This window comes from Nocardia sp. Marseille-Q1738, from assembly GCF_965283145.1.
Window position 1 is genome coordinate 1,767,818 of record NZ_CBDIMS010000001.1, and the last position, 56,431, is coordinate 1,824,248.

At 67.6% G+C, this 56,431-nt stretch carries 56 protein-coding genes and 1 pseudogene (2 of these 57 cut by a window edge); 34 read left to right on the top strand and 23 right to left on the bottom strand.

The features are described from left to right. Positions 1-784, top strand: partial view of a carbohydrate ABC transporter permease gene (locus ACWPXK_RS07865; protein WP_454195482.1) — the 3' portion only. 92 nt of this gene lie to the left of the window's left edge; only the last 784 of its 876 coding nucleotides appear in the window; its start codon lies beyond the left edge, outside the window; the stop codon is at positions 782-784. Positions 785-867: 83 nt separating this feature from the next. After that, entirely contained in the window at positions 868-1,689 is an 822-nt protein-coding gene (locus tag ACWPXK_RS07870) for a carbohydrate ABC transporter permease (RefSeq protein WP_454195483.1), read from the top strand. A 2-nt stretch (positions 1,690-1,691) separates the two neighbouring features. Here ACWPXK_RS07870 and ACWPXK_RS07875 read toward each other — a convergent pair whose 3' ends face one another. The 3 genes from ACWPXK_RS07875 to ACWPXK_RS07885 are packed head-to-tail and all read right to left on the bottom strand — an operon-like array spanning position 1,692 to position 3,641. Continuing rightward, complete coding sequence (locus ACWPXK_RS07875; protein ID WP_454195302.1) at positions 1,692-2,114, bottom strand: VOC family protein; 423 nt, start codon at positions 2,112-2,114, stop codon at positions 1,692-1,694. An 11-nt stretch (positions 2,115-2,125) separates the two neighbouring features. Then, complete coding sequence (locus tag ACWPXK_RS07880) at positions 2,126-2,962, bottom strand: helix-turn-helix domain-containing protein (protein ID WP_454195303.1); 837 nt, start codon at positions 2,960-2,962, stop codon at positions 2,126-2,128. A gap of 46 nt (positions 2,963-3,008) precedes the next feature. Then, a complete protein-coding gene (locus ACWPXK_RS07885; protein ID WP_454195304.1) occupies positions 3,009-3,641 on the bottom strand; it encodes an NAD(P)-dependent oxidoreductase in 633 nt (210 codons plus the stop codon). A 75-nt stretch (positions 3,642-3,716) separates the two neighbouring features. On the opposite strand from ACWPXK_RS07885, the gene ACWPXK_RS07890 reads away from it, so the two are divergent. From ACWPXK_RS07890 to ACWPXK_RS07905, 4 genes are all read left to right on the top strand, one after another. Next, positions 3,717-4,316: a TetR/AcrR family transcriptional regulator gene (locus tag ACWPXK_RS07890; protein WP_454195305.1), complete on the top strand. Its 600-nt coding sequence runs from the start codon at positions 3,717-3,719 to the stop codon at positions 4,314-4,316. A gap of 131 nt (positions 4,317-4,447) precedes the next feature. Next, entirely contained in the window at positions 4,448-5,371 is a 924-nt protein-coding gene (locus ACWPXK_RS07895; protein WP_454195306.1) for a quinone oxidoreductase family protein, read from the top strand. A gap of 128 nt (positions 5,372-5,499) precedes the next feature. Next, complete coding sequence (gene ychF, locus ACWPXK_RS07900) at positions 5,500-6,579, top strand: redox-regulated ATPase YchF (RefSeq protein ID WP_454195307.1); 1,080 nt, start codon at positions 5,500-5,502, stop codon at positions 6,577-6,579. A gap of 458 nt (positions 6,580-7,037) precedes the next feature. Continuing rightward, positions 7,038-8,243, top strand: coding sequence for a glycoside hydrolase family 76 protein (locus ACWPXK_RS07905; RefSeq protein WP_454195308.1), 1,206 nt, complete (start codon positions 7,038-7,040; stop codon positions 8,241-8,243). Positions 8,244-8,303: 60 nt separating this feature from the next. On the opposite strand, the gene sigJ is transcribed toward ACWPXK_RS07905, so the two are convergent. Then, complete coding sequence (sigJ, locus tag ACWPXK_RS07910) at positions 8,304-9,248, bottom strand: RNA polymerase sigma factor SigJ (RefSeq protein WP_454195309.1); 945 nt, start codon at positions 9,246-9,248, stop codon at positions 8,304-8,306. Positions 9,249-9,416: 168 nt separating this feature from the next. Between sigJ and ACWPXK_RS07915 the strand changes: the two genes are divergently transcribed. Further along, the gene (locus ACWPXK_RS07915; protein ID WP_454195310.1) at positions 9,417-9,869 is read left to right on the top strand and encodes a YybH family protein; all 453 of its coding nucleotides are present in this window, start codon (positions 9,417-9,419) and stop codon (positions 9,867-9,869) included. Positions 9,870-10,310: 441 nt separating this feature from the next. On the opposite strand, the gene ACWPXK_RS07920 is transcribed toward ACWPXK_RS07915, so the two are convergent. Then, the gene (locus ACWPXK_RS07920) at positions 10,311-11,528 is read right to left on the bottom strand and encodes an erythromycin esterase family protein (protein ID WP_454195311.1); all 1,218 of its coding nucleotides are present in this window, start codon (positions 11,526-11,528) and stop codon (positions 10,311-10,313) included. Between the two features lie 114 nt (positions 11,529-11,642). Here ACWPXK_RS07920 and ACWPXK_RS07925 point away from each other — a divergent pair, with 114 nt between their 5' ends. Next, entirely contained in the window at positions 11,643-12,338 is a 696-nt protein-coding gene (locus ACWPXK_RS07925) for a MerR family transcriptional regulator (RefSeq protein WP_454195484.1), read from the top strand. On the opposite strand, the pseudogene ACWPXK_RS07930 reads toward ACWPXK_RS07925, so the two are convergent. Next, positions 12,329-12,818, bottom strand: a pseudogene (locus tag ACWPXK_RS07930) (NUDIX hydrolase). The gene ACWPXK_RS07925 and the pseudogene ACWPXK_RS07930 sit on opposite strands and share 10 nt — an antisense overlap. Positions 12,819-12,970: 152 nt before the next feature. On the opposite strand from ACWPXK_RS07930, the gene ACWPXK_RS07935 reads away from it, so the two are divergent. Continuing rightward, positions 12,971-13,627 carry an HAD family hydrolase gene (locus tag ACWPXK_RS07935; protein WP_454195312.1) on the top strand — a complete coding sequence of 219 codons (657 nt, stop codon included), beginning with the start codon at positions 12,971-12,973 and terminating at the stop codon, positions 13,625-13,627. On the opposite strand, the gene ACWPXK_RS07940 is transcribed toward ACWPXK_RS07935, so the two are convergent. Then, positions 13,624-14,472, bottom strand: coding sequence for a hypothetical protein (locus ACWPXK_RS07940; protein WP_454195313.1), 849 nt, complete (start codon positions 14,470-14,472; stop codon positions 13,624-13,626). The genes ACWPXK_RS07935 and ACWPXK_RS07940 overlap by 4 nt on opposite strands. Positions 14,473-15,347: 875 nt before the next feature. On the opposite strand from ACWPXK_RS07940, the gene ACWPXK_RS07945 reads away from it, so the two are divergent. The 3 genes from ACWPXK_RS07945 to ACWPXK_RS07955 all read left to right on the top strand — a co-directional run bounded on the left by ACWPXK_RS07945 (position 15,348) and on the right by ACWPXK_RS07955 (position 18,791). After that, positions 15,348-15,734 (top strand): hypothetical protein, encoded by a 387-nt coding sequence (locus ACWPXK_RS07945; RefSeq protein ID WP_454195314.1) that lies wholly within the window; start codon positions 15,348-15,350, stop codon positions 15,732-15,734. Between the two features lie 196 nt (positions 15,735-15,930). Further along, positions 15,931-16,737 (top strand): NmrA family NAD(P)-binding protein, encoded by an 807-nt coding sequence (locus ACWPXK_RS07950; RefSeq protein ID WP_454195315.1) that lies wholly within the window; start codon positions 15,931-15,933, stop codon positions 16,735-16,737. A 275-nt stretch (positions 16,738-17,012) separates the two neighbouring features. Further along, positions 17,013-18,791, top strand: a complete 1,779-nt coding sequence (locus ACWPXK_RS07955) for a hypothetical protein (protein ID WP_454195316.1) — start codon at positions 17,013-17,015, stop codon at positions 18,789-18,791. 180 nt (positions 18,792-18,971) lie between these two features. Here ACWPXK_RS07955 and ACWPXK_RS07960 read toward each other — a convergent pair whose 3' ends face one another. After that, positions 18,972-19,460, bottom strand: coding sequence for a DUF3237 domain-containing protein (locus ACWPXK_RS07960; RefSeq protein ID WP_454195317.1), 489 nt, complete (start codon positions 19,458-19,460; stop codon positions 18,972-18,974). A gap of 23 nt (positions 19,461-19,483) precedes the next feature. Beyond that, complete coding sequence (locus tag ACWPXK_RS07965; RefSeq protein ID WP_454195318.1) at positions 19,484-19,936, bottom strand: ester cyclase; 453 nt, start codon at positions 19,934-19,936, stop codon at positions 19,484-19,486. Between the two features lie 156 nt (positions 19,937-20,092). On the opposite strand from ACWPXK_RS07965, the gene ACWPXK_RS07970 reads away from it, so the two are divergent. From ACWPXK_RS07970 to ACWPXK_RS08000, 7 genes are all read left to right on the top strand, one after another. After that, complete coding sequence (locus ACWPXK_RS07970; protein WP_454195319.1) at positions 20,093-21,487, top strand: ATP-binding protein; 1,395 nt, start codon at positions 20,093-20,095, stop codon at positions 21,485-21,487. 19 nt (positions 21,488-21,506) lie between these two features. After that, complete coding sequence (locus ACWPXK_RS07975) at positions 21,507-23,459, top strand: vWA domain-containing protein (RefSeq protein ID WP_454195320.1); 1,953 nt, start codon at positions 21,507-21,509, stop codon at positions 23,457-23,459. Positions 23,460-23,538: 79 nt separating this feature from the next. Continuing rightward, positions 23,539-23,877, top strand: a complete 339-nt coding sequence (locus ACWPXK_RS07980) for a hypothetical protein (RefSeq protein WP_454195321.1) — start codon at positions 23,539-23,541, stop codon at positions 23,875-23,877. Between the two features lie 548 nt (positions 23,878-24,425). After that, complete coding sequence (locus tag ACWPXK_RS07985) at positions 24,426-24,818, top strand: hypothetical protein (RefSeq protein WP_454195322.1); 393 nt, start codon at positions 24,426-24,428, stop codon at positions 24,816-24,818. After that, positions 24,808-25,626, top strand: a complete 819-nt coding sequence (locus ACWPXK_RS07990) for a hypothetical protein (RefSeq protein WP_454195323.1) — start codon at positions 24,808-24,810, stop codon at positions 25,624-25,626. Before ACWPXK_RS07985 ends, ACWPXK_RS07990 begins: the two co-directional genes overlap by 11 nt. Further along, a complete protein-coding gene (locus ACWPXK_RS07995; protein WP_454195324.1) occupies positions 25,623-26,099 on the top strand; it encodes a roadblock/LC7 domain-containing protein in 477 nt (158 codons plus the stop codon). Before ACWPXK_RS07990 ends, ACWPXK_RS07995 begins: the two co-directional genes overlap by 4 nt. A gap of 11 nt (positions 26,100-26,110) precedes the next feature. Then, entirely contained in the window at positions 26,111-26,482 is a 372-nt protein-coding gene (locus tag ACWPXK_RS08000) for a hypothetical protein (protein WP_195131950.1), read from the top strand. A gap of 98 nt (positions 26,483-26,580) precedes the next feature. On the opposite strand, the gene ACWPXK_RS08005 is transcribed toward ACWPXK_RS08000, so the two are convergent. Then, positions 26,581-27,546 carry a helix-turn-helix transcriptional regulator gene (locus ACWPXK_RS08005; protein ID WP_454195325.1) on the bottom strand — a complete coding sequence of 322 codons (966 nt, stop codon included), beginning with the start codon at positions 27,544-27,546 and terminating at the stop codon, positions 26,581-26,583. An 88-nt stretch (positions 27,547-27,634) separates the two neighbouring features. Here ACWPXK_RS08005 and ACWPXK_RS08010 point away from each other — a divergent pair, with 88 nt between their 5' ends. Further along, positions 27,635-28,276, top strand: a complete 642-nt coding sequence (locus tag ACWPXK_RS08010) for a TIGR03086 family metal-binding protein (protein WP_454195326.1) — start codon at positions 27,635-27,637, stop codon at positions 28,274-28,276. A gap of 190 nt (positions 28,277-28,466) precedes the next feature. Here ACWPXK_RS08010 and ACWPXK_RS08015 read toward each other — a convergent pair whose 3' ends face one another. From ACWPXK_RS08015 to ACWPXK_RS08030, 4 genes are read right to left on the bottom strand one after another with little or no spacing between them, the layout of a single operon-like run. Next, positions 28,467-29,441 (bottom strand): glycine betaine ABC transporter substrate-binding protein, encoded by a 975-nt coding sequence (locus tag ACWPXK_RS08015; RefSeq protein WP_454195327.1) that lies wholly within the window; start codon positions 29,439-29,441, stop codon positions 28,467-28,469. Further along, positions 29,438-30,205 (bottom strand): ABC transporter permease, encoded by a 768-nt coding sequence (locus ACWPXK_RS08020; protein ID WP_454195328.1) that lies wholly within the window; start codon positions 30,203-30,205, stop codon positions 29,438-29,440. Before ACWPXK_RS08020 ends, ACWPXK_RS08015 begins: the two co-directional genes overlap by 4 nt. Next, positions 30,202-31,404 (bottom strand): ABC transporter ATP-binding protein, encoded by a 1,203-nt coding sequence (locus ACWPXK_RS08025; protein WP_454195329.1) that lies wholly within the window; start codon positions 31,402-31,404, stop codon positions 30,202-30,204. The genes ACWPXK_RS08020 and ACWPXK_RS08025 overlap by 4 nt, the downstream gene beginning before the upstream one ends. Further along, positions 31,401-32,048: an ABC transporter permease gene (locus ACWPXK_RS08030; protein WP_454195485.1), complete on the bottom strand. Its 648-nt coding sequence runs from the start codon at positions 32,046-32,048 to the stop codon at positions 31,401-31,403. Before ACWPXK_RS08030 ends, ACWPXK_RS08025 begins: the two co-directional genes overlap by 4 nt. A 198-nt stretch (positions 32,049-32,246) precedes the next feature. Here ACWPXK_RS08030 and ACWPXK_RS08035 point away from each other — a divergent pair, with 198 nt between their 5' ends. From ACWPXK_RS08035 to ACWPXK_RS08045, 3 genes are all read left to right on the top strand, one after another. Continuing rightward, the gene (locus ACWPXK_RS08035) at positions 32,247-32,849 is read left to right on the top strand and encodes a CHAP domain-containing protein (RefSeq protein WP_454195330.1); all 603 of its coding nucleotides are present in this window, start codon (positions 32,247-32,249) and stop codon (positions 32,847-32,849) included. Positions 32,850-33,054: 205 nt separating this feature from the next. Beyond that, positions 33,055-34,182 (top strand): hypothetical protein, encoded by a 1,128-nt coding sequence (locus ACWPXK_RS08040; protein ID WP_454195331.1) that lies wholly within the window; start codon positions 33,055-33,057, stop codon positions 34,180-34,182. A gap of 180 nt (positions 34,183-34,362) precedes the next feature. Continuing rightward, a complete protein-coding gene (locus ACWPXK_RS08045; protein ID WP_454195332.1) occupies positions 34,363-35,076 on the top strand; it encodes a DUF1906 domain-containing protein in 714 nt (237 codons plus the stop codon). A gap of 233 nt (positions 35,077-35,309) precedes the next feature. Here the strand turns inward: ACWPXK_RS08045 and ACWPXK_RS08050 are convergent, their stop codons facing one another. Continuing rightward, complete coding sequence (locus ACWPXK_RS08050; RefSeq protein ID WP_454195333.1) at positions 35,310-35,669, bottom strand: hypothetical protein; 360 nt, start codon at positions 35,667-35,669, stop codon at positions 35,310-35,312. A 124-nt stretch (positions 35,670-35,793) separates the two neighbouring features. Continuing rightward, complete coding sequence (locus tag ACWPXK_RS08055; RefSeq protein ID WP_454195334.1) at positions 35,794-36,588, bottom strand: Rv1157c family protein; 795 nt, start codon at positions 36,586-36,588, stop codon at positions 35,794-35,796. Between the two features lie 323 nt (positions 36,589-36,911). On the opposite strand from ACWPXK_RS08055, the gene ACWPXK_RS08060 reads away from it, so the two are divergent. Continuing rightward, a complete protein-coding gene (locus ACWPXK_RS08060; RefSeq protein ID WP_454195335.1) occupies positions 36,912-38,141 on the top strand; it encodes a mannosyltransferase in 1,230 nt (409 codons plus the stop codon). 89 nt (positions 38,142-38,230) lie between these two features. Here ACWPXK_RS08060 and ACWPXK_RS08065 read toward each other — a convergent pair whose 3' ends face one another. After that, entirely contained in the window at positions 38,231-38,518 is a 288-nt protein-coding gene (locus tag ACWPXK_RS08065) for a 4a-hydroxytetrahydrobiopterin dehydratase (protein ID WP_364335075.1), read from the bottom strand. A 49-nt stretch (positions 38,519-38,567) separates the two neighbouring features. Next, positions 38,568-38,744, bottom strand: coding sequence for a hypothetical protein (locus tag ACWPXK_RS08070; protein ID WP_195131937.1), 177 nt, complete (start codon positions 38,742-38,744; stop codon positions 38,568-38,570). A gap of 155 nt (positions 38,745-38,899) precedes the next feature. Between ACWPXK_RS08070 and typA the strand changes: the two genes are divergently transcribed. The 5 genes from typA to ACWPXK_RS08095 all read left to right on the top strand — a co-directional run bounded on the left by typA (position 38,900) and on the right by ACWPXK_RS08095 (position 45,020). Next, positions 38,900-40,798: a translational GTPase TypA gene (gene typA, locus ACWPXK_RS08075; protein WP_454195336.1), complete on the top strand. Its 1,899-nt coding sequence runs from the start codon at positions 38,900-38,902 to the stop codon at positions 40,796-40,798. An 850-nt stretch (positions 40,799-41,648) separates the two neighbouring features. Beyond that, the gene (locus ACWPXK_RS08080) at positions 41,649-43,460 is read left to right on the top strand and encodes an ABC transporter family substrate-binding protein (RefSeq protein ID WP_454195486.1); all 1,812 of its coding nucleotides are present in this window, start codon (positions 41,649-41,651) and stop codon (positions 43,458-43,460) included. Continuing rightward, positions 43,442-44,344 (top strand): N-acetyl-1-D-myo-inositol-2-amino-2-deoxy-alpha-D-glucopyranoside deacetylase, encoded by a 903-nt coding sequence (gene mshB, locus ACWPXK_RS08085; RefSeq protein WP_454195337.1) that lies wholly within the window; start codon positions 43,442-43,444, stop codon positions 44,342-44,344. Before ACWPXK_RS08080 ends, mshB begins: the two co-directional genes overlap by 19 nt. Positions 44,345-44,436: 92 nt before the next feature. Next, entirely contained in the window at positions 44,437-44,595 is a 159-nt protein-coding gene (locus ACWPXK_RS08090; RefSeq protein WP_169333890.1) for a hypothetical protein, read from the top strand. Next, a complete protein-coding gene (locus ACWPXK_RS08095) occupies positions 44,592-45,020 on the top strand; it encodes a hypothetical protein (protein WP_454195338.1) in 429 nt (142 codons plus the stop codon). Before ACWPXK_RS08090 ends, ACWPXK_RS08095 begins: the two co-directional genes overlap by 4 nt. A 48-nt stretch (positions 45,021-45,068) precedes the next feature. Here the strand turns inward: ACWPXK_RS08095 and ACWPXK_RS08100 are convergent, their stop codons facing one another. Both ACWPXK_RS08100 and ACWPXK_RS08105 read right to left on the bottom strand, forming a co-directional pair. Beyond that, positions 45,069-46,691, bottom strand: a complete 1,623-nt coding sequence (locus tag ACWPXK_RS08100) for a PH domain-containing protein (RefSeq protein ID WP_454195339.1) — start codon at positions 46,689-46,691, stop codon at positions 45,069-45,071. 356 nt (positions 46,692-47,047) lie between these two features. Next, complete coding sequence (locus ACWPXK_RS08105; protein ID WP_454195340.1) at positions 47,048-47,545, bottom strand: PH domain-containing protein; 498 nt, start codon at positions 47,543-47,545, stop codon at positions 47,048-47,050. A 225-nt stretch (positions 47,546-47,770) separates the two neighbouring features. On the opposite strand from ACWPXK_RS08105, the gene ACWPXK_RS08110 reads away from it, so the two are divergent. From ACWPXK_RS08110 to pruA, 4 genes are all read left to right on the top strand, one after another. Beyond that, the gene (locus ACWPXK_RS08110; RefSeq protein WP_454195341.1) at positions 47,771-50,371 is read left to right on the top strand and encodes a bifunctional FO biosynthesis protein CofGH; all 2,601 of its coding nucleotides are present in this window, start codon (positions 47,771-47,773) and stop codon (positions 50,369-50,371) included. A gap of 135 nt (positions 50,372-50,506) precedes the next feature. After that, positions 50,507-50,830 carry a ferredoxin gene (gene fdxA, locus ACWPXK_RS08115; protein WP_014987978.1) on the top strand — a complete coding sequence of 108 codons (324 nt, stop codon included), beginning with the start codon at positions 50,507-50,509 and terminating at the stop codon, positions 50,828-50,830. Positions 50,831-50,838: 8 nt separating this feature from the next. Then, a complete protein-coding gene (gene dapC / locus ACWPXK_RS08120) occupies positions 50,839-51,948 on the top strand; it encodes a succinyldiaminopimelate transaminase (RefSeq protein ID WP_454195487.1) in 1,110 nt (369 codons plus the stop codon). Positions 51,949-52,039: 91 nt separating this feature from the next. Continuing rightward, complete coding sequence (pruA, locus tag ACWPXK_RS08125; RefSeq protein ID WP_454195342.1) at positions 52,040-53,674, top strand: L-glutamate gamma-semialdehyde dehydrogenase; 1,635 nt, start codon at positions 52,040-52,042, stop codon at positions 53,672-53,674. Positions 53,675-53,707: 33 nt separating this feature from the next. Here the strand turns inward: pruA and ACWPXK_RS08130 are convergent, their stop codons facing one another. Then, the gene (locus ACWPXK_RS08130; protein ID WP_454195343.1) at positions 53,708-54,571 is read right to left on the bottom strand and encodes an oxygenase MpaB family protein; all 864 of its coding nucleotides are present in this window, start codon (positions 54,569-54,571) and stop codon (positions 53,708-53,710) included. A 167-nt stretch (positions 54,572-54,738) separates the two neighbouring features. Here ACWPXK_RS08130 and ACWPXK_RS08135 point away from each other — a divergent pair, with 167 nt between their 5' ends. Then, complete coding sequence (locus tag ACWPXK_RS08135; protein WP_454195344.1) at positions 54,739-55,371, top strand: TetR/AcrR family transcriptional regulator; 633 nt, start codon at positions 54,739-54,741, stop codon at positions 55,369-55,371. A 20-nt stretch (positions 55,372-55,391) separates the two neighbouring features. On the opposite strand, the gene ACWPXK_RS08140 is transcribed toward ACWPXK_RS08135, so the two are convergent. Then, positions 55,392-56,141 (bottom strand): hypothetical protein, encoded by a 750-nt coding sequence (locus ACWPXK_RS08140; protein WP_454195345.1) that lies wholly within the window; start codon positions 56,139-56,141, stop codon positions 55,392-55,394. An 83-nt stretch (positions 56,142-56,224) separates the two neighbouring features. Beyond that, a protein-coding gene (locus ACWPXK_RS08145; protein ID WP_454195346.1) for an oxygenase MpaB family protein crosses the window boundary here: on the bottom strand, positions 56,225-56,431 show its 3' portion. 645 nt of this gene lie beyond the right edge of the window; 207 of the gene's 852 nt are visible here — the last part of the coding sequence; its start codon lies off the right edge, out of view — the gene reads right to left on this strand; it ends in the stop codon at positions 56,225-56,227.

A 56,431-nucleotide genomic window follows, 5' to 3' on the forward strand; every position in this document is an offset into this window, starting at 1 on the left:
GCTCTATCTGAGTTTTCATTCGTGGGACCTGTTCAGTCCCATGCGGTTCGTCGGCCTGGACAACTATCGGAGGCTGTTCGGATCCGATCCGCTGTTTCTCATCGCGGTGCGCAACACGGCCGTTTTCACGGTGTTCACATTGGTGCCCACCGTGGTGATCGGACTCGCGGTAGCCGCGGTGCTGAACCGAAAGCTGGCCGGTATCGGCATCTTTCGGACGATAGCGTTTCTGCCGCTGGTCGCTTCCGCGGTCGCGATGGCGGTGGTGTGGCGGTTCCTGTTCACCGATGACGGTCTGCTGAACGTCGCGCTCGGCTGGTTCGGCATCGACGCGGTGCCGTGGCTGACCGACCCGGACTGGGCGCTGGTGTCGCTGAGCATCGTCACCGTATGGAAGAGCGTGCCGTTCGCGACGGTCATCCTGCTCGCCGCCATGCAGGGTGTGCCGGAGACGCTCTACGAAGCCGCGAAGATCGACGGCGCCGGCGCGCTGCGGCGGTTCTCCGCCATCACCCTGCCGCTGATCCGAGGGCCGCTGTCGTTCGTCTTCATCATCACGATCATCAATTCGGTGCAGGCCTTCGATCAGGCGTACGCGCTGACCGGCGGCAACGGCGGTCCGGAGACGGGCACCTACCTGCTGGGGATCATGCTGTTCCAGAACGCATTCGGTTTCTACGAGGTGGGCTACGCCTCCGCGCTCGTCTGGGTCATCTTCGCGATGCTTTTCCTGCTGACACTGCTGCAACTGCGGATGGCCCGGCGGGCGGAGGTCGAGCAATGAACGCTGTCGAGGTGGTGCGGCGAGCGTTGCCGGTGCGGCGCGGCGGCGCGGTTGTCGCGCGTGGCCGGGTCGAGCGGGCGATCATGCGGCGCGTGGTCCGCGGGGCCGCGGTGTACGCCGCGCTGGTCGGCGTCGCGTGGTGTGCGCTCCTGCCGATCCTGTGGGCGGTGTCGGGGTCGCTGAAGCGGGACGGTGAGATCGCCGACGCCGCGTTGCTTCCGGAACGGCCGCAGTGGGCCAACTACGGGAAGGTCTTCGACCTCCTGCCGTTGGGGCGGATGCTGCTCAACACCACGGTCTACGCGCTGTGCGTTACGGCGGGGCAGGTCTTCTTCTGCTCGCTGGCCGGCTATGCGTTCGCGCGCTTGCGCTTTCGCGGTCGCGACATGCTGTTCCTCGCCTACCTCGCGACGCTGATGGTGCCGCTGACCGTGACGGTGATCCCTCAGTTCCTGCTGATGCGCGCGTTCGGCTGGGTGGACACCCCGTGGGCGATGATCGTGCCCGGCCTCTTCGGCAGCGCGTTCGGCACCTATCTGATGCGCCAGTTCTTCCGTACGCTGCCCACGGAACTGGAGGAGGCCGCCATCCTGGATGGCTGCACGACCTGGCAGGTCTACTGGCGGGTCCTGCTGCCGCACACCCGCCCGGCCCTCATGGTGCTCGCCGTGCTCACCTGGATCACCGTGTGGAACGACTTCCTCTGGCCGCTGGTCATGATCCAGCGTGACGACGTCGCCACCGCGACACTGGGTCTGGTCCGGCTGCAAGGCCAGTACCACACCCAGTGGCCGATCCTGATGGCCGCCGCGGTCGTCATCCTGATTCCGCTGCTGGTGATCTACGCGATCGCCCAACGTGCGTTCATCCGCGGCATCGCGATGTCGGGGCTCGGCGGTCGTTGAACTCAGGCACCCCAGTAGGTGCCGAAGCTCCAGAGGTTGCCCTCCGGGTCGCGGACGGTGAACCCGCGTGAGCCGTAGTCCTCGTCGCGCAGGCCGCGGACCACCTCGGCGCCCGCGGCGGTCGCGCGGTCGAACAGGGCATCAGGGTCCTCGCAGACCAGATAGACGGAGTCGGTGCCGGGCGGGCGGGTGCCGAACGGGCTGTCGTCCTTGCCCGCCGAGCCGAACATGATGCCGCCGCCCAGCGGCCAGCGCAGTTCCGCGTGTTCGACGATGGACGGGTCGTCCTCGCGGGCGTAGCGCGCGGTCTCCCGGAATCCGAACGCTTCGACCAGGAACGTGGCCATGGCGCGGGCGTCACGGAAGGTCAGGGTGGGCCAGACGGCGGTGCGGGTACTGGTTTCGGTAGTCGTCGGGTTCGTCATGCCGTTCATCGTCATCCGGCGACATCCTCGGCGGCTTGGACGGATGGAACCTCCTCGGCCAGCCAGCCCGTCGGGCTCGTTCCCGCCAGGTCGGCGAAATCGCGATCGAGATGGGCCTGGTCGTAGTAGCCGCAGGCGGCGGCCACCTGAGCGATGGTGATGTAGGAGGGCGTGTGCGCGAGCATCCGCCGGGCTCGCTCGAAACGGATGATCCGTGCCGCGAGTTTCGGGCTCGAGCCGAACTCGCGATTGAACCGGCGGGTCAGATGCTGCCTGCTCCACCCGATCCCCTCGGCCAGCGGGCCGACCGCGACGCCACCGCCGGAACGGACCAAGGTGTGCCATGCCCAAGCCAGTTCGGGACCGACCACACGATCGGGGTCGGCGAGCGCCGAAAGCACCCGGTTGCAGGCGGCGAAGCGGTCCGGCCACGTCGGCGCGTGCTGCAACCGGTCCCACAGCTCCATGCCCACCGGCCCGACCACGTCGGCGAATTCGACCGACGTGTCCCACAGCGCCGCAGCAGGCATGCCGAACAGGGTCCGGCAGCCCAGCGGCGTCAACTCCACGGCCACCCCTTCCTGGTAGCCGTCGTGCGCGATCAGCGCCGTGCTCGCCTGCAGGCCGCTCAGCACGCAGCGGTAGTTCTGCGGCGACTGGCGCGGATCGGTTTGCTCGACGACATCGATGGTGGGACCGATGGCGACGATGAAAGTCATATGCCGCGACGGCAATCCGCGGTGGATCGACGCGGCGAACCCGGACATGCGGTAGCCGATGTAGCGGTCAATGAACGCCGCGAGCATTGGTGCCGGACGCGCCGTCACCACCTCCGTGGTCGGCTCCATACGGTCACGCTACGCCGCAGGTCGGCTACCGCAAGGTGAGCTCCGGTCAGTTCGCGACGTTGACGTGCTTGTGGATCGCCGCTTCGGCGGTGGCCAGGTCCAGCAGACAGGTGGCCAGGTCGTCGCGGGTGATACGGATGCCGAACAGCACGTTGCGCTCGACCGCCGTGCGGTAGGCGCCCTTCGCCGCGTTGTCGGTGAGCTGTGGCGCGCGGACGATCGTCCAGTCGAGTGCCGAATCGCGAACCGCCTGCTCGGCGACGGCCATATCGGCCAGGCTGTGCCGCAGGAGCGGATGCAGGATGAGCGGTTTCACCACGAAGCGGGTGAACCAATCATCGCCCGGCCCGGCGACTCCGGCGCTGTTGCTGACCATGACGAGTCGCTGCGCGCCCGCTAGTTCCATCGCCTTGCTGATCGACAGTGCAGCGTCCGTGCAGACCGAGGTGGGCCCCTTCTCTCGCGATCCGATGGTGCTCAACACGGCGTCGGCGCCACGCACCGCTTCGACGATGTCCGCGGGATTCATTGCGTCGGCCACCACGACGCGCAGCCGGGGATGGTCCGGCATCGAGTGTTTTCCCCGGACCACCGCCGTGACTTCGTGCCCTGCTGTCAGTGCCTGGTGAACAAGTCGCGTGCCCGTATTGCCGGTCGCTCCGAAGACGGTGATTCGCATGGATGCTCCTGGTTGGTGAGTGCTCACTAACCTAGGATGGGTGAGTACTTACTAACCTGTCAACCGGGAGCAGTGATGGGCACGCGCGACCAGATCCTCGACGCGGCGGCGGAGATCATGCGCAATCGCGGTGTGGTGCACGCCACGACCAAGGAGATCGCCAAAGCCGCCGGATACTCCGAGGCGGCGCTCTACAAGCACTTCAGCGACAAGGAGGACATCATCCTCAACGTCCTGCGCCACCGGATGCCCACTCCGGCTTCCGCGCCGCCCCAGCCCGGGACGGCCACCGTAGCGGACAATCTCACCGCTATGGCGCGCGCCGCGCTGAGCTTCTACCAGCAATCGATCCCGTTGCTCGGTGGTCTGCTCGCGCAGCCGGAACGTATGGCTGCGCACCGCAATTCGATGCAGCGTCACGGGGCTGGACCAGGTCATGCCATCGCGGGTGTCGCGGATTACCTGCGTGCCGAGCGCGAACTCGGCCGCATCGCCGCCGAAACCGATGTGATCGCCGCGGCGTCCCTGCTCGACGGCGCCTGCTTCCATCAGGCGTTTCTGCGCTACTACCAGTCCGGTCCGGACGCCGAACCGGCGTCGGATGAACTCGCTCGCGGTTTGGCGCGGACCCTGGTTCGCGGCCTCGGCCCGGCCCTTGGCGGTGCTTCGAGCTGATCCGCAGGAAGTCGTCGATGACGGGGACCCTCTCCGCAGGCGGCATCCGACGGTGAGATCGACCACTACAGTGCGTAGTTGAGTGGCGCCGGGCGCTACCGTTGCCTCTTCTAACGATTTCTGGAGGTGCGATGCGGCGGGTGCAATACGAGCGCAGCGGTGGTCCCGAGGTGCTCGAGCTCGTCTCGGTCGAGGTCCCGACGCCAGGGCCGGGTGAACTCCTGGTCCGCGTCGAGGCGGTTGGGGTGACGTTGCCGGTGGTGCGGAAGGTGCGCGAGCAGCGGGAACCGATTGCGCTGGGCGGGGAGATCGCCGGTGAGGTGGTCGCGGTAGGCGAGGGCGTTGACGGGTTCGCGCCCGGCTACCGCGTGACGGGACTGGTGTTCGGGCATGGTTACGCCGACTATGCGCTGCTCTCGGCCGCTATGGCCTCGACGATTCCCGACGGAGCTTCCTCTGTCGACGCGGTCGCGCTGGTGCGCAGCGGACTGGTGGCGCTCGGTGCGCTCGACGCCGCGTCACCGAAGGAGGGCGAGTCCGCGCTGATCACCGCCGCCGCGAGCGGTGTCGGCCACCTCGCGGTCCAGCTGGCGCGGGTGCGCGGCGCGGCGCGCGTGGTCGGCGCGGTGTCCGATCTCGCCAAGGCCGAGTTCGTGCAGAAGCTCGGCGCCGATGACGTGGTCGCGTACGGCCAACAGTCCTGGGGCGCGCCCGCCGACTACGTCCTCGATGCCGTCGGCGGCGACCTGCTCACGCCCGCGATCGCCGCCCTTGCTCCCGGTGGACGATTGGTCGCCTACAGCTCCGGCGGCGGCACCATCCAGGCATACGACCTGCTCGTCGGCGCGAAATCCGTGATCGGCTTCCAAATGGCCCGCATCGCGCAGGGGCAACCGGCCGTCTACGAGCACTGGCGCCAAGAACTGTGGCAGTACTTCGCCTCCGGCCAGCTGCGTCCCGCCGTCCACGCCGAATTCGCGCTGGAAGACGCCGCCGAGGCCCACGCCGTCATCGAAGGCCGCGCCAACCTCGGCAAAGTCGTCCTGATCCCCTGAGCCCTCGGTGAGTGGTACATGGTTGCGGTGAAATCCGAGAAGACCTCTCCACCATGTGCCACTCCCGGGAGAGTTGGCGGGCGGGCGCGGGGGAGCGGAGTCCGTGCGCCGCGTAGACTCTGTTCCTCGTGAGTCTCACCCTCGGAATCGTCGGCCTGCCCAACGTCGGAAAGTCGACGCTGTTCAACGCGTTGACCAAGAACGACGTGCTCGCGGCGAACTACCCGTTCGCGACCATCGAGCCCAACGTCGGCGTCGTTCCGCTGCCCGACCCGCGGCTGAACAAGCTCGCCGAGATCTTCGGCTCCGAACGCATCGTGCCCGCCACCGTGTCGTTCGTCGACATCGCGGGGATCGTGAAGGGCGCCTCCGAGGGCGCGGGCCTGGGCAACAAGTTCCTCGCCAACATCCGCGAGGCCGATGCCATCTGCCAGGTGGTGCGCGTCTTCGCCGACGACGACGTGGTGCACGTCGACGGCCGCGTCGACCCCTCCGCCGACATCGAGGTGATCGAGACCGAGCTCATCCTCGCCGACCTGCAAACGCTGGAGAAGGCGGTCGTCCGCCTGGAGAAGGAAGCCAAGGTCAAGAAGGACCGCAAACCGGTCGCCGACGCAGCCAAGGCCGCCCAGGAAATCCTCGACAACGGCACCACCCTGTTCGCCGCGAGCGACAAGGTGGACACCGAACTCCTCAAAGAGCTTTCCCTCCTCACCACCAAGCCCTTCCTCTACGTCTTCAACGCCGACGAGTCGGTCCTCACCGACGAAGCGAAGGTTGCCGAGCTGAAAGCCTCCGTAGCCCCGGCAGATTCGGTGTTCCTCGACGCCAAGGTGGAAGCCGAACTCCTCGAACTCGACGACGAATCCGCCCTCGAACTCCTCGAATCCATCGGCCAAACCGAACCGGGCCTGCACGCCCTGGCCCGGGCCGGCTTCCACACCCTCGGCCTCCAGACCTACCTCACCGCAGGCCCGAAAGAGGCCCGCGCCTGGACCATTCACCAGGGCGACACCGCCCCGAAGGCCGCCGGCGTCATCCACACCGACTTCGAACGCGGCTTCATCAAGGCCGAGGTCGTCGCCTACAACGATCTGATCGAGGCCGGTTCCATGGCCGCCGCCAAAGCCGCAGGCAAGGTCCGCATGGAAGGCAAGGACTACATCATGGCCGACGGCGACGTCGTCGAGTTCCGTTTCAACGTTTGACCCCTCGGGGAAGAAGTAGTTCCAGGGCGGCGGTATCCCGGCCGGCCGATCTGAGCGGTCAGGCCGGGTGTGTATCGTCCCGGTCATCGTTTGTCGCGGCACCAGTCGCAGGGCACTCCTCCGTATCCGGGATCGGCGAGACACCGCCCGCGCGTCGAGCCGCGGCCTTGTCGCTGGCCGCAGTCCACCTCAGCGACGGCCTGTTCAGGCTGAGTTGTTGTGTTGCAGGGCTTTCGGGCTTCGTTGCTTTCGTCAGTCGCTGGATCTAAGGGTCTCGACGTGGCCAACGGCGAAACGGTGTTCCTCGATCTCGGACCGGCAGGAGCCACGCTCGACGGTTGACGCCTGTATCTGGTGCAGCCGGTCTGCGCCGCGCCGCCCTGGTCGTTGCGAGATAGAATCTTGCTGCATCGTTTCCGGCTCCGGTGATGGTTGTTCAGTAAAGGGAGTCCGAGCGGATGGATCGCCGGAACAAGGGGATCAGCCGACGCAGTGTGCTGTTGGCGGCCGGAGCCTCGATCGCACTCACCGCAATGGCGCAGCCGACGCAGGCGGAGACGATCACGCGGAACGTGTCCGCCGGCCCCGAGGAGGCCGGGAAGCGGGCGGACCTGGCGGAACAGGCGATCGTGCAGCGGCACGTGCGCACGCTCTGGGGCCAGTCGCAGACGCGGCTGGGCACGCTCGTCTGGCCTGCGTCCTTGCTGGACCAGTCGTTCGTGCGATGGTGTTACTGGTGGCAAGCCCACCTCCTCGACTGTGCGGTGGACGCCGCGTACCGCGCCCGCACCCCCGAACGCATGGACCGGGTCGTCGCCCTCGCACGCGGTATTCGGACCCGCAACCTCACCGGCTGGACCAACCGGTACTACGACGATATGTCGTGGCTGGTGCTGGCGCTCGAACGCGCCGACCGGCTGCTCGGTGTCCGGTTCGGCGACGCTGTCGGCGAGCTACGGGCCGACTTGATCGATGGTTGGAACCCGGTCGTCGGTGCGGTGCCGTGGCGGTCCGGCGACGAGTACTACAACACCCCCGCGATCGGTCCGGCCGGTATCGCTATGGCGCGTTTGGGCGAGCTGTCCCGCGCCGGACAACTCGCCGATTTCCTGCACACCCGATTGCGCGACACCGACAGCGGCCTGATCCTCGACGGTGTCCATGAGCCCGGCGGACGAATAGAGCGGACCGTCCACACCTACTGCCAGGGCGTGGCCATCGGGCTGGAAACCGAGCTGGCAGTGCGCACAGGTGAATCGGGCCATCACAGGCGCGCGGCAGCCCTCGTTGCCGCAGCGGGGGACGGGCTCACGGACGCAGGGGTGATCGCCGCGGCCTCCGGGGACGACTCCGGGCTGTTCATGGGCATCCTCGCCAGATATCTCGCGGAAGCCGCACTGTCCTTGGGTGACACCACCGCCGCGAATATCGTGCACGCTTCCGCGCGGGCGGCCTGGACGCACCGCGCCGAGGTGGACGGGCTACCGCTGTTCGGTGTGGACTGGACCCGCCCGGTTACGGTGCCGGAGCATCCGGAAACCTTTCCCCAGCTCACGCACTCGTCCGCCGCTTCGTCGGCGAACCTGAGCCGCGATCTCTCGGTACAGCTGAGCGCGTGGATGCTGCTCGAAGCGGATTACCAGCTCACCGCCGCGGGACGCTGAGCCCACGGCGGCCGGGTGCAGCGGGCCGGCGCCGGGTCACACCGATCGAGGACACCGCGTTCAGTCGTTACCACCGGTCGTCCACAGGCGAAGTTTGTCGGGGTTGCGGACGGCCCAGATGCGTTTGATCCGGTCGCCTGAGATGTCGAACGCCACCACCGAGGTTGTGGTTCGGTTCATCTGGATTACCAGGCCGGGCTGGCCGTTGACCGTGCGCTCCAGCATCATCAGGCCGGGTGTTCTGCCCGTGAAGTCGACGAGGTAGCGAGCGATCCGCTCGGCGCCCTCGATCGGGTGGAGCGCGGCCCTGGCCAGACCACCGCCGTCGGCGATTCCCGTGGCGTCGGGGTCGAGGAGCCCGATGAGGGCCTTGATGTCCTTGGTCTCCCACGCCTGCTTGAAGTCCCGGACGATGCCGGCCTGCTGGGCCGTCGGAGTCGCGGGAGGCTGCGAGGCGGCGATGCGGCGGCGGGCGGAGGTGGCCAGCTGGCGGCATGCCGCCGGGCTCCGGCCGACGATCTCGGCCACTTCCGCGAATGGGTAGCGGAAGATGTCGTGCAGGATGAACGCCACGCGCTCGGCCGGGGTCATCGATTCGAGCACGACGAGAAAGGCCATGTTGATCGACTCGTCCAGGGTGATCCGGTCGGCGGGGTCGGCGGCGGTGCCGCCGGACCGTCCGTCGCGCCACTCGTTGCGGTCGGGCAGTGGTTCGGGGACCCACTCGCCCACGTAGCGTTCCCGTCTGACGCGCGCCGAGCCGAGCAGGTCGAGGCAGATGCGGCCGGCGACCTTCGTCAGCCACCCGCCAGGGGATTCGATGGCCTCCTGCTGCTTGCAGGGCATGGCGTACCAGCGGGCGTAGGTCTCCTGCACGACGTCCTCGGCATCGGCCAGCGAACCGAGGAGCCGGTACGCGAGATTGATCAGTTGACCGCGCTCGCTCATGATCGCGTTCAGGCTCGGATCGAGTCGGCCGTCCGCCGGCCCGGGTTCGGTGGTCATGATGTCGCCGGCCTTTCTTTGTCGCATCCGCACTCATCGGAACGACGAGACAGCCTCTCGGAATGTGAGGTCGTCGCGTCACCTCACATTCCAGACGGCGGCGTCGTCGGATTACCGACACCACAGCCGACCGTCGCCAGAAGAGCTGGTTGCGGTCGGAATTCTCGAATGGAGGATGCGATGACTGCCAACGATTCCGAGCTCAGGGCGTTCTTGGAAAGTCGCGCCGATGCCCAGCAGTCGAAGGACATCGATCGACTCATGGAGCACTACGCTCCCGACATCGTCTATTACGATGTCGTTCCCCCGCTCCGGTTCACGGGGACCGACGAAGTACGCCGGAACTTTGTGCGGTGGTTCGACGGCTACGACGGTCCCATCAGCCTGGAAACGCACGACTTGACCGTCGCGACGTCTGGAGATGTCGCCTTCGCGAACATGCTTCACCTGGACTCGGGCACGCGAAAGGGCGGGTTGCAGGCGTCGATATGGGTACGAGAGACCGTGTGCCTGCAACGATCGAACGGCAGGTGGCTGATCACCCACGAACACATCTCGATTCCAATCAACCCGCAGAACCTGCAAATCTGGCTCCCGTCGGAGAAGGACCAGCCTGCCTGATCATTGAACCCCGTGCGCTTCCTGCACATCGACCTGGTTGCCGCAGTAGGGGCGAAGGTGGAGGATGCTGTCGAGTTCCATGTCAACGTTCGACCCCTCTGGGAAGAAGTAGCTCGCCACGCTGAATCACAGCTGGTAGAAGCCGAAACCGAGCCCCGTCTGGAGATCCGGATGGGGCTCGATCGTTGTCTGAGTAGAGCACTGGCCGGTTCGCACATCACGGTGACCGACAGGTTGCCACGGTCGAGCTCCATTGGGACATGGGCGAGTTCGATGTAGCGATCGACCTGCTCGGAGACGTGCCGGATGCCTGAAGATCAGCGCGCGGCCGACCGCCCATGGCCGGTCTGGTCAGCGCGATATGCGGCAGGATGAGCGTGTTTCCCATGCGATGGTCTGCCGCAGGCTCACATGCTGCCGTTGACTCCCCATGGAGTGCCATTACCAGTACCGATGCTGTTTTCCGTCGGTGTCGGCGACGAAGATGACCGCGTCGGTGCCGTCCAAGTCTGCGGGGTTGAGCGGGATGTGGCCGGGCACGATCGGTTCGCCCGTGCCGATCGACGGGGGAAGCGCGGCGCGCAGGGCCTGTGCCGGGAACAGGGCGCGGCGGGTGGTCGCCTCGGCCAACACACGCTGGAGGGTGTCCGGATCGCTGTGCGGGCTGGCGTCGGTTGCCACGAACACGTAGCGCTCGCCGAGGGTGAGCCCGACGAGCGCGCCAGCGCTGCACCAGTTCACGTCGTCCTCGCCGACCGGCATGGGGGACTGCGCACGCTGCATGTGCTCGTTGTGCGCGAACACCAGGCTCGGCCCGCGTCGCTGCTCCTGGGCGACGATCGCGAGCAGGTTCTCGGCCATCATCTCGGCGCGCAGGCTGAGCAAGGTCGCGATGCGATCGGGTGCGGGGCTGGCCATGGCCGCGTGATAGCGCAGCAGGCCCTGGGCGGTGCGCGCGTGCGCGGCGGCGTGGTCGTAGCCGGTCGCGTCGGCGGGACGCAGGCGGGGTGCCGCGCGGCGCAGCGCGCTGGCGAGGTCGTCGGCGACGATACGCAGGGCGCGAGCGCGGTCGGAGTCGCCGACGGACGCCGCCGGGTCGAACATGGCCGCCTGGTTCGTCCAGTCCGCGTCCTCGCCGAGCAGCGCGTCGAGGTCGCGGACTGACTCCGGCCGCAGCGCAGCGGGCAGGTAGTCGATAACCGAGAACAGTGCGCGCCGCGGGCTCGGCGCGCCGGAGTACTCCACCGGTGCGTCGAAGCCGTAGAAGCGAACCCGGTCCGACGGTGCGCGGCCGGCGTTGTGCGCGCGGAGCCATTCGACGAGTGCACGGTTTCCCGGCACGGCGCCGAATCCGTGGCTGAACCCAGTCGCGAGCACCTCGTCGATCTCCGCCGTTCCCCCGCCGACGTAGCCGTCGACAACGGACGCGGCGAAGACATCGGTCTCCAGCACGATCGACCGGTACCCCCGATCGACGAGGTGGCTGAGGAATTCGTTGCGCAGCAACGGGAACGCCTCGATCCCATGGGTCGGCTCGCCGAGGGCGAGCAGGGCCGGCGGTTCGGTCCGTGCGGCGAGCAGTTCGTCGAGGACACGGCCCAGGCTTGCCGGGTCGTCGAGCTGGCGGCCGATTCCATGCAGTGATGCGGCAGTGGACATGAACACCCCTTTTTCGGAAGGCACTGCCCTCGACAGTATCGTTGAAGGGTCGGTTGAAACTTCTGCGACTGTTACCTGAGATCTAGAGATCAAAGCCTCAATCGGAGGTGCAAGCTGCGGCCCATCGACCTCGCCCGGGAACACGGGTTGTCCGCACAGGCGATCCGCAACTACGACGACGCGGGCATCCTCCCGCCGACCGAGCGCAGCGAGACCGGTTACCGGCGCTACACGCCCCTGCACGCGCAGGCTCTACGCGCCTTCCTCGCGTTGCGCCGTGGCCACGGGCACCAGCAGGCAATGGAGATCATGCGCGCGACCAACCGCTGCGACACCGAGTCCGCCTACCGGCTCATCGACGCCGCACACGTCGCGCTGCTCGCCGAACGCGCCACCCGCACCGAGGTCGCAACGGCCCTGGGCAGCCTGGCCACCACGACACCGACCCCTGTCCACGGACGATCGCTGACCGTGGGCGAGCTCGCGCGCCGGCTCGGCGTGCACCCGGCCACGCTGCGCACCTGGGAGACCCAGGGCATCCTGCGCCCCGAACGCGACCGGGCAACGGGTTACCGCCAATACGGACCGGACTGCGTACGCGACGCCGAAATCGCCCGGCAGCTGCGCCAAGGCGGCTACCAGCTGTCCCAGGTCGCCCAATTCATCGATTCGCTCCGCAAGGCCGGCGGCGCGGACGCGTTGGCCGCCTTCCTCCACTCCTGGCAGTACCGGCTGACCACGCGCAGCCGCAACCTTCTCACCGGCGCGGCCCAGCTCGATACCTACCTCACCATGCTCGATCAGACGTAGCAGGGGTGGCCGACGACATATGGCTCAGTCGAATTCGCGTAGCCATGGTCGATCCTGAGCCGCATCGAGGGATGGATATCCAGAGTGTTGAGTTCACTCGGAGGCACCCAACCCACCCCGTGTTGATTCGGAGCTCGTTCGCAACTGTCATCCGGTGGGCCGTCCGCGCAGGAAGATGGAAAATTGCTGTCGGACTTCGCCATCGAAGTACGCCACAACATGATTCGGGTTCGTGTATATCCCGACGATCCCGACGGTCTCGATGTTTATCCCGGTTTCTTCGAGCGTTTCGCGAACGGCGGCTTCCACGATGTACTCTCCCAAATTCTGAGCGCCGCCGGGGATTGCCCACAGGCCGTTGTCGCCGCGCCGAATCATCAACAGGCGATCCGCGTTGTCCAGCACGAACGCGGTCGTTGCGGCGACAATGCTATTGGGCTGGGGCGCGGCCGGATCGTTGTAGTACTCCGTGCGCGCCATGGCGTTCCTCGATTCTCGGCAGCCGAGCAGGTCGCGACAGTTCGTGCAGTCGATCTCGCGGCCGCCCATGCCATGCGGCTGCGCTTCGGGCGGGCGCTTGGGTGTACCCAGCATGCCGGTAATCAGTCGAGGCGACAGGGTACGGTTGGCTGGTGATCGCCGCAGTTGTCTTTGATGTCGGAGAGACGCTCGTTGATGAGACCCGAGAGTACGGAACGTGGGCGGATTGGCTCGGGGTGCCCCGGCATACGTTCGCGGCGGCGTTTGGGGCTGTGATCGCAACTGGGCTCGACTACCGCGAGACGTTTCAGATCTTTCGGCCCGGGTTCGACCTCGATAAGGAACGGCAGGCGCGGGCTGACGCCGGACAGGCAGAGTGGTTCGGCGAGGGTGACCTCTATCCGGACGTCCGGCCCGCGTTGTCGAAGCTTCGGGATATGGGTATTTGGGTTGGTGTCGTTGGCAATCAGACAGTTCGCGCCGGAACACTGCTGCGAGGTTTGAACCTGCCCACCGACTTCATCGCTACCTCCGACGACTGGGGTGTGCAGAAGCCTTCGCTCGAGTTTTTTGCCAAGATCGTCGAGGCGGCAGGGAGACCGGCGGAGGAGATTATCTACGTGGGCGACCGCATCGACAACGACGTCGCACCTGCAAAACAGGTCGGTATGCGAACAGCCTACGTAGTACGAGGTCCATGGGGGTGGATCCACCGCAACAAGAAAGAGATCGCTGACCTCTCGGACTGGCAGATCAGCGATCTCAACGAACTGGCCGGAATCGTCGCGGCTGAGAATGGTGACGGTTAGCCCATCAACGAGTTAACGGTTGTATGCCAGTCATACAACCGTTCATCAAGACTGCGGACTGAGGGCAAGGAGTCCCACTGCGTGAGCGTTTGACGCACTGCCTTGATCCGATCAAGCGCAGTTGCATACCAGTTGCGCCCGAGTAGATCGAGGGCTTCCTCGAGGTAGCGACACGCCTGCTCGGGGTCCTTCTCCAGCACGGCTGCGGCGGCCGCATCAGCGAGATAGATCGACCTCTGCTTTGCGTCCTCATCGGGCAGATCGCTGAGTACCCCTTCCAAGGTCTCGCGAGCTTCACGGCCACGGCCGGCGAGGGTGAGTGTGTTTCCTTTGAAGCCGGCGAGCCTGATCGGGGAAAACCAGTCGAACCAGTCAGGTGAGGGTTGCGAGTCGCTGTCGTGTTCGTCGTAGATCTTCTCGGCGTGGTGGATGAGGGCAAGAGCCCGGCGTGTGTCACCGAACCGCGTTTCCACCTCCGCCTCTACCGCGTCCAGCCAAGCCATTATCTCGGCGTTGGCGTTGGCGTTGCCTCTGCCCGCGAAAGCGCGTGCGGCACGTAGTCGTTCACGGGCCTCACCAGCGCGAGACGCCTCCCCCGAGAACGCTGGCGCGAAGGCCATGTGCGCAAGCGCCGCTGCGCCGAGAAGGGAATCTTCGGCTTCATGCGCAGCCTGAAGCGCGAGCACGAGGCTCGGCTGTGCGAGCTCAGGCTGTTGGAGGTCGAAGAATTCCAAACGTCCGGCTAGCAGACTTGATTCCGAAACAGCTCGCGCCAAAATCGCCTTGGCTGAGGCGGACACCTGGGGCAAGAGCTCGAGGCCGAACTGTGCATGATCGGCGACCAAACGGTGTAGCCGAGCGGCCGGGGTCGACCAGTACAGGTGCCGATGGGACGCTGTGATCGAGGCAAAGTCTTTCGCTACAGAAGCCGGAAGCTGCGATGCGGCCGTGCCGAATGCCTTGTGGCTCCGTGGGAGACGTGAGTGTGCGCTAGCAAGCGCCTGCACTGCGCGTGCATCGCTGGCCCCGTCCGTCCAAGGCGGTGAGAAGCCCAGTTCCGTAACCGGCCGCTTGAAAAGTGCCTCGAGTGCAGCTGCGTGCTCAGGATGAGGCCACGGTGGATTGGCTGATTCCCATCGGCGGACGGTCCGGCTGGCAACTTCGATGCGCAGTCCGATTTGGCGCGCAGCCTCCGTGACCGCTTCGGCGAGTGCCGTTTGAGATCGGAAGCCGAGTGCCTGCCTGGCCGCGCGAAGTGAAGCGTTCCCTGACGATGCCATGCGGCCAGACTAGTCCACGTATAGGACGCTCCTGCAAGGCCTTTGGATGAAGATGTCCTATTGATGTCCTGCTACATGGCCTTTTGAAGGACATCTTGCTTTGGGAGTCTCATGAGTGTTCCACCAGGCCCGGTTCAGCGGGTGGTGATGCTCACCCCGCCGCGGCCTAGCAAAGCCAACGGAGGGGCACGGATGATGAAACAGAGAAGCGGCTTGTCGGGAGAAGTCCGGCCGCGGATCACGGTCAGCATGTGTGGCGCGGCCTATGCGCGTGGCTTGGCGGGTCCGATCGAGCAGGTCATGTGTCTTCTGTGTCAGCGGATGGTGCCGGTGATCGACGGTCGGATCGGCCTGCACCGGACTGATGGGCCGGAAACGTGTGCATGGAGTGGTGCCGAGGTCATCGATGACCGAACCGGGGACCTGGCTGGAGGTGTGCGATGACGCCGTCCGGTCGCCCTCGGGCGATCGGGTTCTTGCGGACGGATATCGCGGCACCGCATGAGAAATGGTTGGAGACGCAGATGCGGAGTCTGGCCAAGCGGCTCGGTTACGACCTGTGCAAAACGATTGCGCTGTCGGCGAAGACGGCCGATCCGGTTGGCTTGCTGCTCGATCAGATCGAGCGGACGCATGCGGAGGCGGTTATCGTGCCGGGGCGCGTGCATCTCGACGGTCATATCGGGCAGGTGATGCGGCGAGCCGATGTCATCTTCGATGTGGATGACGTCGAGGCTCGATGGCCTCTTATGGCTGCGATCGATAGGTGGTGTCCGGCCCGAGATGGCTTTCCAACCGATCAGCGCCCGTCGGAGGGTGCACTGTGACGTCGATGACGACCTACGAACACCGAAGTCCAATGCGGAACACCCTTTGCTGGGACGGCGGCACACCGACCGACGAGGTTGCGCGATCGGGTGGCCTCGAATGTTCGCGCGCTGGCGCGCCCGAGAACCCGTCGTCAAGCATCCTTGACCTCAATGCTTGTTGAGGTTATAGCGTCGCTCCGGAAAGGAGTTCACTGTGACGATATTGGTAACGGGCGCAACGGGAAACACCGGACGGCACGTGGCGGCCGAGCTACTGCGGAGGGGGCGATCGGTGCGTGCGCTGACCCGCGATCCTCAGCGTGCCGCGACGCTACTGCCCGCGGGCGTGGAGTTGGTGGCGGGCACCCACACCGAGCCGGGCACACTTGATGCCGCGCTGAACGGTGTGACCGGGCTGCACATCACCGTGACCGCTGGAGTGGCCGAGACCGGACCCGAGCTGGTCCGCCGGGCGGTGTCGGCCGGAGTCGAGCGCATCACCATCCTGTGGGGCGGGTACGTCGGTCCCGCGGAAACCGCGGTGGCGGAATCGGGTGTGGCCTGGACCAGGCTCGAGCCGCAGGAGTTCATGTCCAACGCACTCACCTGGGTCGACTCGATCCGCGCCGAGGCCGTGGTGCGTGAGCCTTTCGACCTTCCCAGCGCGGTCGTGCACCCGGCCGATCTCGGCGCGGTGGCGGCGACCGCGCTGATCGAGGACGGGCATGCAGGCAGGGCCTACAACCTCACTGGACCTCAGGCGCTGACCACGAGCGAGCGCGTCGCGATGGTCGCCGACGCGCTCGGCCGGGACCTCGCCTTCGAACAGATCAGCTATGAGCAGGCCATCGAGCGGTTACAGCAGACGGGAGTGTCGCGGGCCGACGCCGAGTACGTCGTCGGCTGGCACGCCGATCCACCGGAGTCGGCGCGGACTCCGGATGGCACCCTCGAGCGGATACTCGGTCGTCCCGCCCACACCTTCGCCGAATGGGTGACCGAACACAAGGATCATTTCTGAGGGCCGAGCGATCTGCTTCGTGGCTAGCTGGGCTCGGCAGACCAGCGTTTCGATGCTGGTCGGCCGAGCGCGCCTATTTCGAAGCTGTCGTGTGAGTCCGACGGCGGACAAGCAGCGACCCGACTGCTCGTCGGGTCGAACGGTTTTCGATGACGGGTTATCTTTTCGGTCTCGGCCGAGGCGGTCGTCGCGTTCGACACCAGAGACGTGGACGGCCGGAGCTGCTCCGGCGCGCTGCGTCTGGAACACTCGATCGTCGGAAAGGTTCTTTGCTGATGCTCCGTCGTTTCACGACCCAAGCGCCCACCGCGGCGCAGCCTGTGGATGATCTGGTGGCCGGTGCTCTGCCGGACCGGGTGCAGATCGCACATGAGCGGTTGGCGCACCAGGACGATCCGGCACTGCTGGAAGCATTGTCGGAGCGCGAGCTCGCCGCGTCTCGCGAGTTGGCCGAGCTCGTGCGTGACTATGAACGCCACGAGCAGCGGGCGCGTATCCAGGCGGCCGCCGATGCCGCGGAGCGGGTGCGGCGCACGGCGGCCGAATTGGCCGAACGTGAGGCCGCCGACCTGCTGCGGGCCGCGCAGGCGATCGGGGAGCAGCGGCACAGCAGCAGCCCGCACGCGAAAGTCGCTCGTCTGCACCAGCGCAAACCGCGTGTGCTGGGACTGCTCGCCGGTGTGGTCGGGTTCTCGATGCTGTTCTCCGCCGTCACGGTGCAGCAGAACATCGCACCCACCGGCGGCGCGGCCAATCCGATGTTCTGGCTGTCGTACGGCCTGGAAGCCCTGATCAGCGCGGTACTCATCGCGCTGATGCTGTCCACCGCCGATACCGCCGAGTGGGGTGTGATCGACAGGCTGTGGCAGGTCTACACCGTCGAGGGATTCCTGCTGACAGCGAGCATCGCGTTGAACACGTTCCCCTACTTCAGGGCAGGCGACATGGCCGGCATCGGGATCCATATGATCGCGCCGATCATGATCGGCGTCGCGCTCGTCACACACCGACTTGTCGCCGAGCGATACGGGCGGGCGATCGAGCAAGCGACCACGGCCGTACCCGACCATGAAGATCTCCAGGAGCGGCTGGCGGCGCTCACCCAGGTCGGCGGAGCCGCGAACCAGATCCTGCCGAGCATCCTCACCCAGCAGCCCACGACCGCTCGCCGCGCCGGCGAGCGGTCTGCTGGTGCCGCCGAGGAGCCCGCCGACGCTACGGAGACCCCGGCTCTCCCAGGGCAACCTGGCATCGACGCTGCTCAGCACGAACGGAGCACCGCGGAGCAGTCCACCGCCGAAGCCGAAATCCCTGCTAGTGGTGCCGATCCCGCTGCCATGGTGCCCGCGCCACCCTTCACTGAGCTGTGGCTCGCTACAACACCGCTTCCCTCGGCCGAACGGCCTCCCGTGGTGCCCGCGAGCGGGCCGGAAGCATCTGCCGATGCCAGTGCGGACGAAGCTGAGCTGGACGCACGGTTGGCGGCGGCGGTGCGAAAGACACTGCACCGGATCCGGATCAGCGAGCATCCAGCGGAGCCCGTGCCTGCCGATCGCCTGGCGGAGCGTGTGTCTGCCGAGCATCCAGCTCAGCGCCTGCCTGTGGAGTATCTGGCGGAGCGTGTGTCTGCCGAGCATCCAGCTCAGCGCCTGCCTGTGGAGTATCTGGCGGAGCGTGTGTCTGCCGAGCATCCAGCTCAGCGCCTGCCTGCCGAGCACCGCGCGGAGCCCGTGCCCGCCGGGCACCCGGCGCAGCGTCTCCTCGCTGTTCCGCATCAGCGGACCTCCCCTGATTCCGCTGAGACGGAGGAGGAACATGTCGCTGGTGCGGAGACGGCCGAGACGCACCCCGAATCGATCGCGCTCGACGAGTGGGAGCCGATGTCCACGCGTGTCGCCGAGAACCGGACACCGCACGCGGTAGCCAACGATCGTCAGGCCCGCCTGGATCAGAACACGCTGATCGCAGCCGGACCGACCGCGCACGAAACCGGAGACGCCCGCGCCGCGACCGCACCTCGGGTGGCCGACGAGCCCGAGCTCACTACTAGGTAACCCGATGTCCCTTCTGGACAGCACTGCAATGTCTTCCGTCCGATCCCACGATCGACCGTTACGACCTGTTGCACGTGGTCGAGGGGGACATGCTCGTCGACCTCTGGCCGGTCCAGGCACGCGGTCGATCGCAATGACCGCGCGACCCTCGGCCGCAATGGCCTTGTCGCCGGTGTTGTTTCACAACACCTGTTCGACGTGGTAGGCGACGCCGCCGTCCACCACGTACCCCGATCCGATGCAGACGATGTCGTTGAGCCAGGAGTACCGGCTCGAGCCGGTTTCGAACAGCGGTGCCGTCCGGAAGTAGTAGCGCGACGGGTCGACTTGGGATTTCTTGACCGGATCCGCGAGCTCGGCCCGCGCCTCGGGCGGTGTGACCCACCGGCCGCCGTAGCTCATGTGCACCAGCTCGTCGTCGTGGGTGCGCAGGGTCAGCCGCACGTCCAGCGCCATCGTGCCGTCCGGCCGGAACAGGGCCCAGTCGCCGCCACCGGCCACCACGTCACCGCGAAGTCTCGGCCCTTCGAAAGACCCACCGGCCGCACCGAACAGAATTCTGCGACCGAGTGGACCGTCGCCGAAATTCAATCGCGGATTCAGATCCACGACGACGTCGAACAACGGGGTCGTCGCAATCGTGCCGACGGTTTTGACGCGCGCGTCCACGGTCAATCTCCTATCTTGACTTCCTAGCGGAGGTTCTCGCCGAACAGCTTGTGCCGCACCGCATCTGTGGAGACGCCGGATTGGGCGCACAGGACGGACAGGTCGAAGCAGAACCGTTCACTGGCGATCAGATCGTCGGCGAAGGTGAACTGGATGAACACCGGCACCTGCGCACGTTCGCCGCTGGGTTCGACGCCGAACCGATTGCCGGTCATGGTCATCCACGCGGTGCCCCAGCAGACCAATGTCTCGCCGTCGTCCGCGTGACCGTCCAGCTCGACGTGATAATCCGGGAACGAGACGAAGAATCTCGACAGTGCCCTTTCGTTCTCCGCCCGCCCTCGGGCCATCGTCCCGAATGCCGGTGTCTCCAGCACCATCTCGGGATGCAGGAGCGTCATGGCCGCGGGCAGGTCTTGCTTGCTCTTGGCAATGGCCAAGGCTTGCGCCAGTTCGAACATGCGCCGACTTTCCATGGTGAGCATCCCTTCGATCGACCCGCTACTCTAAGAATACGGCCGACCGTATGTATGTACAAGGCGTGGCGGTGTCCGTAGGGTTGCGGAGACGTCGAGACGCAGGTCATCAGCTTTACGTCGACCTGATCGCCGAATGCACGTAGCGTCGAATTCGTGAAAGTTCCCGCACACCTGCCCACGACCGCGGGCGAGCTGCGCTCGGCCGGATATCTGCCGCGTGGGGTGAAGACCGAGATCCGCGAGAATCTGCTGACGCTCTTGGGTTCCGGCGGCGAGCCGTGGCCCGGCATCGTCGGCTTCGACCGGACCGTTGTGCCGCAGCTGGAGCGCGCTTTGCTCGCGGGGCACGATGTCGTGCTGCTGGGCGAGCGCGGTCAGGGCAAGACCCGGCTGCTGCGCACGCTGGTCGGCCTGCTGGACGAGTGGACGCCGGTGATCGCGGGGGCCGAACTGGGCGAGCACCCGCTCGAGCCGATCAGCCCGCAAGGGCGTCGGCTGGCGGCCGAGTTGGGCGACGACCTGCCCGTCGCGTGGCGGCACCGCTCGGAGCGGTACGCGGAGAAGCTCGCGACACCGGACACGTCCGTCGGTGACCTGATCGGTGACGTCGACCCGGTCAAGGTGGCCGAGGGGCGCAGTCTCGGCGATCCGGAGACCATTCATTTCGGGCTCGTGCCGCGCGCCCATCGCGGCATCGTCGCGATCAACGAGCTGCCCGACCTCGCCGAACGCATCCAGGTCGCGCTGCTGAACGTGATGGAGGAACGCGACATCCAGGTGCGCGGCTACACCCTGCGCCTGCCGCTGGACGTGCTGCTCGTCGCGACCGCCAACCCGGAGGACTACACCAACCGCGGCCGGATCATCACGCCACTGAAGGACCGGTTCGGCGCGGAGATCCGCACCCACTATCCGCTCACCGTCGAAGCCGAAGTGGCCCTCGTGCGCCAAGAGGCCGAACTGGTGGCCGAGGTGGGCGATCCGCTGATCGAGGTGCTGGCCAGGTTCGTGCGGCAACTACGCGAATCGTCCGCGATCGACCAGCGGTCGGGGGTGTCCGCGCGATTCGCGGTCGCCGCCGCCGAAACGGTGGCCGCCGCGGCGCTGCGCAGGTCCGCGGTGACCGGCGAGCGTCCCGCCGTCGCCCGTCCCGTCGACCTGGAATCCGTGCCCGCGGTGTTGCGCGGCAAGCTGGAGTTCGAGTCCGGCGAAGAGGGACGCGAGCAGGAACATCTCACGCACCTGCTGCGGCGCTCGTTCGCCGAGACCGCGCGGGCGCTGCTCGGCGGACTGAACCTGCGGCCGTTGGCCGAGGCGGTCGGCGACGGTCACCTGGTCACCACCGGGGAACGCGTGCCGGGCGAGGAAGTCCTCTCCGCGTTGCCCGAGCTGCCCGTCCTGCACGAGGTCGCCGGTCGGCTCGGTGTCGACGCCACCGATCCGCCGCCGCGGATCGCCTCGGCCGTCGAGTTCGCGTTGGAAGCCCTCTATCTGGCGCGCCAGATCGCCAAGGACTCCGACGACGGCATGGCGGTGTACGGGCGATGACCGCTCCCAGCGAGGCATCGTGACCTCCGCCGATCGCTACTCCTACGGGCCCTATCACGAAGGGCCCGATCCACTGGCGCCTCCGCTGGACCTGCGGGAGGCGCTGGACCGGATCGGGCGCGAGGTGATGGAGGGCAGTTCGCCGCGCAGCGCATTGCAGGAGCTGTTGCGGCGCGGCACCAGCACCATGCCCGGGCTCGAGGAGCTGACCCGCCGAGTGTGGCAGCGCCGGTCGGAGATCTCCCGGCGCCACCGGCTGGACGGCACGTTGCAACAGGTCCGCGAACTGCTGAACGAGGCTCTGGACGCCGAGCGCGGCGCCCTGTTCCCCGATCCGTCCGATGACGCCAGGTTCGCCGAAGCGCAGCTGGACGCGTTGCCGTCGAGTACGGCCGCGGCCGTCAACGAACTCGCCGACTACCGCTGGCGGTCCGAAACCGGCCGGGAGAACTACCAGAAGATCCGCGATCTGCTCGGCCGGGAACTGCTGGAATCCCGTTTCCAGGGCATGAAACAGGCCCTACGCAACACCACGCCGGAGGACGTCGAGCGGGTCGGACGAATGCTGTCCGACCTGAACGACTTGCTCGCGGCCCATGCGCGGGGCGAGGACACCGAGCGGCGATTCGCCGATTTCATGGCCGAGCACGGCGAGTTCTTCCCCGAGAACCCCCGCGACACCGAAGAACTGATCGATGCGCTCGCCTCCCGCGCCGCCGCCGCGCAACGCATGATGAACTCGATGTCCGAGCAGCAGCGGGCGGAGCTGTCCGACCTGATCGGCCAGGCGTTCGGCGACGCGAGCATCGCCCAGCAGGTCGCCGCGCTGGACGCGAATCTGCGGGCGCTGCGTCCGGGCGAGGACTGGGTCTCCGGGCGGCAGTTTCGCGGCGAGGACCCGTTGGGTCTCGGTGCGGGCGCGCAGGCCCTGCAGGATCTCGCCGAACTGGACGCGCTCGCCGAGCAGCTCGCCCAGTCCTACCCCGGTGCCAGGTTGGAGGACATCGACCTGGACGCCCTGTCCCGTCATCTCGGCGAGGAAGCGAGCGTGGACGCGGGCCGGCTGGCCGAGTTGGAACGGGAACTGCGCAGGCAAGGTCTGTTCGAACGCGGGCAGGACGGCTCGCTTCGATTGACGCCCAAGGCTTTACGGCGACTCGGCGAGGTAGCGCTGCGTGATGTCGTCGGGCGGTTGCGGTCTCGGCGCGGCGAGCGGGACACGGCTTTGGCCGGTGCGGCCGGCGAGCCGACCGGTGCGGCGCGAGCGTGGCGGTTCGGCGACACCGAACCGTGGGACGTGCCGAGGACCGTGCGCAACGCCGTGCTGCGATCGGCGTCGACGGGCAGTCGCCGTGTCGCGCTGGACGTTTCCGACGTCGAGATCATGGAAACCGAGCAGCGGTCAAGGGCGGCCGTGGCGCTGTGCGTCGACACCTCCTGGTCGATGGTGCAGGACGGCAGATGGGTGCCGATGAAGCGCACCGCCCTCGCCCTGCACCAGTTGATCGGCACCCGGTTTCGTTCCGACGCGCTGGGCGTGATCACGTTCGGCCGGTACGCGACGACGGTCGACATCGGCGAACTGACCGCGCTGGAAGGCGTGTGGGAGCAGGGCACCAATCTGCACCACGCACTGCTGCTCGCCGCGGCGCACCTGCGCAGGCATCCGGACGCCGTGCCGGTCGTGCTCGTCGTCACCGATGGCGAGCCCACGGCCCATCTGGAGCCGGACGGCGAGGCGTACTTCAACTGGCCGCCCGAGTCGCGCACCCTGGCCGCGACGATGGCCCAGGTCGACGCCTTGGCCAAACTGGGCGCGTCGGTGACGGTGTTCATGCTCGGCGACAACCCGAGACTGGCCGCATTCGTCGACCTGATGGCTCGCCGCAGCGGCGGCCGCGTCGTAGCGCCCGACCTCGACGGTCTGGGCGCGGCCGTGGTGAGCGACTACTTGCGCGGGAGACGTGGCTGAAGGACTTCGCACGCGGCTCATCGCAAGGGATTCCGGCCAGATGCGGGACGGCGGGGCCGGTTGGCTCTACACTCGTCGCGTGTCTGTTCGTCGGCTGGTCGCTGTGTCCCTGTTCGTCTTGTTGACCCCGCTCGGGGCTGCCTGCACGGCAGAAGGGCAGGGCACGAAGACCGACTGCGCGGTGAGTGGTTGCACGGTCACGTTCGCCCGGGGTGTGGACGCCAAAGCGAGCATCCTGGGCATCGAGGCGAAACTCGTCGCGGTGAACGGCAATGTGGTCACCCTTTCGGTGGGTGGTCAGGAGGTCACCGTTCCGGTCGGGGAAACCCAGTCCGCGGATGGGCGCACCGTTACGGTGCAGGAAGTCACCAACGACAAGGTCGTGGTCAAACTCTCCACCGGCATCACGGGCGGCTGACGTCCTCCGCTCGTTACCCGCGGACCTCGATTCGCCCTGCCGACACCGAGTCGGTAGCTGGGCTCAGGGACCAACTGGCCCATTTCGGATGGAACGGGTCCGCCGCGCCTGAATCATGCCCGCTGTGCGGTCGGTCGCGCAGCCAGGAGCCGTGGCGCGTGGCCGATCCGGCAGTTGCTGCGCGATGACTACAAAACGTGGCGACGCCATGCCGGACCTACCCCGGCGGGCGAAGGGCGGCAAAGCCATGCGTCACCGCTTATCCCGCGTACGGTCTCGACCACGAGAGTCGGCGATGTCGCGCGTTGGTCGAGCCGGAACAGCTGAGCGTCCGTTTCAAGGATTCGCGTTCTCGTGCCCGTCGGCAGCAAATGAAAACCGAAAGGTATTGAATACCAAGAGGTATTGAATACCGAAAGGTATTTCTTACCTTCTGCCAGCGGAAACTATTTTTACCGGAAATTTCTCCCGTAATTGCTGTACAGCGCTCGGCTGTCGTGTGTAGCGTCTGGAACCCGTAAACACCCGCAGATGACGAGTGGTGGCGCGTGATCGGTATTGACGGCTGTCTGAAACGCATCATGGATATTCCCGGTGCGCGCAGTGTGACGTTGGTGGACGGCGCGAGCGGCCTGGCGATCGCCGCGGCCGGGGTGCACGAGCTGGTTGACCAGCACGAGGACGCCGCGGCCACCACCGATGTGGTGCGCGCGGTGCTCGGCTGCTCCGCGCTGTCCACCGGACACGACGGCGACGACGTCACCGAAATCATCGTCTGCGGGACGAGTGGTTATCACCTGTTGAATCTGGTGAACGGCGACTTCGACGGACGGCTTTTCGTGCACGTGTTGTTCGACGAGGACACCGGGAATCTGGCGATGGCGCGATTCCAGCTCCGGGGAATTCTCGCCGAATTGGCTGAGGACGGGCATGGGTGTTGAGCTCGCGGTCGAATTGCGGCGACTGGAAAAGGAAGGACGCACCGGCGTGCTGCACGCCGCCGACGGCGCGTTTCATCTCACCGACGGCGCGATCGTCTCCGCCGACTGTGGCCGCACGACCGGACTGGACCGGTTGGTGATCGAGGCGGGCGTGGCGACCGCCGAGGACTGGCAGCGTGCCGGATCCGGAGACCCCGGCCGCGTGCTGGGGCGGCCACGGCTGGAAACCCTGGCACTGCTGTCGGTGTTCGATGCCGCCTACTTTTTACTGGCCTCACCCGCCGTCCCAGAGTTCCGGCCCGCGCCGCCACACTGGCTCGCGCCCGTCTGTCACATCGCGCCGCGTGCGCTCGTGCACGAGTGCGCGCGGCGCGGCGATCCGGAGTGGGGGCCGTGGCCGGCGGAACTGGTCGACCGCGCCCCCGTCGTACCCGTGCGCCGTGTGCGACGACGGCGCGTGGTACTCACCGGCGGCCAAGCCGAGGTGCTGGCCGCCGCCGATGCCCGGCGCATTATCGCGGAGATCGGCCGCGAACTCGGTCGCACCACCTATGGCTGTCTGATGGCGGTGCGGGATCTGACCGCGGCCGGGCTGATCGAGCAGCCTGTCGCGACGCCCCCTCCCGTCGAACCGATCAGGCCTGCCGAGCCGGTAGCGGTAATTCCCGTAGCGGCCGGGGGATCTGGTCGGCTTCCTCGACGCCGAGTCCGGCGGCCGGAAGCATCGGTGCCCGTCCCGGACCGCTTGGAGCCGCCGGACCGTGACCTACTCGTCCGCCTGCGGGCGGCTTTGGAGGAGCTCGCGTGATCACGCGGAAGAAACGGCTCGGCGAACTGATGGGAAGGTTGACCAAGGTGGGGATGTCCGGACCCGAACCGAACGCGGCGGTGCTGACCGAACTGAAGGCGCTGCGCGACCGCGTCCCTCGGCTCACCGGCGCGCTGGTGGCGTCCAACGACGGGCTGCTCGTCGCGCATGATCTACCCGCGCACATCGAGCCCAACGGGATGGCCGCGATGGCCGCCTCGCAGCTGGCGCTGTCGCACCGGCTGGCCGCCACCGCGCACGGCGGCGGGTTCAGCGAGGTCGTGGTGCACGGCACCGGCGGGCACGTGGTCATCTACGCGGCGGGCTGGACCTCGCTGACCGTGCTGGCGAGCCCCGAAGTGAACATCGGTCGGCTGCATCTGGAATCGCGTCCGGTAGCGCGCGCGATCGCCGACCTTCTGACGCCGGTGGCGAACGACTCCGGAAAAGAACAGGCAACGAAAACCCACTGAAAGGAACGGATATGTCCAATATGGATCTGGCCCTCAAAGACATGATGGTGATCGATGGCGCGATCGGCGCCGCCGTCGTCGACTACAACAGCGGTATGGCCCTCGGGATGCTCGGTAGTTCCAAGTCCCTGGATCTCCAGGTCGCCGGCGCGGGCAACACCGAGGTGGTGCGCGCCAAGCTGCGCACCATGGACCAGCTCGGGCTCAAGGACGACATCGAGGACATCCTCATCACGCTGTCCGGCCAGTACCACATCATCCGGCCGATGACCGGCCGCAAGTCCAAGGGCCTGTTCCTCTACCTCGCCCTGGACCGCGGCCGGGCAAACCTGGCTCTGGCCCGGCACCGCCTCAAGGGCATCGAGGAGGACCTGGAAGTGTAATCCCCTCGCCCACCCGATGTCGGTGGCGAGTGGCACATGGCTGCGGCGAACGTCGAGTGGCTATCTCCATGGTGTGCCGCTCGCCGCACCTCACTATGTCATTTCGCGATCGCGTCGGCGTACCGCCGAGCCAGGGTGCGGAGGTGGGCGACGAGTTCTGGTGGACCGTCCACGCGGAAGTCCATCATCAGCATGGACAGGTAGATGGCGATGGTCTCCAGTGCGTCCGCGCCGGTGTAGAGCACGCAGGTGTGGGCGTCCACGGGTTCGACCACGCCGACCGCGGGATTGATGCGGGCGATCACGACGTCGGCGGGGGCGAGCACGGTGACCCGGGCATGGACCTTCCAGCCGGTCGTGGCGATATGGCGCATGACGAAGGCGACGAGATCGTCGTCGGGAAGCGAGCGTGCGGCGAAGCGGCGAGGGTTCGCCTCGGCCCGAGTGATCCGGGCGACGGGAATCGCACGCCAGGAATGGTTTTCGACACCATAGGCGACCAGATACCAGCGCCGCTGCCAGTTGATCAGCCGGTACGGCTCGATTTCCGTGGCGGGTTCGGCGCTCTGCTCGATGCTGACCGTCGCGCCGTCGCGGATGGCGCCCGCCAGGGTGGTGAGGACGGCGGCGGGAACCGGGGCGTCCGGCTCCCGTGACCCGGTTGTCGCCGGGCCGATCGCGGTGGCCTCCCGCAGCGCGGACACCTTGCGCTGCAAGCGTTTCGGCAGTATCTGGTCCAGCTTGCCCAGCGCCCTCGTGACGTGCTCGGCGATATCCGCGATGCCGGTGGAGCCGTCCTCGGCGAGCCCGACCGCGACCGCGACGGCCACTGCCTCGTCGTCGTCCAGCAGCAGGGGCGGCATGGTGGTGCCGCGCCCGAGCCGGTAGCCGCCGATCGCGCCGCGTTCGGCGTGCACCGGGTAGCCCAGCTCGCGCAGCCGCTGGATGTCGTTGCGCAGGGTGCGGTCGGTGACGTCCAGGCGCTCGGCCAGTTCGCGGCCGGTGTGCGCGCGGCCTTGGAGGAGTGCCAGCAACCGCAGCAATCGTGTAGTGGTCGAGGCCACTTATGCCTCCTCTGAAACTAGGAACGAAATTAGCCTAATGGCCCCATAGGCTGATGTCAGCAACGAAAACGATCCGAAGGGCTCCGACATGAACGCCACCACCCCCGCGACCTTGCTCCCTGTTTGGCGGGACGTGCTCGCCGACTCCTACCGCGCGCTGGAGACCGTCGTCGCCGGTGTCCGTGCCGACCAGTGGCAGCTGCCCACTCCGTGCTCGGATTGGGATGTGACGCAGGTGGTTCAGCACGCTGCGGGCGATCAGCTGGCGTACGCGAAGTTCCTCGGTATCGGCGACGGTCCGGCAGACAATCCGTTCGCGCCCTCCGGCGCGATCGACGGTTCTCCGTCGAACCTGGTGCGCGAGGCGATCGAGCAGACGTCCGCCGCGTGGGCCACCGTCGAGGACGCCACCGGGACGGTGCCAACGCCGCTGCCGCACGGCGCGCTCGCCACTCCGGTCGCGGCGGTCATGTGCGCGCTGGACGCGGCGGTGCACGCCTGGGATATCGCGATCGCCACCGGTCAGCCGTCGCCGTTGACCGACGAGCTCGCCACGCACCTGCTCACCGCGGCACGCACCCTCCATCCGGCCCCCGGCGGTGGCGAGGCGGCCGAACTCGTCGAACCGCTGCGTCAGTGGGGCGCCTATGCCGCGATCGTGGCCGGTCAGGCGGACGACACCGCCGTCGCAGCGCTGCTGCGATACTTGGGTCGCGATCCGCGCGCCTGAGCCGCGGAGCACGGCTCTGGTGGGGCCTCGGCGCCTTCAGCAGCGTGCGCTGGGTGCCCAGAACGCGTCGCCCGCAAGCACCTGCCGGTTACCGAAACACTGGGGCGACGCAAATCGCGGTGGTTCCGCACTGCGAATCGTCGCAAGCCAGGGCCCGGACGGAGGCCCGTTCGACGCTGTCAGGTAAGACTCAGCGGGCGGTGACGAACCCCTGGGCGACCATCCAATCCCGCGCCACCTCGGCCGGTTCGCGTCCGTCCACGTCGACCTGGCGATTGAGTTCGGTGATGGCCTCGTTGGTGAGGCGCTGCGAGATCGGCGCCATGATCGCGGCGATCTGTGGATGTTCGTCGGCGAATTCCTGGCGCATCACCAGCGCCGCGTTGTATTTCGGGAAGAAGCCGCGATCGTCTTCGAGCAGAACGAGATTCAAGGCCGGAATGCGCCCGTCGGTGGCGGCGACGGAGCCGAAGCGGCACTGTTTGCCGTCCGCGGTGGCCTGGTAGACCACGGGGTCCTGGACGATCTGCTTGCGCACCTTGCTCGCGTCGATCTCGTATTTGCGGGCCAGGCCGGGGAACCCGTCCTGCCGGACATTGAATTCGGTGCCGACGCAAATGGCCGCTGCGGCCGGGTCGGCGTCGACCAGCCGGGCGTAGTCCGACAACGTGCGCACCCCGGTCTCCCGCGCGGTCTGTGCGCTCATGACCAGCGCGTAGGTGTTGTTCATCGGCGCCATCGCCGTCCACACCATGCCGTGCTCGGCGAGATCGGCGGCGCGGACCGCCTCGAACTGGCCGATCTCGTCGGGCACCGGCGTCTCGTTGCCCAGATAGTTGATCCAACCGGTGCCGGTGTAGTCATAGGCGATGTCGATCTGACCGTGCAACTGGGCGTCGCGCACGCTGTTGGAGCCCTGGATGTTGGTCAGATCGCGCACGTCGGCACCGGCCGCCGACAGGGCGAATTCGATGAGGTATCCGAGGATGTTCTGCTCGGTGAAGTCCTTGGAGCCCACGGTGACGCGCACACCCTCCAGTTCGGGCACCGGGCGGATGCTGCCAGGACCGACCCGCAGTGGCACCGCGGTGCCTGATTGCAGCCCGCATGCGGCCAGCAGTGCCAGCCCCAGCACGAGCGCGAACGTGCGCCACACCCGGGTCATTTCAACCCCCTCGGCCCGAGGAACTCTTCGGCGAGCGCGCCGAGCCAGTCCACCAACAGCGCCAGCGATACGGCGAGCACCGCGCCGACCACCAAGGTGACGTTGTCGCGCAGTTTGTATCCGGTGTCGATCAGAATGCCGAGCCCGCCCGCGCTCACCAGGAACGACAGCGTCGCGGTGCCGACGGCGAGTACCAGTGACGTGCGCAGTCCGGCCAAGATGTAGGGCACGGCGAGCGGGAATTCTATGCGGCGCAACACCGTCACCGCGGACATTCCCTGACCGCGTCCGGCATCGATGAACGTCCGGTCCACCTGCTGGTAGCCCAGGATGGTGTTGCGCAGCACCGGAAGCAGCGAATAGAACGCGATTGGCGCCACACCGATCCAGAAGCCGGTGGTGCGAGTGGCGAGATAGAACAGCACGATCAGGCCGATGGCGGGCGCGGCCGCGCCGATATTCGCGATGCCGACGAAAATCGGTGCAAGGCGGCGGAATCCGGGCCTGGTGAGCAGGGTGCCGAGCGGAACGCCCACCGCGACGACGATCAGCACCACCGTCGCGGTGATCAGCAGGTGCTGGCGGGTGACGGTCGCGATGTTGCCCGCGCTGAGACTGGCCTGCTGCGTGACGGTGAGGTCGCGAGCGAACGCCCACACCAGCACGCCCGCGGTGAGCGTGAGAACGAGCACGGGCTGCACGAACAGCCGGATGCGCTCGGCCCTGCGCTGGGTCGCGGGCGAGGCCGCGGCGGTGGTGGTCATGGTGCGTCATCCGTCGATGAGGCACGGTCGCCGCCGTGTTCGGCGCGCAGCGCAGACAGGTGTGCGACCAGGGTGTCGATCGTGATCAGCCCGACGTACTCGCCGCGCGTTCCGGTGACCACCGCGGTCGCGCTCTGATGGGCCAGCAGGGCTTCGAGGGCGTCCTGCAAGGTCGACTTCAGCGACAACGTCTCTTGCAGCGGTGAACCGATCCCGTGCAACGAGTCCGCGTGCGCCAGTTGCTCGGCCGAGACCCAGCGCAGCGGCCGGCGCTGGCGGTCGAGCACCAGCGCCCACGGCCAGTCCCGGCCCGTGAGCGCGCCGCGCAGCTCGTCGACCGGGTCCTGGTCGATCGCGGTGGGGCATGCACCGAGTTCGACGTCCTCGACCCTGGTCAGCGTGAGCTGCTTGAGCGAGGCATCCGCGCCGACGAAACCGGCGACCGTCTCGTCGGCGGGGTCGGCCAGGATCGCGGCGGGTGTGTCGTACTGCAAAATCCGGGATTGGTTGCCCAGTACGGCGATTCGATCGCCGAGCTTGACCGCCTCGGTGAAATCGTGGGTCACGAAGACGATCGTCTTGCCGAGCTCGCCTTGCAGGCGCAGCAACTCGTCCTGCAACAGTCCCCGAGTGATCGGGTCGACCGCGCCGAACGGCTCGTCCATCAGCAGCACGGGCGGATCGGCCGCCAGCGCCCGCGCCACCCCTACACGCTGCTGCTGGCCGCCGGAGAGCTGACGCGGGTAGCGGTCGCGGAAAGTGTCCGGGTCGAGGCCGACCAGCTCGAGCATCTCGTCTACCCGCGCCGCGATCCTCCGCCGGTCCCAGCCGATCAGGCCCGGCACGGTGGCGACGTTCTTCGCGACGGTCAGATGCGGGAACAGGCCCGCCTGCTGAATCGAATAGCCGATGCCGCGCCGGAGTTTGTCGGGGTGGATCGTGGCGGCGTCGCGTCCGCCGATCGTGATGGTGCCCGAGGTGGGCTCGATCAGCCGGTTGATCATCCGCATGGTGGTGGTCTTGCCGCAGCCGGACGGTCCGACCAAGACCACGATCTCACCGGCGGGGATGGTGAGCGATACCTGGTCCACGGCCGGATCTCGTTGACCGGGATAGTGTTTGGTCACCGAATCGAGCACGATCTCGACGCCGGAGACGGCTGCTTCGGCTTCGTCGCCGCGGGTTTCGGTGTCCGTCACGCCATTCCCCTCGAGGTGGTGAGCCGCCCGACGAGGACGTAGATCCCGTCGAGCACGAGTGCGAGCACGACGATGAGGATCGTGCCGGTCAGAGCCTGCGGCACCGCGTTCGGGCTGCCCAGGCGCGCGAGTCCGGAGAAGATCAGGTTGCCCAGGCCGGGGCCTTTGGCGTATGCCGCGATGGCGAGGATGCCCATGATCAGCTGTGTGCTCACCCGCATACCGGCCAGGATCGCCGGCCAGGCGAGCGGCAGTTCGATGCGGGCGAGCACGCGCAGCCGATTCATCCCGACGCCGCGTGCCGCGTCGGTGACGGCGGGGTCCACCGAAGCCAGTCCGATGATGGTGTTGCGCAGGATCGGCAGCAGCGCGTACACCACCAGCGCGGTGATGGTCGGTGCGACGCCCAGGCCGAGGACCGGGATCAGCAGGCCGAGCAGCGCGAACGACGGAACCGTGAGCACCGCGCTGGCCAGCGCGGTGGCAACCGAGGAACCGAATCGGCTGCGATAGACCAGTATTCCGAGCAGCACCGACACCGCCGTGGCCAGCAGCACCGATTGCACCACGGCCGAGACGTGCAGGTAGGAGTCGACGAGCAACTGGTGCCGCCGGTGCACGACGAATGTCCAGAGCGTGTCCAGGGCACGACCTCCCCATCGGCTGGTCTCTTCGGAGACTATCGCGGTTTCCGCGGTGCCGGAAGCGATTCCGGCTCGTACGGGTTGCCCGCCCGTACGGTAATCGAAACCAACCGTATGGTGCCGGGAACCATTCGGGGCTTTCGTGCGTCGAACTTCATAAGACCGAGAATCGATGCACAAGGCCGAACCAGGGGAGCGATGACACAACAGCTGCGGTCGCGGCACGGCTCGTGGATCGCGCTCGCCTTGGTGCTGCTCGCCTTGGCGGGCGCCGGGATTGCCGGGAGCCTCTGGTGGCAGCAGCGGTCGGACAGCGAGGCTGTCGTGGGTGAGCGACTCACCGAGTTCCCCAGGCTGGATCGTTCGAGGCTCGACCCGGCCCAGGCGGGAATCGTCGCGGTGGCCGAGCGCGAGTTCAGCGATCCGGGTGCGGGCACGAAGTACGCGGAGGGCGTCGACGAGGCGTGGTGCGCCGATTTCGTCAGCTGGGTCCTGCGCGAGGCGGGTGCGCCGCTGGCCAACCCGCACTCGGGCTCATGGCGGATTCCCGGCGTGTACACGCTGCAGGAGTACTACGAAAGCGCGGGACGGTTCGTCCCGGTCGGGTCGGACTACCAACCGCGCACCGGTGACGTGCTGCTCTACCGGGAGTCCAGCCCGTTCGGGCAGCACACGAACATCGTCCTGCGAGCCGACGCGGGCCAGGTGACGACGATCGGCGGGAACGAGTTCGACGAGGTGCGCATCCATCGATTCACCCTGGCCGACGTGCCCGGCGTGGTCGGCTTCGGGCGATTGTGACCAGTCACTACCAGCGCGCGAAAATCCACCCGATAAGCGGGTGAAACAGCGCGCCGGATAGTCCTACGATGGAGTTGGCGGCGCCCGGCAGCGCCGTCGCCGATCCCCGCCCTGCTTCCCCCTCATCGGCAGGACGGGGATCTCGGGTGGGGTATCACGTACCGTGTCGGTTGTCCATCGAGAGCTGAGGGTTTCGGAACTACTGATGCAGCCGACCGACGAACCGCGTAGTGAGCCGGCCTGGATCGACTATGCCGAATTCGGCGAGCGTTTCGTCAAGCACGCCGTGACCGCGGCCCGGATCGAATCCGCCATCTCCAGCATGGCGGGCCGCGGGCTGACCATCGGCCCGGTGTCGATCGGCCCGGCCGGGCTCGCCGGTTTCGTCGCCGAGGGCAAGGTCGGCACGCCGCAGGTCCTGCGCAGCGGCCCACAGGTGACGTTCGAGGTCACCGTTCCCGTGTCGTTGACGCTGAAGGTACTGCTCGGTGGCCGGAAACTGCGGCTGGAGGCCAGGGTCGAGGTCGATCTGACGCTGCACGCCCGCACCGCGGAACCCGTGCTCATCGTCATCGATATCCCGCCGATCACCCAGCGTGACATCAGCTTCGTGTTGCGCGCCCAGGCGGTGGAGTCGGCCTGGGAGTGGCTGCTCGACCCGATCGCCGGAGTGGTGCAGCGCGAGGTCGCCTCCCGGGTGAACGCCATGCTGGCCGATCCGCACACTCGCCGCAATCTGGTCTTCGACATCGACGCGATGGTCAGTGGCACTCGCTCGGCGCACCGGGACTCCGCCGAGTTCGACTGGATCTGCTACGACGAGTTCGGTCATCGGTTCTTCTCCCACATCGTGACCCGCCAGCGGGTGTTCGACGTGGTGGAGCGATTGGCGGGCAGACCGATCGAGGTCGGTCCGCTGCGGACCGGACCGCGGGGCGCCGCGACGGTGACGGTCCGCGGAGCGGTGCGGATCCCGCGGCTGGCGGACCGCTCGGCCGAGCCGGTCGCGTTCGACCTGACGCTGCCGGTGAGTCTGGATATCACCGTGGATGTCTTGAAAGCCAATCGCTATCGTGCTGATGTGGAAGTGCCGTTGGTGCTCACCGCTCGAGCGGCCGACCCGTTGCTGGTGGTGATCGACGTTCCGCCGCCGGATCCGGCCGACGTTCGCATGGAGTTCACCGCGCACGGCGCCCGCGCGGCCACGCTCGGTGCGCTCGCGGGGATCAAGAAGCAGGTCGTGGGCCAGGTCGTCGCGGTGGTCCGCAAGGAACTGGCCAACTCGTCGATGCGAACCATCGACGTTGCCGCGCGGATCGACGGCATCGCCTGACAGTCCGCCGCTCCAGAGTGGGTCATGTGACCAATGTGAAATATGTGTCTCCTGGGTCTAGCGGTTCCCTTGTGAATATGGTGAAATGAGTTCACGTTCGAGGCTCCCGGCGCGCGATGGATAGGGGAAGGTGCGCCGGGCACGCTGCCATCCAGGCCGGGTTGCGCGAAGGAGTCCACGATGCGTTCTCATTCGGTATCCCGGCGAGACTTGTTCGTCTACGCGGCCGCGGCGGCCGTCGTCGGAATGACCGCCGGTGCGGCTCCGGCCTCCGCCCGGCCCTCGCTCGGCACCCTCGTCGATTACGCGGGCGGCGTTCCCTCGGCCGCGGCGATCAAGGAGGCGGGGCACCTCGGCGTCATCCGCTACGTCTCCGATCGCAGGCCTGGCGCCGAGTGGATGGCCGGCAAGCCGCTGCGCGTCGCCGAAGTCGACCGGCTGAAAGAGGCGGATCTGCGGATCGTGTCGTGCTACCAGTTCGGCAAGGGGCCGACCGCGGACTGGCGTGGCGGGCTGGAGGCGGGCAAGCGGCATGCCGAGCGAGGACTCGCGCTGCATCGCGCCGCCGGCGGCCCGGACCACGCGCCGATCTACGCCTCCATCGACGACAACCCCTCGGCGGTCGACTTCGCCACCATGATCGCGCCGTACCTGCTGGGCTGGGAGGCCGTGCTCGGCAAGGCGAGGACCGGCGTCTACGCGAACGCCCCGACCATCGAGCTCGCTACCGCCGCGGGGCTGTGCTCCTGGTACTGGCAGCACGATTGGGGCACGCCGGACGGTTTCGTGCACCCCGCCGCCCACCTGCACCAATTCGAAATCGACAAGCGATCCATCGACGGGGTGGGCATCGATCTGAACAATGTGCTCGCGCCGGAGTACGGGCAGTGGTGATCGCGCACCGCCCCCGCTTGCATTCGAGTGTCGAATAGTTATCAGCCCACGCAACAGCATCGGCTCAACTCCCGCTTTCGAGCGCAGCGAGATCGCGCATTGCCCGTTCGCGGCCCGGCTCGCGTCCGAGTGGCCGTCGCGTCCGCGACGCAGTCGCCAGCGGCGGTCGCTCGGACGCGAGCCACAAGGGGGCCGCGAACACGCAGTGCCGCAGGCGCTGCAAATGGACACAGCTAGGTCTGGCTGTGGCTCAGGGGTGCGACGCGCAAGTCGGGTTCGTCGTCGGGGACGACTCGCAGCGTCGGGCGGCTTTCCGGCGCCTCGTGGTCGCCCAGCCAGGAGAAGAGCGACCACCGGGACAGTCCGGAGAAGGCCGAACCGAGGCTGGCGAAGGAGAACGATGAGATCGCCGACCCGAATGATCCCACGGACCCGACGGACAGCACCGAGCCGACACTGCCGATGGACAGGATCGAATAGGCCGAGCCGATCGACAGAATCGAACCTTCGGAGCGGATCGACAGGATCGAGCGGTGCGAGCGCCTGCTCCGAATCGAACGTCCGGGGTGTGTCGAAAGATCGATGGTCGCCATAGTTAGCGGTCTACCACAGTCCGGCGGACTCATGTGTCCTCGCGCCAGATCCTTCAGGATGGCGGCGGGCGCGGGTATGAGTGAGGGCGGCGACCCCGGTGGAGTCGCCGCCCTCGGACGAAAATCAGGCGACGGTGAAGAACCCGAGCGTCGGCAGGAACGAGCAGGTCCGCGGCTCGGCGTCACCGGCCTTGGTGGTCAGCGAACCGCCGACCACGGCGACGATGCGACCGGAACCGGTGTTGGCGATGGCGGACAGCGTGGCGGGGCCATCCGGGTTGATCTTGGCCTCGTCGGTCAGCGGCAGGACGCCGGACTGACGGGTGTCCAGGTTCAGCCACTGCACCGTCATGGGCGGGTTCTGCACCGGCGTCGGCGCCTTGGTGCCGAGCGCGGTGAACACGAATCCGGTCTGGCCGGCCTGCGGGCCGGGGGGCGGCAGGGTGGCCGGGCCGGGCACGGCCAGCGCGGTCCCGATCGAGTCGGCGGTCGGGCTGATGCAGCCCTTGCCGATGGTCGGGTACAGGAACTGCGCGATCACGGGGCCGTCCTGCGGCACCTCGGGACCACCGCCGCCGCTGCCGTCGAGGAAGGTGATGATCCGCTCCAGCGTGGACTTGATCTGCGGCGGCAGATTCAACGTGGCGAGCAGCCTGCGCGCCTGGTCCAGAATCGCCGACTGCGGGCCCGCGATACCCGCGGGGCTCGCGATGTCCGCCGGGCCGGCGATGGCACCGACGATGGCGGGGGCGAGCGCGGCCAGCGCGTCCACCGGCACCCCTTCGGGGACCATCGGAACGCTCTGTGTGGTCGCCGCGGGTGCGGGGGCAGCGGTTGCTGTCGTCGGCGCAGCGAGCGTGGCACTCGCCGCGATGGCGAGTGCGGTCAATGCGATCCGCGATCCTCGGGTGCGAAGCACTGGTCTGGCCGTCCTTACCTCGGGTACAACTCGGTTCGATTGCTAAAAGCCATCGTTTCGGGGGTCACTCTAGGGACATTGCGGCTATGTGTACAGCCGCAGTGTCCGAATGGCGCTGTGGACGATCAGTGTTAGCAGAAGATACTGCACCATTGGTGTTACTGGTGTGAAATTTGATGCAAATGTTACCGGTGGTTCGAGGGTGGCACCGAGCGGATTCGCGCTGCGGTTAATCTAATCCGTGCCGTCCGCGCTGTCGCCGGAACACTCCGAAGTCCGGGCGTGCCGAACCGACACACCGCCTCCGAGCCGAAAGCAGCGATTTGAATCGTCACCTCCGATGGGCTGTGTCGGTGCTCGGTCTGTCCGTGCTGGCCCGGTTGCTCTGGATGTTGCTGTCGCCGAACGGGATGAACCTGGTCGACCTGCACGTCTACGTCGGCGGATCGGCCGCGCTGCTGACCGATCAGCTCTACGACTTCACCTATGCGGAGAAGACGCCGGACTTCCCGCTGCCGTTCACCTATCCGCCGTTCGCGGCGCTGGTGTTCTTCCCGCTGCACTACCTGCCGTTCACCGCTGTCGCGGTGGCCTGGCTGCTGGCCATCGCCGTGGCGCTGTACGCGGTGGTGCACATCAGTTTCGAGCTCATGTTCGGTGCGGAGACGCTGCGCGCGCCGCGGTGGCGGGTGGCGACGGTCGGCTGGACCGCGCTGGGGCTGTGGCTGGAGCCGGTGCGAACCACGATGGACTACGGCCAGGTCAACGTGTTCCTGGTACTCGGCGGGATGCTCGCGGTGCGCAGTTCGCGATGGTGGGTGTCCGGCGGGCTGGTCGGCATCGTCGCGGGCATCAAACTGACGCCTGCGATCACCGGTCTGTATTTCGTGGCGCGGCGGCGGTGGGCGACCGTCGCGTGGTCGGCGCTCGTGTTCGGCGCGACAGTGGGCGTGAGCTTCTTGATCGCGCCGATCGAGGCGCGGCAGTACTTCGGCACATTGCTCGGTGACGCCGATCGGATCGGGCCGGTGGGCTCGGTGTGGAATCAATCGCTGCGCGGCGCGCTGAGCCGAATCCTCGGTTATGACGTGGAATCCGGGCCGTGGTGGATCGCGGCCGTGCTGCTGATCGCTGTGCTGGCAGTCCTGGCCTGGCGCGCCTTGGAGCCGGAGGACCGGCTCGGCACGTTGATCGTGGTGCAACTGTTCGGGCTGATGATCTCGCCCATCTCGTGGTCGCATCACTGGGTGTGGCTGCTGCCGACGGTGCTGTGGCTGGTCTACGGGCCACTGCGTGCGGTGGCCGGGGCGCGCGTCATCGCGGGATTCTGGGTGGCGACCATGCTCGTCGGCGTGCCATGGGTGCTGTCCTTCTTCCAGGATTCGATCTGGACCATCTCACGTCCTGGTGTGCTGGCCTGGCTCGGCGCTGTCGACGTGCTCGGCGTCGTGGTGTTCTACCTCTGGGTGATCCGGTCCGGAACCCGCCGCGTGCGGTCAGGCGGGGAAAGGGAAGCGCGTCCGACCGCGGAAGGCTCCGTCCGCGGCGCGTAGGAACACCACATACTCAGCCGGACGAGGGTCGCGAACACCCAGCGCCGCAGGCGCTGGCAAAACCAACACAGCGCCGCAGGCGCTGCAAATCAGATACAGCGGTCGATCTCGTGCGCCAGCGCGACGTCCAGCGCGGTGAGCCCGCCCGCGGAGTGGGTGGACAGCGTGAAGGTGACGTTGCGCCAACGGATATCGATGTCCGGATGATGGTTGGCGGTCTCGGCGACCTCGGCGACTCGGCGCACGAGTTCGATGCCGGCGGGGAACGTGGGTGCCTTGACGGTGCGGACCAGGCTGTCGCCTGATCGAGCCCACTCGGGCAGCTCGGTGAGGGCCTCGGCGATTTCGATATCGGAGAGCAGTGTCTGCTGCGCCATAGCTCTTTACTCCTCGTATCGGGCCGCCCCGAAAGGGTCGCGGCGCTGGTCAGGCGGCGCGCGCCTGCTTGAGTGCCTTCTTCAGATCCTTGCCGCTGATCCCAGCGGCTTCGCACTTCTTCATCCGCATGATCACAACGGGGCACTTCAAGCAGCGCGTCTTCTTCCGACAGCACTTCTTCTTCGGTTTCAGGCTGGAAACCTTCTTCGCTTTGACCTTGCCCACGGCGGTTAGCCTACCCTTAATACAAAGCCTGAAACGTTGCGGGAACCGGACAGCCGGTAGGGTGTACCTGGCCGCGATGCCCGGTGAGTTTCGATTCTCCACCTGTTTGCAGGGGTCGGCCGAGCACCAACACCTAACAGCAGGAGGATTCAGGCGTGTCGTCTGCACGCGATTTTCGCAACGTCGCCATCGTGGCCCACGTCGACCACGGCAAGACGACGCTGGTCGACGCCATGCTGCGCCAGTCCGGTGCCTTCGCCGAACGGGCCGAGCCCGTCGATCGCGTGATGGACTCCGGCGACCTGGAGCGCGAGAAGGGCATCACCATTCTCGCCAAGAACACGGCGGTGCACCGCCACCATCCGGACGGTTCGGTCACCGTGATCAACGTCATCGACACCCCGGGTCACGCCGACTTCGGCGGTGAGGTCGAGCGCGGCCTGTCCATGGTGGACGGCGTGGTGCTGCTGGTCGACGCGTCCGAAGGACCGCTGCCGCAGACTCGCTTCGTGCTGCGCAAGGCTCTTGCCGCGTCGTTGCCGGTGATCCTGGTCGTGAACAAGACCGACCGTCCCGACGCTCGCATCGAGGAGGTCGTCGAGGAGAGCCACGACCTGCTGCTCGATCTGGCCTCCGATCTGGACGACGCCGCCGCCGAGGCCGCCGAGCTCGCCCTCGACCTGCCGGTGCTGTACGCCTCGGGCCGGGAAGGCAAGGCGTCCAAGGAGCGTCCGGAGAACGGGAACGCCCCGGACGCGGAGAACCTGGACGCGCTGTTCGACGTGCTGATGGAGTACATTCCCGCCCCCAAGGGCGATCCGTCCGCACCGTTGCAGGCGCATGTCACCAACCTGGACGCTTCGGCGTTCCTCGGCCGCCTCGCGCTGGTCCGCGTCCACAACGGCGAGCTGCGCAAAGGACAGAACGTCGCGTGGATGCACGCCGACGGCGTCAAGCAGGTGAAGATCACCGAGTTGTTGCAGACGGTCGGCGTGGAACGCCAGCCCGGCGAGATCGCGGTGGCGGGCGACATCGTCGCCATCGCGGGCATCCCGGACATCATGATCGGTGACACCCTCGCCGACCTCGACAATCCGGTCGCGCTGCCGCGCATCACCGTCGACGAGCCCGCCATCTCGGTCACCATCGGCACGAACACCTCGCCGTTGGTGGGCCGGGTGCAGGGACACAAGCTGACCGCCCGCATGGTGAAGGCCCGGTTGGACCAGGAGCTGGTCGGCAACGTGTCGCTGCGGGTGCTCGACATCGGCCGCCCGGATGCCTGGGAGGTGCAGGGCCGTGGCGAATTGGCGCTGGCCATCCTGGTGGAGACCATGCGCCGCGAGGGCTTCGAGCTGACCGTCGGCAAGCCGCAGGTGGTCACCAAGCAGGTCGACGGCAAGGTGCACGAGCCGTACGAAGAGCTGACCATCGACTGCCCCGAGGAGTACCTCGGCGCCATCACCCAGCTGCTGGCCGCGCGCAAGGGCAAGATGGTGCAGATGAGCAACCACGCCGCGGGCTGGGTGCGGATGGAGTTCATCGTCCCCTCGCGCGGCCTGATCGGCTTCCGCACCGACTTCCTCACCGAGACCCGCGGCACCGGCATCGCCAACGCGGTGTCACACGGCTACGCGCCCTGGGCGGGAGAGATCCGGGCCCGGCACACCGGCTCGCTGGTGTCCGACCGGTCGGGCACGGTGACGCCGTTCGCCATGATCCAGCTGGCCGACCGCGGCCAGTTCTTCGTCGAGCCCGGCGCGGACACCTACGAGGGCCATGTCGTCGGCATCAACCCGCGGGCGGAGGACCTCGACATCAATGTCACCCGCGAGAAGAAGCTGACCAATATGCGAAGCTCCACCGCCGACGTGATCGAGACCCTGGCCAAGCCATTGCAGCTCGATTTGGAAGGCGCTATGGAGTTCTGCGCCGCCGACGAGTGCGTGGAGGTCACGCCGGAGGTGGTCCGGGTGCGCAAGGTGATTCTCGGGCAGAACGAGCGTGCGCGGGAGCTGTCCCGGCGCAAGGCGCGCGACCGGGCGGCGCTGTAATCGGTTGCCGTGGAAGCGAATTCGGCGTCATGGTGGCGCCGGGTTCGCCGCCAGGTCGCGTGGCGGAGTGCTGCGGCCGACTGCCGGGTGGTGGTCGGTCGCGGCTGATCGCGGGTCCCGGTGAATCGTCGCGCGGTAGCTCTGGTCGGCAATTCATCGTCGCTTTCCCGGGAATTTACTATCGAGAACGACTCCGCGATGGTCGGATTGCTTCGTTTCAAGTTTGTGCTGGTCGGGTAGTCTCTCTGGTCGGGGATTGGTGAGCCCGGTGGTCGGGTAATTCTCTGCCACTATTCGCTTTATCCCGAGTCATGCCCCGACGTGGGTAACTCGTAACCGTCCGAAGAATTGGTTTCGACCGCGGCCGCTATCCCGGTTTCGCGGCAAGCCGGAATTTGCCGCGAAATCGATTTCGTCGAATAACGCTGGGCTCGTGGTTGTGCGCCGTATATCGGCGATGCATGCCACGCTCCGCGCATGCGGTCGCGTGGCGCTAGTCGGTGCTTGGGCATGCTTCTGCTCGGAAAGCCTTGGTGTGCAGGGCGTGTGGCGGCCCCGAGGATCCGCAGTGTCTGTGCCGGGAACGCACATGAGCGCGGGAGTTGCCTTCCCGCGCCATGTCGACGCGATTGTTCACTGTCGCGTGCTGCCCATCGGTGGACGGGTCGTCGGCGCTATCGCCGTGCATATGGATTGCGCTCGTCACTTCTGAGACTGTGAATGGTCGAGTATTGCGGCCGTCGCGGATGCGCGGATTATTTGCCGACTCTCAACCGAGTTGGTGTGGCATGGCGTCGCGGACCAAGCGGATCGGTATCGCCGATCGCTCTCGTGACACCAGGAATCTGCGATCGGACCGGACTCTACGGTAGAGTTCGCGAGCGTGAAAGTGGGCGCAGGAAAACGCGCAGCGTGGCGCACGTTGTTGCCGACCATGGCGGTGCTGGCGCTGATCAGCAGCTGCGCGGCCAACCCGCCGCCGCCCATCGAAAGCACCGACAGCCCGAAGACCACGCCGGTCAAACCCGCGGAGTCCACCGTCGTCGTCGCCTTGGACACCATCGGCACGGCCTTCAATCCGCATCTGCGCTCCGACCAGTCCGCCGCCACCTCGGCCATCGCCTCGCTGGTGCTGCCGAGCCCGTTCCGGCCGGTGCCGAGCCCGACCACACCGGGGGCGACGGCGTGGGTGCCGGACTCGTCGTTGCTGGTCTCCGCCGACGTGACCGCGCAGGAGCCGTTCACGATCACCTATAAGTTGCGCAACGAAGCGTCGTGGTCGGACGGCGCGCCCATCGCGGCCGAGGACTTCCGCTACCTGTGGCAGGAGATGATCTCCGAACCCGGCGTCGTCGATCCGGCCGGATACCGGTTGATCTCGGATGTGAACTCCTCCGCGGGTGGCAAGACGGTCACCGTCGTGATGTCGCAGCCGTATCCCGGCTGGCGTGAGTTGTTCACGGACCTGCTTCCGTCGCATCTGCTGAAAGACGCTCCCGGCGGATTCGCCCGGGGAATGAACGGCCAGGTCAACGGCGTCCGGGTGTCCGGAGGCCCGTTCGGGATCCGCTCGGCGGATCCGGGGCGCGACGAGATGTTGCTGGAACGCAACGACCGCTTCTGGGGGACACCGGCCATGCCCGGCCAGATCCTGCTTCGCCGCGGCGGCACGACCGCGCAGCTGGCGGGCTCGCTGCGCACCGGCGACGTGCAGATGGCCCTGGTCCACGGCGGCGTGGCGACGCAAGCACAGCTGGGCGCGATCCCGTCGGTGCGGACCGCGATCATGCCGCAATCACGGGTGCTGCGGCTGGTGCTCAATGGGCGCAAGGGTGAGCTGAGCGATCCGCGGGTGCGCTCGGGCGTGCTCGCGCTGCTCGACCCCAACCTGCTCGCGACGGTCGGCGCGCAGACCGGCAATTGGGTGGAACCCGCTCGGGCGCAGGTGCTCGCGCCGTCCGATCCCGGATATGCCCCGACCGCGCCGCCGCGGCCATCCGCGGACGAGGCGTTCGCGCTGCTCGCCGCCGCGGGATACGGCCGGGCGCCGGAGCCTCCACCAGCTACCTCGCCGACCTCGCCGGCGCCGCAGCCGCGCACTGTCGGCAAGGACGGCAAGCCGCTGACCGTGCGCATCGGCGCGGTCGACAAGGACGCCACCGCGCTCGCGGTGGCCAATACCGCCGCCGACCAATTGCGCAGCGCGGGCATCGACGCGACGGTGCGCAGTGTCGCCGCCGACGAGCTGTACGGCAAGGAATTGATCGAGGGCACGGTCGACGCCATCGTCGGCTGGGAGGTGGCCGGTTCGGACCCGGCGACGGTGCTGGCGTCCCGTTACGCATGCCCGCCGCCCGCGCTGCCGGGGGTCACCGGCCCGGCGCAGGCCATCGCCGAGGCCGCGCAGCGCGCGCCGAGCAACCTGTCCGGCGTGTGTGATCCGGGCTTGCAGCCCGCGATCGACGAAGCGCTGCGCGGGGTCGACGTGGGCCGGGTGCTCGCCGAGGCCGAGCCCAAACTGTGGGCTATGGCGACGGTGCTGCCGATCGTGCAGGACAACGCCGTCGCCGCATCCGGGCCCCGGGTGGACGGCGCCTCGCTCAGCGGAGCCATTCAGGTCGGCATTTTCGGCGACGCGTCCCTGTGGCGCAGGATCCCGTGACCTCGGCGGCAACGGGCGGGCTGCTGCTGGTGCACGCCCACCCGGACGACGAATCCATCACCACCGGAGGGACGATCGCGCACTACCGCCGTCGCGGCGTGCCGGTCACCGTGGTCACCTGCACCCTCGGCGAGGAGGGCGAGGTGATCGGCGACGAATGGGGGCTGCTGGCCGCGGAGCACGCCGACCAGCTCGGTGGCTATCGCATCCTCGAACTGACCAGGGCGCTGGCCGCGCTGGACGCGGGACCGCCGCATTTCCTCGGTGGCGCGGGTCGCTGGCGTGACTCCGGCATGGCGGGCACTCTCGCCGCGAACAAACCGCGGGTGTTCGTGCGCTCCGGGGACGAGGCGGTACACGCACTCACCGAAGTGGTGCTGCGGCTGCGGCCGCACGTGGTGGTCGGCTACGACCCCAAAGGCGGATACGGCCACCCCGACCACATCCGGGCGCACGAGGTCACCACCGCCGCCGTGCACGCCGCGGCCGACCAAGGCTGGAACACTCCGAAGTTCTATTGGACCATCACCGACGCCGACATGCTGCGCCTGCACACCGCCGCGCTGGCCCGGCGCACCGTCGAGGGCTTGCCCGGCGCGCTGCCTCCGGGCTGGCGGCTGCCTGCCGAAGGGGAGCTCGCGAGCGTGCCCAGCCACGCGGTGACCACCACGGTCGACGTCTCCGACGTGCTGACGGCCAAGCGCGCGGCGCTGCGGGCGCACGCGACACAGGTCACCGTCGCGCCGTCCGGGCGGGAATTCGCCCTGTCGAACAATGTCGCCCAACCGGTGCTGCCGGAAGAGCACTTCATTCTCGTGCGAGGTTCGCGCGGTCCCGTCGGGCCGGACGGGCGGGAGCACGACTTGTTCGCGGGTTTGGACTGACGGAATCCGAACGACGATAGTGGGTCGCGAACCTCCCGGTGGACGGAGAGAACTGATCATGTGCGCGGGAACGCCGGAATAGACTCGGCAGTATGTACAACTGGGAGCTCCAGAACGCGATCGCGGCGTTCGTCGACAGCATGAAGCCGCACTGGCAGGAGCAACACGACCTGTATATGACGGTGCTGTACGCGTTTGTCGACATGCAGAGCCACCTGTTGACCCTCCTCGGTTACCCACCGGTGCCGTGACGACGAAAGTCGACGACCACGCTCCCGCCGCATCCGGTGCCGCTCGTTTCGCGGTCGGCCGCGTGCTGGCCCAGGTGATCCTCGTTGTCCTGGTCTTGGACGCACTGCTCACTTTGTCGGTCGAGGTGTTGTATTTGCCGACCTATCTCGGTGCCACCGCGCTTCCGATCGCCGCTGTCCTGGCCGGTGTGGTGAACGTGCTGCTCGTCGCGGGAGTGCGGTCGGTTACCCAGCGCACCTCGGCCATGGGTCTTCCGCTGGCCGCGTGGGCGTTCGGGTTCCTGGTCTGCGCGAGCGTCGGCCCTGGCGGCGACATCCTGCTCGTCAGCGATTGGCGCACCGCGCTGCTGCTGTTCTGCGGATTGCTTCCGCCCCTGGCGTACATCTACTTCCAGATGAACGCCCGCGTATTCCGCCCGCGCTGAGCACGGGCGAGCCGGACCGCCAAGTGGCGATCACGGCGTCGGGGCGGGTCAGCGCATGCCGAGCCGCCCGGGGGTGACGGCCTCGATGAGCTTCCATGCGTCGTCGATCGGGATGTCGACCAGCGCGTAGCGCTTCTTGCCCGCCGCGGTCGCCGCGACGACCGTGGCGACTCCGGCGCGGCGCTGGAAGAAGGTCTGACGCACGGTCCAGCCGATCACGCCGGGCGCCTCCAGGCAGTCCCGGTCCCGGTCGAGGGATCCGGAGCGGGTGATCAGCCAGGTCGGGCTGGTGGCCGTGCGGGGAAGTACGGCGTGGCCGAGGCCGCGGTAGCGGTCTTCGGCCAGGGCGAGCGCCACCGGAACGGCGAGGCCGGGCAGGAACCACCACCACGGCGAATAGCCCGCTCCGGCAAGGGCGAGATAGGCCATCACGACGGCGAGGAGAGCGACCGGGGCGAGTGCGCGGGTGTGCCTACGACGCCGTGCGGCCGGGCCATGTGCGATCAACGGCGCGCTGCCCGGCGCCGGACCGGTGTCCGATGCCCCTGCGCCACTGGGAATCGCGTCCGCCGGGGCGGGAATATCGTTGTCGCGCATCTCGTCCGGGGCGAGCAGATGGCTCAGGGTGTGTTCCACCGCGCCGCGTGGTGCCTGCGGCAGGATCTTCTGCCGCGGGTTCTCGCCGGTCATGATCGCCTCGAGTTCGGCGGCGCCCGCCAGGCGCAGCAGCAGCGGCTCCTTCACCGTGGCCCCGCGCAGGCGGGCCAGGTCGAGGGTGATCTGGCGGGTAGTGAACAGGCCGTGGCGCAACTGCAAGGTCTTGCCGTCATCGCTGACGCGCAGCCCGAAATAGGTGGTCAGGTAGTGCGCGCACGCGGCGGCGCTGACCACGAGGACGATGGCGCACAGCAGTGCGACCCCGGCGAGCGCCAGTGCCAGCGCGCCGCCGTCTTCCACGTCGTGTACCGCGTCCGACCGGAACACGATCTCGCCGAGTCCGTACTGGAAGGCGACGCCCACGATCGGCGCGACGATCGCGAACCCGGTCAGCGACAGCGGGGCATAACGCACCCACGCCGGACGCCAATGCCCGATCTCACGCGCCGGAGTCCGCGTCGTGACGAAACCACCGGATACATTCTGCGGCGGTAGTTTTCGTTCCTCGACCTCGTCCACCTGGCCCGCCGTGTGCGCGAGCAGCCCGGCGCGCAACGGCGGCACGCCCCGCGCGTCCAAGGCGTCGAGCTTGAACTGCTCACCGGAATCGGCCTGCTGGCCCGTCCCGATGGCCAGTACGGCGAGCCCGAGAACCCGATGCAGCAGGTCCGCTTCGATGTCCACCGAACGGATCCGCGACCGCGGCACCGACAGTTTCTTGCGCTGCAGCAACCCGGTGCGCAGCTCGACGTGCGTCGGTCCGACCCGGTACGTCGTGGTGAACCAGCGGGTGAGCGCGAACCCGACGATCAGCACCACCGGGATGATGCTCCACACATGGTTGCCGCTGCTCGTACCCAGGATCACCGAACCGATCAGCACCGGGATGAACTTCACCACCTCGGTGATCGGATGGACCAGCAGCATCCGCTTGTCGAGCCGCTGCCACGGTTGCCCCGCCTGCGCGGTGCCCGCCTCGGCCGTGTTCGCGGTTCGTTCGCTGGGCTCACTCATGTCGCCCCTCGCCGGGACTTCGTGCCGCCCGAGCGAGTGCTCGGCTGTGTTCGTCAGGTCGCTCGCTCATGCCTGCGCCTCGCTGGCGCTCGGCTCCGGCACGAGCGAGGGCTCGGCTGTGTCCATTGTTCGCTCGCTGCGCTCGCTCATGCCTGCGCCTCGCTGGCGCTCGGCTCCGGCACGAGCGAGGGCTCGGCTGTGTCCATTGTTCGCTCGCTGCGCTCGCTCATGCCTGCGCCTCGCTGGCGCTCGGCTCCGGCACGAGCGAGTGCTCGGCTGTGTCCATTGTTCGCTCGCTGCGCTCGCTCATGCCGACCCCTCGATGCCGCTCGGCGTGGTGACGAGCCAGTGCTCACTCATGTCGCGTCCCCGCGGTGCTGGGCGGCGATCCGGGTCAACCGCGTCACGGTCTCCTCGGCGACCGGGAGATCGAGGGCGCTGATCTGCACCGCGCCTGCCGAGGAGGCGGTGGTCACGGTGACCGTCGCCAGGCCGAGCAGGCGCTCCAGGGGTCCCCGTTCGGTGTCGACGGTCTGCACCCGCGAGATCGGCGCGACCCGGCTCTCCTGGCTGAGCCAGCCGACCCTGGTGTACACCGCCTCGTCGGTCACCTCCCAGCGGTGCACGGCGTACCGCCACCACGGCACGACGCCGATGTTCAGCGCGGCCAGCGCCAATGTGACCAGGAAGATGCCGAGTTGCCAGCCGCGGTGCGTGGAGTCCAGCATCGCCCACACGATCTGCGCCGCGAAGGGAATCACCCAGGCCAGCGCCGCCTGCACGGTCCACAGCAGCTTCGCCTTCGGGCTGGGGCGCCAGGCCGGGTCGGCCAAGATCGTGCGCGACTGCGACATGCTGCCATGGTTGCACGATCGCGATCCGCTGTGGCAGGTAAACGTCCACGGACCGAGGCGACGTGGTGCTCACCGACGCCACCCCGGAATAGCCTCGGGCGCCGCGCAGTTGTCAACGCTCAACGGCGCCCGCGTCCAGCGCGGCCGCTGTAGTGAGCGAGCGCGGCTGGTCCGCTTCGCCTCACTGTCGAGCACTGGAGGGAGACAGTTCCGGATGTGTAGCGCATGATCGACGGCGTGACCGATCTACCGAACCCGAGCGTCCCGCCGGCACCGCCCAATCCTTCGGCCATGCGCCGGGCGTTGCGCAGGGCCCGCGACGGTGTCACGTTGAACGTGGACGAGGCCGCGGTGCTGTTGCACGCGACCGGTGACGACCTCGCCGACCTCTGTCGCAGTGCCGCGCGGGTGCGCGACGCCGGGCTGGCCTCCGTGGGTCGTCCGAAGACGATCAGCTATTCCCGCAACGTCTTCATCCCGCTGACGCGACTGTGCCGGGACAAGTGCCACTACTGCACGTTCGTCACCGTGCCGGGCAAGCTGCGCGCCGAGGGCAAGGGGATGTTCCTCGAACCCGACGAAGTGCTCGACATCGCACGCCGCGGTGCGGCGCTCGGGTGCAAGGAGGCGCTGTTCACGCTGGGTGATCGGCCCGAGGACCGCTGGCCGGAGGCCGCGCAGTGGCTGGACGAGCGCGGCTACGACTCGACGCTGGACTACCTGCGTGCCGTGTCGATCATGGTGCTGGAGGAGACCGGCCTGCTGCCGCACCTGAATCCGGGTGTGATGTCGTGGGAGGAGATCGCGCGGCTCAAGCCGGTGGCGCAGTCCATGGGCATGATGCTGGAGACCACGGCGACCCGGCTGTTCACCGAGAAGGGCAACTGCCACTACGGCAGCCCGGACAAGGACCCCGCGGTGCGGCTGCGCGCCATCACCGACGCGGGCCGGCTCTCTGTGCCGTACACCACCGGCATCCTGGTCGGCATCGGCGAGACGATGGCAGAGCGGGCCGAGTCGATCATGGCGATTCGCAAGCAGCACAAGGCATTCGGGCACATCCAGGAAGTCATCATCCAGAACTTCCGCGCCAAGGACGACACCGCGATGCGGGACGTGCCGGACGCGGGTCTGGAGGAATTCCTCGCCACCATCGCCGTCACCCGCATCCTGCTCGGGCCTGACGTGCCGGTGCAGGCGCCGCCGAACCTGGTGTCGCATGCCGAGTGCCGCGCGCTGATCGAGGCGGGCATCGACGACTGGGGCGGTGTGTCGCCGGTGACACCGGACCACGTCAACCCGGAGCGGCCGTGGCCGAACCTGGACACCCTGCGGGAGATCACCGAGGCGGCGGGCTATCAGCTGGTCGAGCGCACCTCCGCGCACCCGAAGTACGTGCGGGCGGGCAATCCGTGGGTCGATCCGCGCATCGGCGCGCACGTCGCGGCGCTCACCGACCCGGCGACCGGGTTGGCGAATCCGGACGCGATACCGGTGGGCCTGCCCTGGCAGGAGCCGGACGAGTCCTGGGAGTCGACCGGACGCGTCGATCTCAACACCGCCATCGATATCGACGGCCGCAACACCGAGCACCGCAGCGACGCCGGGCTCGGCCAAGACGTGGTCGGCGCCTTCGGTGACTGGGACACCATCCGCGAGCAGGCGCGCGATCTCGCCGTCGCGACGCCGGGGCGGCTGGACTCGGACGTGCTCGCGGCGCTTCGTGCCGCCGAACGCGACCCGGCCGGGCTCAGCGACGCCGAGTATCTCGCGCTGGCCACCGCCGACGGCGCCGAACTCGACGCGGTCGCCGCGCTGGCCGATCAGTTGCGCCGCGACACGGTCGGCGACGACGTCACCTACGTGGTGAACCGGAACATCAACTTCACCAATATCTGCTACACCGGGTGCCGGTTCTGCGCCTTCGCCCAGCGCAAGGGCGACGCCGACGCGTTCACGCTGAGCATGGACGAGGTCGCCGACCGGGCTTGGGAGGCGCACGTCGACGGCGCCACCGAAGTGTGCATGCAGGGCGGCATCGACCCCGACCTGCCGGTCACCGGGTACGCGGACCTGGTGCGCGCCGTGAAGCAGCGGGTGCCGTCGATGCATGTGCACGCGTTCAGTCCGATGGAGATCGTGAACGGCGCCTCGCGCGGCGGCCAGAGCATCCGGGACTGGCTGGTCGCGCTGAAGGAAGCCGGTCTGGACACCATTCCCGGCACGGCCGCGGAGATCCTGGACGACGAGGTGCGCTGGGTGCTCACCAAGGGCAAGTTGCCCACCTCGGCGTGGATCGAGGTGATCACCACGGCGCATCAGGTGGGCATCCGGTCCAGCTCGACCATGATGTACGGCCACGTGGACAATCCGAAGCACTGGGTCGGGCACCTGCGGGTGCTGCGCGGAATCCAGGACGAGACCGGCGGTTTCACCGAATTCGTGCTGCTGCCGTTCGTCCATCAGAGCGCGCCGCTGTACCTGGCCGGTGCCGCGCGTCCCGGCCCGACGAACCGGGACAACCGCGCCGCCCACGCGCTGGCCAGGATCATGCTGCACGGCCGGATCCCGAACATCCAGACCAGCTGGGTCAAGCTCGGGACCACCGGAACCCGCGTGATGCTGAACAGCGGCGCCAACGATCTGGGCGGCACGCTGATGGAGGAGACCATCTCCCGGATGGCCGGATCGCAGCACGGCTCGGCGAAAACCGTCGCCGAGCTGGTCGAGATCGCCTCGGGCATCGGGCGACCGGCCCGGGAACGGACCACGACCTACGGTGTGCCGAAGCGGACGATGTCGGCACTCCCCTTGACAGTGGGGTAGTGCGAAAACCCACCCAGCTTTCGCGTGCGTAAGCTCGTGAGTTAGGGCAGGCTGACCAGTAGTAACGTGGGGTGCCGGGATAGGGTTTCGCCGGGCGGACTATCCCGCAGGCGAGGACAGACTAGGAGAGCGGCAGTGCCGTACATCATCGCTGAACCGTGCGTTGACGTGAAGGACAAGGCATGCATCGAGGAATGCCCCGTGGACTGCATCTACGAGGGTGGTCGCATGCTGTACATCCATCCCGACGAGTGCGTGGACTGTGGTGCATGTGAGCCGGTGTGCCCGGTGGAGGCGATCTTCTACGAAGACGACACCCCGGACCAATGGAGCGGATACGTCAACGCCAACGTCGATTTCTTCGACGAGCTGGGCTCGCCCGGCGGCGCCACGAAGGTCGGCAAGGTCGACTACGACCCGCCGTTCATCAAGGAACTGCCGCCGATGGCGAGCGAGTGAGATCTGACGTGTCACCGCGTGGCCGGGTCAGCGGTCAGCTGCCCGATTTTCCCTGGGACACCATCGCTTCGGTGAAGGTGAGGGCGGCCGCTCATCCCGGCGGGATCGTCGATCTGTCCGTCGGCACCCCCGTCGATCCGGTTGCTCCGGTGATCCGGGCGGCATTGAACTCGGTCGCCGAGGTGCCCGGATACCCGACCACGCACGGCACCCCCGAGCTCCGCGCGGCCGCGGTCGACGCGCTGAAGCGGCGCTACGGGATCACCGGTCTCGATCCGGCGGCCGTGCTGCCCGCGATCGGCACCAAGGAACTGATCGCCGGGCTTCCCCGGCTGCTCGGTCTCGGCCCCGGCGACTTGGTGGTCGTCCCCGAGGTCGCCTACCCCACCTACGAGGTCGGCGCGCTGCTGGCGGGCGCGCAGGTGCTGCGCGCCGACGGGCTGACCCGGCTCGGTCCGCAGACGCCCGCGCTGATCTACGTGAACTCGCCGTCCAACCCGACCGGTCGAGTACTCGGCGTCGATCATCTGCGCAAGGTGGTGGCTTTCGCGCGCGAACGTGGCGCGATCGTCGCCTCCGACGAGTGCTACCTGGGACTGGCCTGGGAGGGCCGCGCGGTCTCGCTGCTCGACCCCGAGGTGTGCGACGGCGACCACACCAACCTGCTCGCGCTGCATTCGCTGTCCAAGACCTCCAACCTGGCCAGCTACCGCGCGGGATTCGTGGCGGGCGACCCGGCTCTGGTGGCCGAGCTGCTCGAGGTACGCAAGCACGCGGGCATGATGGTGCCCTTCCCGATCCAGGCCGCGATGACGGCCGCGTTGAGCGACGACGCACACGAGGCGCAGCAGCGCGAGCGCTACCGGGCACGCCGCGAAGTGCTGCGAAAGGCTTTGCTGGAGGCCGGTTTCCGCATCGATCACTCGGAGGCGGGCCTGTATCTGTGGTCGACGCGCGGCGAGCCGTGCCGTACCACGCTGGACTGGCTGGCCGACCGCGGCATCCTCGCCGCTCCCGGCGACTTCTACGGCCCCGCCGCAGGCGAGCACGTGCGGATCGCGCTGACCGCGACCGACGAGCGCATCGCCGCGGCGGCCGAACGCCTCACCGTGGGCTGAGGGCCGGGGGCGGATCGCGGGACATGGCAGGCCGGTGGAAACCGGTGTGTCGGCGGCCGCGCGCGTCGGGCCGAGAGAGCTAGCCTGGGGTATGGACGCTGTCACGGTTGTCCCCACGCCGAGCAATGAGCCGGTGCATACCTACGCGCCGGGCAGCCCGGAACGGGAACTATTGCTCGGCAAACTGGCCGAGCTGTCCGCCGAGCAGGTCGACGTGCCGCTGGTGATCGGCGGCAAGCACCGGCCGGGCATCGGCGAACGACACGACATCGTCGCGCCGCATCGGCACCGACAGGTGCTGGGGACCTACACCGACACCACGCACTCGGAAGCACACGGAGCCATCGACGCCGCGATGGCGGCCGCACCCGGCTGGCGGGCCCTGCCGTTCGAGGAACGCGCCGCGGTGTTGTTGCGCGCGGCCGACCTGCTGGCCGGCCCTTGGCGGGAAACCGTCGCCGCGGCCACCATGCTCGGGCAGTCGAAATCGGCCCAGCAGGCGGAGATCGATGCGCCGTGCGAACTGGTCGACTTCTGGCGGTTCAACGTGTCCTTCGCGCGCGGCATCTTGGCGCAGCAGCCGCAATCCAGCGCTGGAATGTGGAACCGGATGGACTACCGGCCGCTCGAGGGATTCGTCTACGCCATCAGCCCGTTCAATTTCACCGCGATCGCCGGTAACCTGCCGACCGCTCCCGCGCTGATGGGCAACACCGTGGTGTGGAAGCCGTCGCCCACCCAGACCCTGTCTGCCTTCTACACCATGCGATTGCTGGAGGCGGCGGGCCTGCCACCCGGCGTGATCAACATGGTCACCGGAGACGGGGTGCAGCTGTCGGAGGTGGCGCTGACCGATCCGCGGTTGGCCGGTATCCACTTCACCGGTTCGGCCGAGACGTTCCAGTATCTCTGGCGGCAAGTCGGCGCGAATATCGGCCGCTACCACGGCTATCCGCGTCTGGTCGGGGAGACCGGCGGCAAGGACTTCATCGTCGCGCACCCTTCCGCCGATCCGGACGCGCTGCGTACCGCCCTGATTCGCGGCGCCTACGAGTATCAAGGCCAGAAGTGCTCGGCGGCCTCCCGCGCCTATATCGCGCGATCGGTGTGGCGCGCGATGGGCGATGACTTCCTGCACGTCACCGAACAGCTGAGTTATGGCGACGTCGCGGATCTGTCGAATTTCGGTGGGGCGCTGATCGATCGGCGGGCGTTCGACAAGAATGTGGCGGCCATCCAGCGCGCTAGGGATGCCGGTCTCACCATTCCGGTCGGTGGCAGCTACGACGACAGCGAAGGCTGGTTCGTCCGGCCGACCGTGTTCCTGACCGACAACCCGCACGACGAATCGTTCGCCACCGAGTACTTCGGACCGATTCTGTCGGTGTACGTCTACGACGACGCCGAACCCGGCGCGTACAGCGCGATTCTGGCCGAGGTCGAGTCCGCCGCGCCCTACGCGCTTACCGGCGCGGTGTTCGCGCAGGATCGGAACGCGATCGAACAGGCCGACGCCGCACTGCGATTCGCGGCGGGCAACTTCTACGTCAACGACAAGCCGACCGGTGCTGTTGTTGGCCAGCAGCCCTTCGGGGGCGCCCGCGCCTCCGGCACCGACGACAAGGCGGGCTCGCCGCTGAACTTGCTGCGCTGGGTCGCGCCGCGCACGATCAAGGAGACCTTCGTTCCGTCGGTCGAATACCGCTACCCGCACATGGATACGTGATACGCGCCGCGGCGGCGGGCCATACCTGACCAGCTAGACCAGCGGCTTCCGCAGACGCATCCGGATGCGCAGGTCGAGCAGATACGCATTGAGCGGGAACATCCGTACCGGCCGCGGCAGCCGGGTGTGCACCGCCGCGATGGCCCGCAGCAGCCGATCGAAGCGACGCTGATCGCGCTCGCTCCAGGTCATGCCCATCTCGTCGCGCAGGTGCTGGGGCAGCAGTCCGGTGACGACGAACCGCTGCAGCCTGGCGAAGACCAGCTGCACCGGACGCGGCATCATCTTCAGATCGATCAGATCCTCGAAGTAGTCCCGCAGGGCCGGTTCGATAGCGCGCTGCTTCAGGTTCTCATCCCAATACCGCTGGAATTCCGCACGATTCGCGGGCCACATCTCCGGCCGCATCTGCAGCGTGGTGCCCAGGCGTGCGGCGTAGTGATAGAAGGCGTCCGCGGTGGCGGGGTCCATCGGGCCGTGCATCCGGGTGTAGAGATCGTCGATGCCCCAGTACAGGCAGGCGGCCACCCACAGTTGCAGGTTCGGGTCGAAGGCGTTGTATTTCACCGGGCTCGCCGCGGTCGAGCGCACCGGGCGGTGGGAGACGTTGACCGCCGCACGGTAGGCGGCGCGTTCGTCGTCCGAGCCCAGGAGCGCGACCGCGATGTAGGTCAGTGTGGTGCGCAGCCGCTTGAGCGGGTGCAGGGTGACCTTGCCGCTGTCGACGGTGCTCTCCAGAACGCCGCGGCCCACCGGACGCAGGCTCAGTTGCAGGATGACGTTGGCGGTTCCGCCGAGGAACGCGGCGATTCCGTCCAGGTATTCCGCGACGGTCTCCGGGGTCAGTATCAGGTCCGGATCCGGCTCGTGCTCGGTGGTGCCCAGCGGCGCGGTCATCGTTGACCTCGTCTTTCGGTATCCGCCCGACCCACGGCCGAGCAATGAGAAGATTATGTCCTCACTTTCTCATTATCTTGATGGGCCTGTCAATCGACGCGGATCTGTCGTGATGGTATGCGATGCTGGAAGTGTCATTGTTTCGCCGACGCGGAGAGGGTGGAGGCATGGCCACGCTGACCAGACTGCTGCCGCTGGTGCGCGGTGCGGCCCCGGAGGACCGCAATCAGGCCCGTGTACTGGACGCGGCGCTGGTGGCGTTCTTGGACTTCGGCATCAAACGCACCAGCATGGTGGAGGTCGCGCGCCGCTGCGGGCTGTCGCTGGCCACCCTCTATCGCCGCTTCGCCAGCAAGTCCGATCTGATCAAAGCCGTCGGACTGCGCCAGACCCGGGAGTTCATCGAGGAAGTCGACGCCGCGCTGCAACGGCAGGTCGACCGGGACGCGAGCGCCGAGGATCAGATCGTCGAGCTGTTCGCTGCGTTCATCACCGGCCTGCGCGGAAACCAGCTGATCCACCGGCTGCTGGCGACCGAGCCCGAACTCGTGCTGCCCTACCTCACCACCGAAGGTGCCCCCGTCATCGAACTCGGGCGGGACTACCTCGCCGAGTTCATCACGCGGCTGCAGCGGGAGGGCAAGCTGCCGGAATACGACCCGGAACCGTTGGCCGAGATGATCGCCCGCACAGCGCTTTCGCTCGCGCTGACCCCGCAGACGGTGATCCCGCTCGGCGACGACGCCGCGATCCGGCAGTTCGCGCGCGACCACGTGGTGGTGTCGTTCCGGGTGCCGTAGTGGCCGGGACGATCGGCCGCTCAGCGGACGAGCGGGAGGCCGGTGAGCATCGCCTGGAGCATGGCGAGGACGTCGTCGGTCTGTTCGGCCGCGGTGCCGCGGGTGTGCGCCGTCACCGCGAAGCCGTTGCCAAAGGACGCCGAGGCTACCTCGGACTCACCGAAATCCGACCAGCCCCACTTGGTGCCGAGCACGAACGGCCAGCGCGCCGTGCCCCAATCCTGTTCGGTGCCGTCCTGGGCCGTCGAGCCCGCGGCCGCCATCCACTCGAAGATGGGCGATCCGGGGTCCTGGCGCAGTTTGGCGGCGAGGAAGTCGGACACGTCCGCCACGCTCGTCGCCCCGGCGCCCCAGCTGGGGCCGGGGACCGTCTCGGTGAGGCCGTATTCCGCGGCGATCGCGGCGACTGCCTGCGGATACTTGGCCTCCATCAGGCTCGCCGCCCCGTCGTCGGAGTAGCGGATCATTCGCTCGGCCAAGTCGCGGTCCTCGGCCGATCTGTCGCCGTGTCGCAGGGCGTAGTCGGCCATGAAGAGCTTGGCCAGCGACAGGCTCGAGCGCGACTCGTGTTCGTTGGCGGTGCCCCATCCGAGGCCGAAGGTGGTGCGCACGGAGATCGCGGTGCGCGGCGGCACGGCGGCGACCTCGTCGGTCTCGACGGGTTCGGCGCCCGCGACCGGCGCGAACAGTGCCAGGCACGCTCCCGCGACGAGCGCGGTCGCCGTCATTCGGTAGCCCATCGTCTCCTCCTGGCTCGCTGGGGTGCGCATCGGTCGGACAACACTGCGACGGACGGAATCGGACTGTCCGAGGTGCGATTGCCCAGAGATTGCCAGGTGAAACGAGATTTGCGTCAGACCAGCCGCAGGCCGAGCCGCCGCCGGATGCGCATATCCAGCAGATAGGCGTTGAACGGGAAGACGCGGATCGGCCGCGGCAGCCTGGCCTCCGCGGCGCCGACTGCGCGCAGAAGGTAGCCGAGCGCGCGTTCGTCGCGTTCGGTCCAGGTCAGGCCCATTTCGTCGCGCAAGTGCCGAGGCAGCAGACCCGTGACGAAGAA

What these genes read in the sequence shown, in the direction of transcription:
- ACWPXK_RS08010 (WP_454195326.1), top strand. Translation starts at nt 27,635, where the DNA reads ATGAACGCCACCACCCCCGCGACCTTGCTCCCTGTTTGGCGGGACGTG.
- ACWPXK_RS07875 (WP_454195302.1), bottom strand. Translation starts at nt 2,114, where the DNA reads ATGACGAACCCGACGACTACCGAAACCAGTACCCGCACCGCCGTCTGG.
- ACWPXK_RS08065 (WP_364335075.1), bottom strand. Translation starts at nt 38,518, where the DNA reads ATGGCGCAGCAGACACTGCTCTCCGATATCGAAATCGCCGAGGCCCTC.
- ACWPXK_RS08000 (WP_195131950.1), top strand. Translation starts at nt 26,111, where the DNA reads ATGTCCAATATGGATCTGGCCCTCAAAGACATGATGGTGATCGATGGC.
- ACWPXK_RS08105 (WP_454195340.1), bottom strand. Translation starts at nt 47,545, where the DNA reads ATGTCGCAGTCGCGCACGATCTTGGCCGACCCGGCCTGGCGCCCCAGC.
- ACWPXK_RS07905 (WP_454195308.1), top strand. Translation starts at nt 7,038, where the DNA reads ATGGATCGCCGGAACAAGGGGATCAGCCGACGCAGTGTGCTGTTGGCG.
- ACWPXK_RS08090 (WP_169333890.1), top strand. Translation starts at nt 44,437, where the DNA reads ATGTACAACTGGGAGCTCCAGAACGCGATCGCGGCGTTCGTCGACAGC.
- ACWPXK_RS08035 (WP_454195330.1), top strand. Translation starts at nt 32,247, where the DNA reads ATGACACAACAGCTGCGGTCGCGGCACGGCTCGTGGATCGCGCTCGCC.
- ACWPXK_RS07890 (WP_454195305.1), top strand. Translation starts at nt 3,717, where the DNA reads ATGGGCACGCGCGACCAGATCCTCGACGCGGCGGCGGAGATCATGCGC.
- ACWPXK_RS07895 (WP_454195306.1), top strand. Translation starts at nt 4,448, where the DNA reads ATGCGGCGGGTGCAATACGAGCGCAGCGGTGGTCCCGAGGTGCTCGAG.
- ACWPXK_RS08140 (WP_454195345.1), bottom strand. Translation starts at nt 56,141, where the DNA reads ATGCGCACCCCAGCGAGCCAGGAGGAGACGATGGGCTACCGAATGACG.
- ACWPXK_RS07990 (WP_454195323.1), top strand. Translation starts at nt 24,808, where the DNA reads ATGGGTGTTGAGCTCGCGGTCGAATTGCGGCGACTGGAAAAGGAAGGA.
- ACWPXK_RS08110 (WP_454195341.1), top strand. Translation starts at nt 47,771, where the DNA reads ATGATCGACGGCGTGACCGATCTACCGAACCCGAGCGTCCCGCCGGCA.
- sigJ (WP_454195309.1), bottom strand. Translation starts at nt 9,248, where the DNA reads ATGACCACCGAACCCGGGCCGGCGGACGGCCGACTCGATCCGAGCCTG.
- ACWPXK_RS08050 (WP_454195333.1), bottom strand. Translation starts at nt 35,669, where the DNA reads ATGGCGACCATCGATCTTTCGACACACCCCGGACGTTCGATTCGGAGC.
- ACWPXK_RS08045 (WP_454195332.1), top strand. Translation starts at nt 34,363, where the DNA reads ATGCGTTCTCATTCGGTATCCCGGCGAGACTTGTTCGTCTACGCGGCC.
- ACWPXK_RS07885 (WP_454195304.1), bottom strand. Translation starts at nt 3,641, where the DNA reads ATGCGAATCACCGTCTTCGGAGCGACCGGCAATACGGGCACGCGACTT.
- ACWPXK_RS07955 (WP_454195316.1), top strand. Translation starts at nt 17,013, where the DNA reads ATGCTCCGTCGTTTCACGACCCAAGCGCCCACCGCGGCGCAGCCTGTG.
- ACWPXK_RS08020 (WP_454195328.1), bottom strand. Translation starts at nt 30,205, where the DNA reads ATGACCACCACCGCCGCGGCCTCGCCCGCGACCCAGCGCAGGGCCGAG.
- ACWPXK_RS07880 (WP_454195303.1), bottom strand. Translation starts at nt 2,962, where the DNA reads ATGGAGCCGACCACGGAGGTGGTGACGGCGCGTCCGGCACCAATGCTC.
- ACWPXK_RS08135 (WP_454195344.1), top strand. Translation starts at nt 54,739, where the DNA reads ATGGCCACGCTGACCAGACTGCTGCCGCTGGTGCGCGGTGCGGCCCCG.
- ACWPXK_RS07920 (WP_454195311.1), bottom strand. Translation starts at nt 11,528, where the DNA reads ATGTCCACTGCCGCATCACTGCATGGAATCGGCCGCCAGCTCGACGAC.
- ACWPXK_RS08015 (WP_454195327.1), bottom strand. Translation starts at nt 29,441, where the DNA reads ATGACCCGGGTGTGGCGCACGTTCGCGCTCGTGCTGGGGCTGGCACTG.
- ACWPXK_RS08040 (WP_454195331.1), top strand. Translation starts at nt 33,055, where the DNA reads ATGCAGCCGACCGACGAACCGCGTAGTGAGCCGGCCTGGATCGACTAT.
- ACWPXK_RS07965 (WP_454195318.1), bottom strand. Translation starts at nt 19,936, where the DNA reads ATGGAAAGTCGGCGCATGTTCGAACTGGCGCAAGCCTTGGCCATTGCC.
- ACWPXK_RS07870 (WP_454195483.1), top strand. Translation starts at nt 868, where the DNA reads ATGCGGCGCGTGGTCCGCGGGGCCGCGGTGTACGCCGCGCTGGTCGGC.
- ACWPXK_RS07915 (WP_454195310.1), top strand. Translation starts at nt 9,417, where the DNA reads ATGGAGGATGCGATGACTGCCAACGATTCCGAGCTCAGGGCGTTCTTG.
- ACWPXK_RS08100 (WP_454195339.1), bottom strand. Translation starts at nt 46,691, where the DNA reads ATGAGTGAGCCCAGCGAACGAACCGCGAACACGGCCGAGGCGGGCACC.
- pruA (WP_454195342.1), top strand. Translation starts at nt 52,040, where the DNA reads ATGGACGCTGTCACGGTTGTCCCCACGCCGAGCAATGAGCCGGTGCAT.
- ACWPXK_RS07945 (WP_454195314.1), top strand. Translation starts at nt 15,348, where the DNA reads ATGACGCCGTCCGGTCGCCCTCGGGCGATCGGGTTCTTGCGGACGGAT.
- ACWPXK_RS08130 (WP_454195343.1), bottom strand. Translation starts at nt 54,571, where the DNA reads ATGACCGCGCCGCTGGGCACCACCGAGCACGAGCCGGATCCGGACCTG.